Raw genomic sequence first — 57,671 nt, forward strand, 5'->3', positions numbered from 1 at the left:
TTCCGGCCATCTCGGTAAACGCCCGGGCAATGCAATTCCCGGGGCCGTGCGCAAGGAAGTACTCTCTCTGGTTCGCACACGCTACCCTGATTTCGGACCAACGCTTGCCTGTGAAAAACTCACCGCACTGCATGGATACAAGCTGTCAGCCGAGACCCTCCGACAGTGGATGATCGCTGACGGACTCTGGAAACCCGGAAAACGCAAGGCCGCCCGGATTCACCAGCGACGTCCCAGACGGCCCTGTCGCGGCGAGCTGATTCAGATTGACGGCTCACCACATGACTGGTTTGAAGGGCGCGGCCCGCGCTGCACCCTGATCGTGTTCATTGATGACGCCACCAGTGAACTGATGGCATTACGCTTCGCCCCGGCCGAGACCACCTGGGCTTACCTGCAGACACTGCAAGGCTATCTGGCCGAGCACGGCCGCCCCGCTGCTTTGTATTCCGACAAGCACAGCATCTTCCGGGTAAACCAACCCGAGCGCGAAGGTGAGCTGACCCAGTTCACCCGGGCTCTCAAAACGCTGGATATCGAGCCCATTCATGCCAATACCCCTCAGGCCAAGGGGCGTGTCGAGCGTGCCAACCAGACGCTTCAGGACCGCCTCGTCAAGGAGTTGCGTCTTGCGGGCATCTCGGACATTGAGACCGCCAATGCCTGGCTGCCGGGCTTTATGCGCGATTTCAACGCACGCTTTGCCAAACCCGCCCAGAACGCCACGGATGCTCACCGCCCCGTTCTGCACACACCAGAGGAGCTGGCGCTCATCCTGTGCCTGCACAACCACCGAAAGCTCTCAAAGAACCTGACCTTTCAGTTCAGGAACCGGGAATACCAGCTCACCGGCTATGGAAAGGGCTATCGGCTCCGGGGCGCCCGGATCACCATCTGTGAAGCACAGGATGGCCATGTGACGGTGCTCCACAAAGGGCATCAACTGGATTGGCAAATCCTGAGCGAAGGCGAGCCCCGGTCCCTTTGGATGACGAGAAAAGCCTCCACCAACGTGTCGACAAGGCGAGAGCCAGACAAAAGGCATCCTCAGGCAGAAAGCCCGCGCCGGACCATCCATGGCGACGTTCTCCGGTTGGTAAAGCGGCCTCCGGCAGGCAGTCGGTAACCTCCTGAAACAGGATACCCAAAGGGGACACTTTAGCTTTGGTAAAAAGGGGACATTTTAGAATTGGGTTGACAGACTTCAGATGCGGTGACTATTGCCGGCGAAACCGTCCAGTGTATTGAAGGGCGCCGATCCCGGGCAACATGACGTTCCTGAGCACGAGTTCGTTACCGTGGCACTCATACTCAAACTCATCCCGGTGAGGTGCCCGGGTCGGGCCTGAGTTCAGGGTTTGCCAGTCGCTGGGCCTGCCCGAACCCGGAATTTCCATTTTCAATTTCCATTCGGACATCACCTTGTCTTTCGGGGTGAGGGTAACGAATGGCCCGTCCTTGGGGTGTAGCCAGTGACCTTCACTGGTGCCTTCAAAGCGGGCCCACTTGTAGTTTTTGACCGGACCGACCGTGCTTTCTCCCAGAACCTTGTAATCTTCGTAGGTTACCTTCAGCCGCCGCTTGCTGGCGTCGTTTTCGCCTGGGGCAAAGTCCTCACCGAACTCAAGTGTCAGGCGGCCACTGATGTTCAGGGTGTCCATGTCCGAACGGGCCGTAGAGGGTTTGGCGGACTCACCGACAGCCTCCCACTTGCCTGTAAGGCAGTCATCTGCAGCGAGAGCGGTTACGGGTACGCAGAACATGAGCAGCACACCGATTTTTGTTTTCATGGCAGACATTCTCCTTGTATCTGTGATGACCGCCACGCACCCGTCTCCCATCCGGCTGACTGGCAAAGGCGGTTCATGTCTCTGGTCATCAGTACAGGTAAACCGCACCGGCACCTGAAGCGCTGTTGTCACTGGAATCACCCCCGATTTCGTTGGCTGAACTGTCTTCCCTGCTTGTGCCTATGGCCAGTACCTGACCGTCACCTGAAAGGGCGAGACCGTCGGAGCCAAACTGATCTTCAACATCCGTATTGGGTGCTTTTATGTAGGCAAGCTGTGTCCAGTCTGTATTGTTGCGGGTGAACACATAGACAGCACCGCTCTTGTCGGCACTGTTATCGTTCTGGGCTCCACCGATACCGATGGCTGAACTGTCTTCTTCCGGTGCAGAAACAGCGAGTGTGTTCCCATCGCCAGACAGGGCAACTTCTTGACCAAACCGGTCCTCTGCTTCCGTGTTGGATGCCTTGATATAGGCTTGTTGAGCCCAGGTGTCGTTGCTGCGGGTAAAGACATACACGGCACCGCTGTTTGGGGCTGAACGGTCTGTCTGGTCACCATTGATGCCGGTGGCTCCGCTGCTTTCACTATCGGCACCCACAGCCAATGTTTCGCCATCTTTGGAAAGTGCCAAGCTGGTGCCAAATTCGTTGGGGCCAAAATATGAGGCTTCCAACTGCGCTTGATGGGACCATGTACCTGCCCCGTCCCGGACGAAAATATAGGCAGCTCCGCTATCAGGTACTAAGCCTAACCCCGTGTATGTCGAGTCTCTCTTTGGGCCGCCTACAGCCAGCGTGTTTCCGTCGCCGGAAAGTGCCAGACTGAAACCGAACAAATCGTCCTGGCCGGGATCAGGGGCTTTTATGTAGGCCTGTTGGACCCATGAACCTGTTTCATCACGAATGAAGACGAAGGCAGCGCCGCTGTCGACCAGGCTGTTGTCACTGTCGTCGCCATTGATACCTGCTGCAGCGCTGTCGTCGAACAGAGCGCCCACGGCCAATGTACTGCCATTGCCGGAAAGTGCCAGGCTGAAGCCAAAAAAGTCATCTTGATCAGGATTGGAGGCCTTGATGTACGCTTGCTGGGACCAAGAACCGCCATGGCGTACAAACACGTACACTGCACCAGCATCGCGAACACTGTTATCATCCTGATCACCATTGATGCCGGTAGCACCGCTGTCTTCCAGGGGTGCCGAGACAGCAAGTGTGTTGCCATCACCTGAAAGTGCGAGCTTGGAACCAAACAGGTCTCCCGCTGCAGAATTTGAGGCCTTAATGTAGGCCTGCTGCGTCCAGTTGTCGTTGTTGCGGACAAAGACATAGACTGCACCGCTTCCGCTGGCACTGTCATCGGTTTGATCTCCATTGACGCCCGTGCTGCCGCTGTCTTCAAGTTTGGCCCCCACGGCCAGCGTATACCCGTCCTCCGAGAGGGCAATAGCGCTACCAAAGGCATCCTGAGCGGACAGATTGGACGCTTTGAAGTAGCCAATGGCTTCGGCCAGTGTGCCGCTGACACTGGCAATGCCCGAGTCACTGCATCCGGCACTATTGCAGGCCTGTAGCATATACTGGGCGTTCATCCGTGCCGGGAGGAAGACCTCGTGATCATGGCTGGTGGCATCCGCAGCAAGGGTTGCAATCTGTGAAAAACCGGAAGCCCCGTCCGGATTTTCCAGCAGACGATATTCGGTTGCTCCGCTGACATCCGACCAGTTGAAATGAAAGGTTTTGATGGCCTGTGGCGCAAGCGTGAGTACCGGTGCCTGCGGAGGGTTGGTGGTTTCGACGCTGCCCCCGTCGCCATTTGTGCCTCCGCTGTCAACTTCCCCGCTGTCACCACCGCCTCCGCTGCCGCCGCAGGCAGTCAGTGCAGAAACCAGCGTGCAGGCGAGAAGATATTTGCCCTGGTTTTTCCATGTCATGGCAGCTTACCTTTATCATTGTTGTCCTGTTCTGAACCGGCCATCGAATCCCTTTCGGTAGACCTGCAATCAGGTGGATTCGGGCGTTTTCTGAAAGAAGCAATATTTTTTCCAGTCCTGGAATTCGCAATGAATTCAGTCAGATGAAAGTAAGCTCCGGGATCGGGCGAGTGAGTTTCTGTAAATTTTCCGGACAGGTGCATGCAGGTGAGCGGCAGCGGGCCGCTCGGCATGGCGCGTGATCCTGCGGGTGGGAACAGGCGGTACGTTGCCCCACCGGCGTGTGTATGGCTACAGGCCGGTGGGCACCCGGTTCAGGCGGATACTTCCCCGCAGCGGGGCGTCAGGAAGGCATCGGCCAGGGCCTGGCCCGAGAGTCCCGTGGCACACAGATGATAGAGTTTGGTATAGGCCGCTTCCAGTGTCATGTCTCCGGCCGGGAGCAGTCCTGTCCGGGCCAGTGCGGTGCCCGTGGCGTAGCTGCCGGTGACACTCCCCTGTACACATTGGGTGACATTGACCAGTACCGTCCCGGCGGCGTGGAGGCTGCGCAGGGCGTCCATGAAATGCGTGTCGCTGGCCGGACCATTGCCCACACCATAGGTCCTCAGGATCAGTGCCCGGGCGCCCTGTCCCAGAGCCAGCAACTGCTCCCCGGTCAGCCCGGGATAGAGATGAGCGACCCGGACATCATTGTGGGTGTAGGCGGGCAGCTCAAAGGCCGTTTCTGCCGGGCAGGGCAGGAGAGCATCGGTGTTGAGGTCGATGAAGATGCCCACATCCGCCAGCCAGGGGTAGTTCGGGCTGTCGAAGGCATCAAAACCCGTGGCCTTGTACTTGGATGCCCGGTTGCCGCGCAGCAGCCGGCCGTTGAAATACAGGGCCACTTCGGGAATCGGGTAGTCCGCCGCCAGTTCGATGGCCGTCACCAGATTGTTCTGGGCATCGTTGCGCAGTTCCACGAGCGGAATCTGTGAACCGGTCACGATGACGGGCTTGGTCAGGTCCCGCAACAGGAATGACAGGGCCGAGGCCGTGTAGGCCATGGTATCCGTGCCATGCAGGATGACGAAGCCGTCAAAGTCGTCATACCGGTCGGCGATATCCCGGGCAATTGCAAACCAGTGGGCGGGGCGGATGTCGCTGCTGTCAATCAGGCGCGGATACTCGTGCATGACCAGTTCCGGCAGGGAAATGGCCAGCCGCGGGGGAATCTTTTCATTGACCAGATCGCTGAAACCGGGCACCGGAGCATAACCGCTGGGCGTGCGCTGCATGCCGATGGTGCCGCCCGTGTAGGCGATGTAGATGCGCTTTCTGCGGTTCATGCGGCCTCCTTCAGAAAGCGGCTGACAATGCGCGCGAACAGTTGGGGCTTTTCCGCGTGCAGCCAGTGGCCGGTTCCGGGGATCACCTTCAGTTGTGCGTTGGGAAACAGGCGGGCGATGGTGGTACGGTGTTCGGGGCGGATATAGTCGGAGGCTCCCCCCTTGATGAACAGCACCGGACCGGGGAAGCAGCCACCGTCCTGACCGGCCATGAGGGCGTCATAGCTTTGCCGGATGACGGGCAGGTTGATCCGCCAGCTGAACCCCTGTTCTGCCCGTACCAGATTCTTGAGCAGAAAGAGACGCACGGCATCCTCGGGAACGTACGCCTTCAGGATGGCATCCGCTTCGGCCCGCGAGGTCAGGCGCGAGGGATCGCCGATGGCTGAAAGCCCGGCCATCACGGACTGGTGGTGAGGCGGGTAGCGCACGGGGGCGATGTCGGCCACCACCAGGCGGGTGACCCGCTCCGGCGCGTTGAGGGCCAGCTGCATCACGGTCTTGCCGCCCATGGAATGACCCAGCATGGCCGCCTGATCCAGCCCGGCCCGGTTCATGTATTTGAGTATGTCCTGGCTCATGGTGGCGTAGTCCATGTGATCCGTATGGGGGGAGCGGCCATGATTGCGCATGTCCAGGGAGTGGACTTCAAACTCGCCGGCCAGCAGGCGGGCAATGGCTCCGAGGTTCTCCATGGAGCCGAACAGGCCATGTACCAGAATTACCGGGCTTCCTTGTCCCTGCACACGATGGGCTAGCTGTACCATCCCGACCTCGTTTCAGACTGTGAAGGTGCCAGTTTAGCAAAGTCTGCGGCGTGTTCGGGCAAGAAAATGACCCGTTTGGCCCTGTTCAATCCATGCCGGACGCACTAGCATGGAAGCCATAACGATAACAGGCAGAGCCAAAGGACACCCCATGACGACCCATCACCGCACCTGCAACCTGTGCGAGGCCAATTGTGGCCTGATCATCGAAACCCAGAGCGACCATGTGCTGCGCATTCAGGCCGACCCGGATGACCCGCTGAGCCGCGGTCATATCTGCCCCAAGGCCGTTGCTCTGCAGGATCTGCACACTGATCCGGATCGGCTGCGCACACCCATGCGGCGCACAGCGGACGGCTGGGAGCCCATGAGCTGGCCCGACGCGCTGGATCTGGCGGCCAGAAAACTGCTCGAAATCCGCGAAAACCACGGCGGTGGGGCGATCGGTGCCTATGTGGGCAATCCCAACGTGCACCATCACGGCAACATGCTGTTCATGGTGCCCTTCCTGAAGGCGCTGGGCACGCGCAAGCGCTTTTCCGCCACCTCGCTGGATCAGCTGCCGCACATGCTGGCCAATCTGGAAATGTTCGGCCATCAGGGCCTGTTCCCGGTACCGGATATCGAGCGTACCCGGCTGTTCATCTGCGTGGGGGGCAATCCGGTGGCCTCCAACGGGTCGCTGATGACCGCGCCCGGGATGGACAAGCGTCTCAAGGCGCTGCGCAAGTCCGGCGGCCGCGTGGTGGTCATTGATCCCCGGCGCACGGAAACGGCGGAACTGGCCGACGAGCACCTGTTCATCCGTCCCGGTACGGATGTGCTCATGCTGTTTGCCATGATGAATGTGCTGTTTGAGGAAAACCGGGTCAGCCTCGGAGCGCTGGCGGAGCATGTCAACGGGCTGGACATCCTGCGCGTGGCCTGCCAGAGCTTCACCCCCGAGCTGGTGGCACCGCAGACCGGTATCCCGGCGGATGCGCTCAGACGTCTGACGCGCGAGTTTGCCGACACGCCCGAAGCGGTCCTGTACGGGCGCATGGGCACCAGTGTGCAGGCCTTTGGCGGACTCTGTACCTGGCTGATCTACTGTCTGAACATTCTCACGGGCCATTTCGACCGCCGTGGCGGCATGATGTTCGCCCAGCCGGCCTTCGACACGGTGACGCTGGGAGCGCTGGCCGGTCAGCGTGGTCACTTCGACCGTTACCGCAGCACCGTCCGCGGCCTTCCGGAGTTCGGCGGGGAACTGCCCGCGGCCACGCTGGCCGAGGAAATCCTCGAAGCCGGCGAGTCCCGCATCCGGGCACTGGTCACCGTGGCGGGCAACCCGGTGCTGTCCGCGCCCAACGGCAACCGTCTGGATGAGGCGCTGGCCTCTCTGGACTTCATGGTCAGCATTGATCCGTATATCACCGAAACCACGCGTCACGCGCATCTGATTCTGCCGGTGACTTCCTCGCTGGAGCGCAGTTTTGTGGATGTGGTGTTCGGCATGGTGGCTGTCCGCAATACCGTCAAGTACTCGCCGCCGGTATTCCAGCCGGATCCGGATGAGCGGGCCGACTGGGAAATCATGCTGGAACTGACCCGCCGGCTGCGCAATCCCCGGACACTTCCGGAAACCCTGCAGGTGGAGGCGGAAGCGGCCATCATGAAACGTCTGGGGCCGGATGGTCTGGCCGATCTGTTGCTGCGTGCCGGGCCCTATGGTCAGCGCCTGCCGCTCAAGGCGCCCTGGGTGAAGCAGCTCAATGGCTGGATCCGGCGCCTGCCGGCGGCCCATCCGCTGCGCCAGCTCTGGCAGATGAGCGCCATGGCTCCGGCCAACCAGGGCAATGTTCAGGGACTGACGCTGAAAAAGGTGGCCCAGTCACCACTCGGCGTGGATCTCGGGCCGCTCCGGCCCTGCCTGCCGGAACGGCTCTATACCCGCGACAAGCGCATTCAGCTGGCGCCCCCGCTTTACCTGCGCGACATTCCCCGGGCCGTGGCACTGATGCGGACGCCGGTGGAGGAAAAAGGGCTGCTGCTGATCGGTCGTCGTCATGTGCGGTCCAACAATTCCTGGATGCACAACAGTCAGCGGCTGGTGAAGGGCAAGCCCCGCTGTACGCTGCTGGTTCACACGCGGGATGCCCACCGCCTTGGCCTCAAGGATGGCGAACTGGCGGAAATCCGCTCCCGGGTGGGCAAGGTTCAGGCGCCGGTGGAGATCACCGACGCCATCATGCCGGGCGTGGTCAGTCTCCCGCATGGCTGGGGTCATCATCGTCCGGGCGTGGGCTGGCAGATTGCGGCGGCCAACGCCGGCGTCAGCCTCAACGACCTCACCGATGACCAGGCCGTGGATCCACTGAGCGGCAATGCCGTGCTCAACGGCACGCCGGTGGAAGTGGTGGCGGTCAGGACGTCGCGACCCCGCAAGCGCTCAAAGCAGGACGCGGTGCACGGCTGACAGGACGACCGGCAGGCTGAGCATGGCCAGCAGGGTCTGGGCGCTGATCAGTCCGGCCATGAGGCCGGCATGCCCGCCCAGTTGCCGCGCCAGGATGTAGGAGGCGGTGGCGGTGGGCATGGCGCCGAACAGTGCCAGCACCTGAATGCTCAGGGGCGGGAGGCCGGCCAGTGCGGCAGCGCCTGCCAGCAGCCAGGGCATGGCCAGCAGTTTGAAGGCCGAGGAGACGACCAGGGCACTGCCCGCCTCGCGCAGGGCCCGCAGTTCCATGCCGGCACCGACGCAGAGCAGGCCAAGGGGTAGGGCCATGTCGCCGAGAAAGCCCAGGCTGTCCTTCAGTACCGGGTGAAACCGGATGCCGCTCAGGTTCAGCGCCAGTCCCGCCACGCAGGACAGAATCAGCGGATTGGTGATCACCGCCCTGAGCGTACCACGCAAGCCGGCGACGCTGCCGCTGCCATGGCGGGCAAACACCAGGATGCACAGGACATTGATGAGCGGAATCATCAGCGCCATGATCACGGCGGCGGTGGCAATGCCGGCATCGCCGTGGAGAGCCGCGACAGTGGCGAGCAACACGTAGGAATTGAAGCGGATGCCCCCCTGATACACGGACGTGAACACGGGCCCGCTCCAGCGGAACAGTCGTTGCAGCACGAGCAGGATGACGGACGCCAGACCGAAGCCCCCCAGCAGGACCAGGCCGATGCGCGGCAGATCCAGCCCGGCGGTGCTGGCGTAAGTCAGTTTCAGGACCAGCAGGGCGGGAAAGAGCACGTAATACATGAGCTTTTCCGCGCCGGGCCAGAAGGCTGCCGAGGGAAAGTCCAGGCGCCTGAGCGCCAGCCCTGTCAGGATCAGGGCAAAGACGGGCATCAGGCTCTGGGTGAGCATGTCAGTCGATTCCGAGCAGCTTGTGGGTCTGGAGGGAGAGGCGCCATTGAGGGTGGGCCAGGCAATAGGCGAGGGCAGCGCGGGTGTGCGCTTCCCGGATCGGGTCATCACCCTCGCGCACGGCCGGGGAGGCCAGCGGAGACAGATAGCGGACCCGGGCCTCGATGTGATCGAAGCGTTCCGGCGGGCAGTCCGGCTGGGGATAGACCAGTTTCAGCTCGTCACACCGCTCAAGCACCACCTCTGCCGTACCCTTGGGGCTCAGGCAGACCCAGTCCACCCCCGGTGGCACCGGCAGTGTACCGTTGGTTTCGATGGCGACACCGAAGCCACGCTCATGAAGGGCCGTGATCAGCGGTTCATCCAGCTGCAGCAGGGGTTCCCCGCCGGTGCAGACCACCCAGGGCGCGCCACCGCCCGGCCAGAGTCCGCGCACGGCATCGGCCAGTGTGCCGGCATCGTCAAAGACACCGCCATTCTGGCCATCCGTCCCCACAAAGTCGGTATCGCAGAAGTTGCAGGGTGACGAGGCCCGGTCCGATTCGCGTCCGTTCCACAGGTTGCACTTGCTGAAGCGCAGGAATACGGACGGTCGGCCACTGTGTGCGCCTTCACCCTGAAGGCTGTAGAAGATTTCCTTGACGCGGTAGGGCTTAGTCCGTCTCATAGGGCAGCGGATCCACCGCGTTGTTCAGGGCAAAGGCTTCGAGCCGTTCCACACAGGAGCCGCATTTGCCGCAGGCCTTCTCGCGCCCGTTGTAGCAGGTCCAGGTCAGGCTGTAGTCCAGCCCCATGGCCAGCCCTTCGGCCAGAATCTCGTCCTTGCGCTTGTAGAGATAGGGCGCCTCCACCCGGACAGGGTCATAGTTGGCGACCAGCGAGACATCATTCATGCGCGCCACGAACTCGGGCCGGCAATCCGGATAGATGGCATGGTCACCCCCGTGGGCCCCGTAGTAGACGGCCTCCGCCTTCAGCGAGACGGCATAGCCGATGGCCAGCGAGAGCATGATCATGTTGCGGTTGGGCACCACGGTGGACTTCATGGAGTCCTCTTCGTAATGTCCCTCGGGCACGTCGATGTTGTCGGTCAGCGCCGATCCGGCCAGCAGGCTGTTGATGGCAGAGATGTCCACCACCTTGTGATCCAGCCCGAGCTGCGCGCACACCTGCCGCACACAGGCCAGTTCGCGCCTGTGGCGCTGACCGTAGTCGAAGGACAGGGTATACACCGACTTGCCTTCACGGAGCAGGCGGTGCACCAGCGTAAAGGAGTCCATACCTCCGGAATAGATGGCAACAACACGTGGAGATGACATGATCGGGACAGGCCTTGTGAACAAAAGCGAAAGTGTACCGCAACGCAGCGAGCGCGATTATAGCGGATTGTCGTTAGTCTGTCCCGTTGTGGCGGGGGGCGATCAGTTCGGCCACCAGTGTCTGCAACTGGCCGTTGCTCAGCGCGCCCTTCTGCAGGAAGCCGGCCAGCGGTGGCAGGCCGGATGCGGGCAGGGGATAGCCGGAAATCACCACGACCGGTATCTGGCTGCCCCGGGCCTGAAGCCAGTGGATGAGGGACAGGCCATGGCCGTCCGGCAGGCGCTGGTCCAGCAGGATGAGATCGGCATCGTGGTCCGACAGCCAGTCCCGGGCCGCCCTGAGGCTGTGTGCCGGGTGGACATCGGCAATATCGGCAAGGATGCCGGCGACCACCGTGGTCAGGGAGGGATCATCCTCCACATAGAGGATCTGACCGTGTTGCCCGTGGCGAATGCACTGCAGGCGGGCCACGCAGCGACGCAGATCCCCCTCCCTGAACGGGCTGCGGAGCACGTCCACGGCCTGCAGGTGGGTCAGCGAGGGCTCGGGTGACTCATCGCCCTGGAGCACGATGACCGGCACGTCTTCATAGCCCGCCCGCCTGCGGATCTGTGCAATGCCGTCCAGCAGTCGCGCCGTCCCGAGCGAGGCGGGCACCAGTATCGCATCCGGAGCGGGGGTGACTGTGGTACATGACGGGGGCCACTCGGCCGTGACCGAAAGTTGCCAGGATGAATCGTCCAGATGACGGATCACCGCTTCATGAAGCGCCGGATCCGCCGCGGCCAGAAGCAGATGACGTGCGGGTGCCTCGCCGGGCAGTTGCAGCGGATTCGATTCCAGAGCCGGCAAGGTCACTTCAAAGCAGGCACCGGGGCCGTCTCCGGGTGCGGCATAGGACAGATGCCCGCCATGGCGTTCGGCAATGGCGCGGGCGATGGCCAGGCCAAGCCCCGAGCCCCCATGTGTCCGGGTATCGGGATGCTGTGCCTGAGCAAACTTGTCGAACAGGTGGGGGACGAAGCTTTCCGGTACGCCCGGGCCGTAGTCGCGAATCCGGACGTGAATCCGGCCGCCATCGAGGCGGGCGGTGACGTCAATCTGCTGTCCGTCCGGCGAGAAGGAAATGGCATTGGCAATCAGGTTCAGAAAAAGCTGGTGAAGCCGGTCCGCATCCCCGAGGAGCCGCGCGCTCAGGCCGTTACCGGACAGATTGATCCGGATGCCATGTTCCCGGCAAATGCCTTCGGACTGCTCGGCGACGCTCCTGAGCACCGTTTCCAGCATGATGGGCTGGAGATCAAACGGCATCTCGTTGGCCTCGATCTTTTCCACATCCAGGATGTCATTGACCAGCCGCACCAGCCTCTCGCAGTTGTCGTTGGCGATGTTGAGCAGTTCCCGGGCCTTGTCGGGCAAGGGGGGCATGGCCGGGCTGGTCAGCAGACCCAGTGACCCCCGGATGGCAGTCAGGGGCGTGCGCAGCTCGTGGCTGACCACGGAAATGAACTCGTGCTTCAGCCGGTCCAGGGCGTAGCGGTGGGAAACATCCTCCTTGATGGCGATGAACCGGGTGATGTTGCCCCGGGCATCCATGACCGGCGTGATGGTCTGTTCCTCATGGTAGAGCTGGCCGTTCTTGCGCCGGTTGATCAGTTCGCCTTTCCAGACCTCGCCCTTGCTGATGGTCTGCCAGAGCCTGGCGTACACTTCCGGTTTCTGGCGTCCCGAGCTCAGAATGCGCGGCGTATGCCCGCGCACTTCGTTCAGGGTGTATCCGGTCATGGCCGTGAAGGCCGGGTTGACCCATTCGATGTGGCCACCGGCATCGGTAATCATGATGGCATTGGCCACGGCATCCAGCAGGGTGCCGCGCAGGCGCAGGGTCTCATCCGCTTCCCGCACCCGTTCGGCCTGCTGGGCAAAGCGCATGTACAGGCTGATCCACTGGGCAAAGGTTTCCAGCAAGGCGAAGTCGGCTTCGCTGAAGGGAATGCGGCGTGGTGCGGCACTGGTGAAGTTCAGGGTACCCCAGGCCCGGCCGTCCGCCAGGATGGGCACGCCGATGTAGGCCTCCAGACCGAAGGTGGTGTAGCAGGGATGGCTGGCAATGGTGGACTTGCCTGCTTCCTCGAAGGCGGTGGGTGCGCCGGCCTGCAGCGTATGGACGCAGTAGGTCTGGCCCAGATCGAAGGTGGTGCCGGGCGCAGGCGAATCGCCTTCACGGGTGGCGCTGGCCACGATGGTGTAGGTGTTGCCTTCCACGTGGCTGATGAGCCCCATGTCCAGATTCAGGTAATCCAGACCGAGGTGAAGGATGGCGGCGTATTTTTCCTGCTGATCCTGGTCGCTTTCCACGATCTGGTTGAACGCCCGGAGCGCATCGGCAAAGCGTTCGAGTGTGGTGCTCATCTGTTTTCCTCCGGCTTGTCTTCCAGTGTAGCCGAAGGATCGCCAGATTTTCCACTTTTTTGATTTTTGTGGATGCCCGGCCGGAAGCCGGCCGGGCGGAGGAGGTTACTCGACTTCCAGTTCCTTGAGGATATACCAGCGTCCGTACTGGCCGTAGCGCATGGTCACCAGGACGTACTGGGTGCGGACGTTGACCGGCAGTTTCACGTTCGCCGGGGCATACTGGTCGTAGCCTGTGACATACTGCCACTGACTGCCATTCCAGGCCCAGACATCATACTGACCGGCGTAGTTGTAACCGCTCCAGTAGAAGGTCAGGTCATGTATTGTGCGGGACGTGTCCAGCTCCAGCATGACCCATTGCTGGTTGTAAGTGTTGTAGATGGTGGATGAGGCCCACGCACGGGTCGTGCCGTCATGGAGGTTCTGCGGACCCCAGCTGCTGCTGTACTGGCTGGAGGCGCGCGCACCAGTGACCTTGAGGCCGGAAGAGGGGGGTGTGCCGTTGTCTCCGCCACCATTGCCACCGCCGTTGGAACCACCACCATTGCCGCCACCTGAACAGGGTGTCCAGGAACCCGGCACGGCGACGGCATCAAAGGACTTGTGCACGGCAGTCCACTCGGCGGAACACTTGCCGAACAGGGTCTCGGCGGACTGGGCCAGGCGCATGCGCGCGCCGGAGAAGTTGGTGCTGGAGGTGAACAGGTTGACGTTGGCATGATAGTAGATCTTCAGCGCCTTGCTGATGCCGATACCGCTCACTTGTGTCTGTGTGCGGCCGCGCGGATGCTTGCCGCCCTCGGACAGCAGATAGAACGCCAGGTTCATGATGCCGCTGTTGATGTGCACGCCGCCGTTGTCCTGACTGCCGGTGTAGCGTGACGGATAGCTGTCGCGGCTTTGCCCGTCTGCAGCCGGATCGGCCATGTTGCGCATGAACTGGCCCTGACGGACACTGCCTTCGGCCAGATGCCAGACGCGCTGGGAGGTCTTGAGCGATCCGGGTGCCTGAGTCAGCGTGCCGCCGGAGAGACGGTAGGCTTCCGCGCCGGCTGCAAAGATGTCGGAAAGCGCCTCGTTGATGGCACCGGATTCATTCTGATAGATCAGGTTGCTCTCGAAGCTGGTGACACCGTGCGTCAGCTCGTGAGCCACAATGTCCAGGGCGCCGGCCGGATTGCTCAGATAGCTGCCGCCGTCACCGTAGATCATCTGGTTGCGGTCCGGCGTGAACATGGCGTTGTCCCCGGAGCAACCGCCGCCCGGCCCGGCGAAGAGGGCATGCACACTGCTGATCAGCGGCAGGCCGCGGCCATCCAGGGAGTCCCGGTCAAACAGCTTGTTGTAGAAGGCATAGGTGTAGCCGCTGTTCGTCCAGGCGTCACGGGCGTGGGTGTCGCTGTCGGGCTGGACTCTGCGGCCGGGCAGGGCGCGGTTCATGTTCCAGTCGTTCAGGCAGGTCCGGTTCAGCGTATAAGTGTCACGCTGGAGGGCGGAGAAGATCCGCGGCAGCCGCTCCACCAGCGTGCCGGAATGGGCATCCACGAAGATTTCCTCGACCCGGTAGCCTTCGGTGGAGGAGGTATATTCCACGGTGGCCTTCCAGGTGAGGTGGGCCTTGTCCTGGCCATCCACATAAACATTCAGTTCGGGGGACTGGATGATTTTGGCCTCGCCGACCCGGTTGGGCAGCGCGCCGAGCGCCTGCTCCATGGCCTGGGGGGCGTCAAGCGCAGGCGTGGTATCCACCTGCAGGGCGGGCTGGAACTCGCCGGTGACGGCGGCCACTTCGCCTGCTGCGCTGGTCTGCACCACCACTTCACGTCCGAACACGGGCACGCCCCGGAAGGTCTGAGTGAACTTGTAGAAGGTGTTGCCCTGCTCATCGAGCTTGGATGTTCTGAGGCTCAGGTCATCGCCCGGGCCGGCCTGGATCAGGGCACCGGCTGCGCCCAGTACCAGCGCTTTGGCCGCATGGGCGTCGGGAGCGACCACGGGCTCGTCATCGGCCGGTTTGAGGAAGAAGCCGCGGCTGGGTGTTGCGGTATCCGCTGTCGCCCAGCTTGCCTGGCTGAAGGAGGTGTCCGCCGGTTGGGCCGGAACCGTGTAGGTGTCATCACCGGGACGAACCGGCAGATCCGCCGCCGAGAGGATGGCTGGCGGCCTGTGCTGAGTTCCGGAAGCTGTGGCGGAAGCCGTGCCGGTCTGTTCCGGAAGGGATGGGGTGTCTGCCGTACCGGGCTGTGCGCTGGCCAGCACATCCGGCCCGAAACCGGGCCCCAGGGCCACGAAGCCGAGGGTGCCGGCAGCCATGGCCACGCCGAGTGCAATCGCTTTTCTTTTCATGGTGAATTTTCCTGTCCTGTTGTTGCCTTTCGGAAGGTTTCCGACGCGGAATGTATCGAATCGAAAAGCGGTACGCTTGTCCTGATATGAAGACAATTTGTCCCTGGATGCCCTGATTGGACGTTTTTGTGACGGAATTGGGACGGACTAAACGGAACTGATTATCAGGTTGTCGTAAATTGTCCGAACCGTATCGGCCAATCGGTGTACGGGGGATTCCCGGTACTGTTGTCCGATGTTGCCGGTGTACACTTGACTGCAATGTTATACAGGGAGCAGTGAACAATGGAGGGCGTGATCCTTTCCAACTGGGTGCGGATGTGTTTTGAAGGATTCGTTCAGGCGGGTGCGCCGGCGGATGCCTTGCTGGCGGGCATGCGCCCGACCGATTGGGTGTCGCGACCGCTCATGCCCGTATCGGTGATGCAGGTCAACCGGCTGTTCGAACAGGCGGCCCGCCTGCTGCCGGGACAGTCGCTGCCGCATTGTGCGGTGTCCCGGCTGGACCTGACCACCTACCACGCCCTCGGTTATGCACTGATGGCGGCACCGACGCTGCTGGATGCGGGCCGGATCATCTGCCGGTATGACATGGCCCTGTCCAATGTGGTCCGGTTGCGCCTGCAAGAGGTGCCCGAAGGGTACGCGCTGATCATCCGGATTCCCGATCGTCACACCCTGCACCCCCTGATCCCGGCAACCTGCCTGTCGCTGGCGATCCGGACGCTTCGGGTGCTCTCGGCGGGGCAGGCCTCGCCGCTGCGGGTAACGACCCGGGCCAGTTGTTCAGCCCCTTATCACGCCTGGGCGGATCGCCTTGAATGCCCTGTTGCCTGGGGAAGTTCCGAACACGCCGTGTATGTGGACGCGGCATCCATGCACCGCTGGCGGCCGGGCGGTGATCCGGCGCTGATGGTGGACAGCCTCAGGCTGTGTGACCGTTATTTCCGCACGCTGGGACGCCAGCGCACGGCAGACCGCCTGGCTGTCGTATTGCGTGACCGGCTGGGCAGCGACCCGGGTCTGGATCAGGCCGCGGAAGCTCTGGGCATGAGTCCGCGCACCCTGCAGCATCATCTGTCCCGGGAGGGGCTGTGTTACCGGGATGTGCTGGATGAGGTGCGCCGGGAGCAGGCGCTGCATTTGATCTGTCACACCGATGCCAGCGTGACGGACATCGCGCTCAGCCTCGGTTTTGCGGAGCCGGCGAACTTCACCCGGGCCTTCAGACGCTGGTATCAGTGTGCGCCGACGGATTACCGTCAGGCGACCCGTCATGTCCGGTCTCACCGGCAGCAAACTGTTGCAGCGACACTGCCAGCTGATCCGGATTGATGGGCTTGGCCAGAATGATGTGAATCCCTGACTCCGCTGCTTCCTGTCGGACCTCATCCGTTGTGGCGGCGGTCAGGGCAATGATGCGTGCGCCGTTGAGCAGTCCTTCTTCCTGCAGGATCCGGCTGGCTTCGAAGCCATCCATCAGGGGCATCTGAAGATCCATCAGGATCAGGTCAAAGTGCTGGTGCCGGCAGACCTCGATGGCTTCCAGGCCATTCAGCGCGGTGGTGACACGGGCACCCCAGCGCTTGAGCAGCTTGGTGCCGACCATGACATTGACGCGGTTGTCATCCACCAGCAGAACCGACTTGCCGCGCAGCAGGTCGGTACGTGTGGCCGGCGGCAGTGCGTCGGACACGGCCTCTGCGGACACGGGTTCGAGCGGCAACAGGACCCGGAACGTGGAGCCGATGCCCGGTTCGCTGTCCACTTCGATCCGGCCCCCGAAGACATCCACCAGCCCCTTGGTGATGGCCAGTCCCAGTCCGGTTCCCCCGTAGGCTCGGGTAATGCTCTCGTCTGCCTGGGTGAAGCGCTCGAAGATGTGGTCCAGTTTGTCCGCCGGGATGCCGCTGCCGGTGTCGGTCACGCTGAGGCACAGGGTGGTCAGGTTGGTGCCCGCAGCCGGCAGGGGCGGGGCCGTCTCGATGCGCAGTTCCACCCAGCCGTCATGGGTGAACTTGATGGCGTTGCTGAGCAGGTTGTTGAGGATCTGTGACAGGCGTGTGGGGTCTCCGCGAAAATGGGCGGGCAGCCGTTCGTCCAGCTTGCTTCGCAGGTGGATGCCTTTCTCCCGGGCGTGCGGGGTGTGTGCCTTCATCAGGCTGTCCACCAGCGTCTGCAGGCTGAAGAGCGTCTGCTCCAGCTCGATCTTGCCGGCCTCGATCTTGGAGTAGTCGAGAATGTCGTTGATCAGGCTGAGCAGACTCTGGGCGGAGAAGGCGAGGGTGCGCAGATTGTCCACCTGATCCTCGCGCGGGGATTCTTCCAGCAACAGGTGCGCCAGGCCGATGATGGCATTGAGTGGCGTGCGGATCTCGTGGCTCATGGTGGAAAGGAAATCGCTCTTGATGCGGCTGATGGCTTCCGCCTGGGCCTTCTTTTCCAGGAGCATTTCCCGGTAGCGCTTTTCACCGGTGATGTCCATGAGAATGCCGTGGAACACCACGCTGCTGTGGTCCCAGCGAATGGGGGTGGAGATACCCCGGATCCAGCGCTCGTCACCGGGCCCCACCCGCAGCCGGAATTCCTGGCGCCAGCCCCTGAGGCCCCGGGCCGCATCGCGCAGGGCGTTCAGAACCGGTTGCCGGTCGGGCTCCGGGATACGTTCCAGGAGCACATTCTTGTCGTCAAGAACCGCCTGGACGGAAAGCCCCAGTGAGCTTTCCAGCTGGGGCGACATGAAGGTGAACATCCAGTCGTCCAGCGAGCGGAAGGCCTGGGCTTCGAACACCACCCCCGGCGCGTGCTCGGTCATGGAGCGGAAGCGCTGCTCGGAAATGAGCAGTTGCGTGCGGGCTTCCTTCTCCTGGGAGTTGTCCCGTACGAAGAGCGAATAGCCCAGCAGGCCCTCATGTTCGTCTGTGATGGCGGAGCCGGCAATCCACGCGGAAAAGGTGCTGCCATCCGGACGGGCCTGTTCCAGCTCCCCCTCGTGGCTGCTGCGGCTGCGCAGTGCGGCCAGCAGACGCCCGGCGGCATTCTCGCCCATGCACTCGCTCAGATTCCGGCCAGTCAGGGTATCGTGCTGATTCATGTGGTAAAGCTGGTGAGCGGCATCATTGGCATAGCGGATGATGCCCTCGGGGTCCACGAAGAGCACGGCGGTCCAGCTCTTGCGGATGATCTCGTCATTGATGTGCATGCGCTGGGAGCGCTGGCGTTCCCGGGTGCGGTCGCGCAGGGCAACGGAATAGCGCAGTCCCCCGTCGGCCGAGCGCAGGGGAATGATGCTGGCTTCGTAGAAACGGCCGTTGGTGGGCGAGAGATATTCAAAGGTGACGGACCGGCCGGTTTCGCGGGCCTGGCGGGCATGGTGCTCAAACAGGGAATACAGGGCAGCCGGCAGCAGCTCCCGCGGCGGGATGCTTTCATAGAGACTGCGGGGATAGGGCAACGCACGCTCATCCGCGGTCCAGATGTTCAGGACGTTCAGCTTTTCATCCACCTCGAAGACCACGTCGTTCATGGTGGTGATGATGGCTTCGAGCTTTTCATGGCTGCGTACCAGGGCCCGCCGGGACTGTTCCACCTGTTTCATCAGGGCGTGGATCAGCAGGGCGCCGGTCAGCACTGCACCGGGCACCAGCAGCCAGCGCAGGCTGTCCGGCGGGGAGACGCCTTCCAGCCAGGTGTCCGGGAGATGCACCTCCAGGAGAATGTCGGCCGTGGCGAGAGTCAGGGCCAGGCCGACGAGCCAGTGGGAGAGGGAGCGGTGCTGTTCGTCAAAGGCCGTGTAGGCCGCGAGCATCACCACGGGGTACCAGAGCATGACGCCGGATTCCGGCCCCAGTACGGTGGACAGACCAAAGACGCAGAAGAAACTGGTGAGCAGAAACAGGCCGCGGCCGCTGCGTGTTTGCCCCGCCACGTTGAGACCAATGGCGGCGCCCATGAAGAGTGCCAGCACCACCAGCAGCCCGCGCAGCGGGTTGGGGGTTGCGGGCAGCAGGGCGAGGACAATCAGCAGGCAGAGCAGGGCCCCCGCAGCCAGATTGGTGGCGGTGACGCGCAACCCTTCTTCCGGTCCGGTCATGGCTGTCTGGGTGGTCACGTGGATGGGTTCCCTGTCATGATGCGGCACTTCCCGCAAAGATTCCGTCAGGCACAGGGTCAATTGTAATCCAAGACAGGCAAAAGTGCCGCTTCTCTGCTATACCAGAATAAAACACCCTGAACGGGGGAGGGGCTCATGTCCGGGAACGAGTTGCCACACCTGCTGCGACTGCTGACCTTCGCGCTGTCCATGACCCTGGCACTGGCCTGCCTGGTGGCCGGATTGCGCATGCTCAGGACACAGATGGTGCCCGCGCCCGCAACCACGCAGGTCCGGCGGGTGCTGGGCATGATTGCGCTGGTCACCAGCGTGGGCTGGGGCTGGCTCGCGGCAACCCAGCTCGATAAATTGCAGCGGCTGGGGATCGAGGATCTGCCGCCACCGGCGGCGGGTCTGATGGCGGGCTCAGGCTATACCCTGCCGGCACCGGCACAGGTGGCGGATGAGGTGACCGACATCGAGAGTGCCCTGCTGGATGTGCACAACCCCAGGTTTATCCGCATCCGTGACGAGCTGACCCGGGCATTGATGCAGGACCCCCGCTTTACGAATGCTGAGGCAGCCATCGGCATTGCGCTGGATCAGCATCCGGATGCCGCCTTCATCCGTTATCTGGTGGATGAAAAGCCGGGCATGCTCACGGTAATCTACTATGTGAAACAGAACGGTCATCAACGTATGCTTGTCTATTGGCCTCAGGTGGCAGGTGATACACTGATCTACACCCCGATCGGGGGACCCGGTGTGCAGGCCCTGTCCGGATGGCTGATTGAAAAGGCCGACGCACCCGTCGCACAATCGTCTGCACCCGGGGAATGACCTGCGCATTCCCGCAGTGCAGCACAGGGAGAACAGTCACGATGACGGCGCCCATTGCAAAGAAGACCCAGCCCCTGGCCAGCCCGGCGCCCGGCGTACTGCCGCCTGTGTTCCTGGACTTCGAGGCGTCCAGTCTCGACCTGATTCAGAGCTATCCCATCGAGGTGGGGATCTGTGATGCACGGGGCCATGTGGAGAGCTGGCTGATCCGCCCCGCACCGCTATGGAACGAGTGGTCGGAAGAGGCCGAGCGGGTGCATGGCATCCCGCGCCGGCAGCTGCTCGACGAGGGCGTGAACGCCTGCAAGGTTGTCGAGGCACTGAATGCGCGGCTGGAAGGCCTGACCGTGTACTGCGATGCCTGGACGTTTGACTGCTTCTGGCTTCACCGTCTGTATCGGGCCTGCCGTTCCGAACCCACCTTTGAACTGGAATCCATCTCCAGCCTGCTGACGGCCGCTCAGGTGAAGCGCTGGCCGCTGATGCGGCAGCAGGTGATCGAGACCCTGAATCTTCCCGAGCACCGGGCCGCCGGCGATGCCCGCATTCTCTACGAGGTCTGGCGACGCCTGGCGCAGCCGGCCTGAGGTTCCCCCGCCCGGGGATGCCGGTCGTCAGCCCCGTTGTCAGGCGCCGAGCAGCGCGTCCAGCCCCCGCTCACGCAGATAGGCCGGATACAGCCTGAATGCCGGCTTGAGAATGGGCAGGAGCCGGACCGCCTGAGGCACGTTGCCCCGAGAACGGACCTGGCGGCGGGTCAGGGCACGGATCAGGTTGGCCCGTCCCATCCAGAACTCGTGGGCAAAATCGGCCTTCATGTACAGGGTCACGTCCGGTTCGCGCATGTCAGCCGGTGGTGGACCAAGGACCAGGCGGGGTGGCTGTTCGTGGCCATCCAGGGTCACCACGGCATCCGGTTCCTCGTAAACGAAGCGTACGCACAGATCCGCACCGGCGAGCCTGGGGCCCAGTTCCGGGTCCGTGAGCAGGCGTTCGTAGAAGGCGCCCAGAACGTCGTAGAGGGTATCCGAGGAGTCAAAGCGTGACCGGCGCTTGCCGCCATGCGCCGGATCCGCGTCCGTGCCGTCGCGGGAGCCCCGGGCCGGTTCCAGGGGCGTGGTACGGGCCTGGTGGAGGCGCCTGAGTATGCGCCGGACAGCCTCCGCATCCACCTCGCGCGGGTTGTAGAGCATGGAGCCGTCCGCCAGGGCACTCCCGGTCAGGGTCTCGAGGACCGCGTCATCCAGTGCGGCCAGTCCGGCGTCCTTCAGGTTCAGCGGCATGCCCGTCACCGCGGCCAGTTCACGGTTGAGCTGGCGGATGCGTTCAATGGCCGCCTCGCCCAGCCGCATCTGCAGCCAGCGTTCGGCCGGCCGGAAACGTTGCAGGGGTTCCGCCAGGGCGCGCAGCGGGGTCAGGCGCAGCCAGCGTGCCGCCACCTCCGTGGGATGGGGCAGGCCGAGCCCCAGGGCCTCGGCGATGCGTGCACAGCGTTCCGGGGCGGCCGGCAGGTTCCAGGCCATGCCCTCCGGCAGTACCAGCGCATTGGCCAGCCCGTGGGGAATGTGGCTGTGACCGCCGAGGGCGTGGGCAATGCCGTGGACAATGCCGACCATGCTCTGGGTAAATGCCATGCCCGCCAGGCAGCTGCACACCAGCATGGCCCCCCGGGCCTGCAGATCGTCCGGGTTCTGGCAGGCCGGAACCAGCCATTGGTTGATCTGTTCGATTACGTACAGGGCCAGGGCGTCCGATGCGGGTTGTGATTCGCGGGACACGTAGGCTTCGATGGCGTGTGTCAGGGCGTCCATGCCGGTGATGGCGGTATGCAGCGGTGGCAGCGTGCGGGTCAGGGTCGGATCCAGAATGGCCACATCGGGGAAAAACTGGGTTTCGGCAAAAGGCAGCTTCATGCCCTGTTCCGGGTCTGCGATGATGGCCACCTTGGTCACCTCCGAGCCGGTGCCGGCGGTGGTGGGGATGGCCATGAGCGGCAGCAGGGCAGTCTGGCCGAGCATGTAGGCGCCCATGTGATCCGTGGCCTGACCGCCGCGCACCATGAGCAGGTTGGCCACCTTGGCCGTATCCAGCACACTGCCGCCCCCGAGGGCCACCAGGGCGTCCGCCTTGCATGCCCGTCCGGCCCGGGCACAGGCTTCCACCGTGTCGATGGTGGAGTCGGGCGGGACTTCCGAAAAGGTGTCCAGCACCACCATGCCGGCGGCCGTCAGACCCTGTCGCACACGCTCCGCCAGGCCCAGTTCCTCCAGTACCCGGTCGGTGATGAGCATGACCCGGCGCCCCTGCCACTCGCTGACCGCATCGCGGAGGTGGTCAATGAGATCCGGGCCGTACAGGACACGGGTGGGCATGTGAAATTCGAAAAAGTCGGCCAGCTGCATGGTGTTTTCCCCTGTTGTTCTTGTTGTGGTGTGCAATGTGCTCAACCAAGCGCTTGATTGGTTACTTTATCAGCCCCTGTCTGCGACGTCCATGCCGTCCACCGGGGTGAGAAGGGTTTTTCTTCAGTTCTGCCCGCTGGCAGCCCGGAACTGGTTGGCTGCAAAGCCTTGCCGGATGGTGCGCGCCAGGGCTTCGGCCAGGGGCGAAGCACCCGACTCCGGCAGCCTCAGGTTCACGTGGCACAGGGGCAGGGGCGGCAGTCCGGCCTCGTCGGGCACGCGTTCCAAGCCCTGGGGAATGAAGGCGTTCATGTAGGTGGCCACGGCCATGTCCGCTTCCACGGTGGCGAGGATGGATTCCAGATTTCCCACGTCACACACGGCCAGCCAGTCAAGCCGGGCACGGTTGAGGGCGGCGACGGCCTGTCCGCGGAAGGCGCAGGCACCGGAACCGAGCGAAACCGGTAGCGGTCGCTGAAAGGCGGCTTCGCCGCGCGGCGCACCGATCCACACCAGCGGGTCGGTCAGAAGCGTGTCTCCGGGGGCGGCGGCTTCAAACTCCGTGGTGAGGATCACATCCAGTTCCCGCTTGTGCAGGGCCTTGAGCAGGCAGGGGGTGCCCTCGCTCACCAGGGTGATCTGCACTTGCGGGCATTCGCGGCTGAAGCGCCTGAGGATGGCCGGCATGAGCGGGCGGATGATATCCGGCGGCACACCCAGACGGACTTCGCCGGTGAATCCCGGCTGGGTCATCTGAAGCCAGGTTTCATCGTTGAGGCTGACCAGCTTGGCGGCGCGGGCATGCAGGCGCTCTCCCTGAGGTGTCAGCACCAGATGCTTGTGGCGCCGCTCGAACAGGGCCATGCCGAACAGGTCCTCCAGGCGCCGGATCTGCTGGCTCACGGCACCCTGGGTCATGTTCAGAACCCGGGCTGCCGGTGTCATGCCGCCGGTTTCCACCACCGTCAGGAAGGTGCGCAGCAGACCGATGTCGATGTCTCTCATGGCATTAGATTCCGTGATGATTTTCATAAGTATAATTCGTTTCACTAATGGACAACAGCGGCGTATAAATGAGACAGGCGGCGCGACAGACCGCGCCGGAGGTGCCCGGACACCGGGCGGTTTTCGGGTATGGGAGACAGGCATGCTCAGCCATTCGGCGGTACTTTATCTCGCCACGGTCCTGATCTGGGGATCCACGTTCTTTGCCATCCGTTTTCAGCTGGGTTCGGTGCCGGAGACGGTGTCCATCGGCTGGCGGTTTGCGCTGGCGACCCTGATGCTCATGGGCTGGTGTCTGTGGAAGGGGGTGCCCCTGCGCTTTGACCGGCGCGCGCATGGCTGGATATTTCTTCAGGGTGTGTTCCTGTTCGGACTCAACTATGTGCTGGTGTATTTCGCCACGGAAAGACTCACCAGCGGCCTGATTGCCGTGCTGTTCTCCACCATCGTTTTCATGAATATCCTGAATGGTGCCCTGTTCCTGCGTCGCCGGACAACGGTGGCCGTGCTGGGCGGGGCCTCCATGGGGCTGCTGGGAATTGCACTGGTTTTCTGGCCGGAACTGATGCATCTGGAGGGGCGCTCGGAAGCGCTCACGGGCATGTTGCTCGGGCTCGGTGGCACCTACATTGCGTCGCTGGGCAATGTGATCTCGGCCCGCAATCAGGCGGCAGGTCTGCCCGTGGTGCAGACCAATGCCTGGGGCATGGCCTACGGTGCGCTGCTCACCCTGGGCTGGGCGCTGCTCAGTGGCCAGCCCTTGCGCTTTGAATGGACGCTGCCCTATGTCAGTTCACTGGTGTACCTGGCGCTCTTCGGTTCCGTACTGGCCTTCGGGGCCTACCTCACCCTGCTCGGCCGCATCGGTGCGGACAAGGCCGCCTATGCCATGGTGCTGTTTCCGCTGGTGGCGCTGGGGCTGTCCACCCTGTTCGAGGGCTATCAGTGGACGCCGGAAAGTCTGGCCGGCATGGTGCTGGTGGTGCTGGGCAATGTGGTCATGATGGCGCGTCCGGAAAGGCTGATGTTCTGGCGGCGGCGTGTGGCGGCCTGAGTGGGGACACAAAAAAAGCGGGATCGGATTGCGCCTTCCGGTTCCCGCATCAGGAGAGCACCTATGTGCTTGCTTCAAGGACTTGCAAGAGGGTATGGAGTGCCGACGGTTGCCCGTCTGACCACCCATCGTGCCAATGAACCCATGACTTGACACCTGTTCATTGTTGATCAGAAAACCCGGCAATGCAGTAGGGGATTTCCACGGTGTCGGGTAAGGGAATACCGAGGCGGCCGGAGGCGGTCAGAGCAACCGCCTCAGCCGTGCCACTTCACGTCGCAGGCTGTCCAGTTCGTCAAGCAGATCCAGCGTCAGGGCCGCACCGGGCACATTGACCTGAAGATCGTGCATCAGGTTCAGCGCCCGGCGGATTCGGGCCAGATCCCGCGTGCTGAACAGCCATTGTCCGGGCCGGTCTCCGGGCCGCGGCTCCGCGATGCCGTAGGACACCAGTTTCATCACCAGTTCCGCGTGCACGTGGTTGCGTTCACAGACCTCGCGCAGGGTAAAGGTGTCCTCGTCGCCTTGCGTTGTCCGGATTACGATATGTGTTGCCATCTTACACCCCCAGTTCCGCACGCGGGTCGAAATGTCGTTCTGCCTCGGCCAGCTTGCGATACAGGGCCTTGGCTTCCTCGGAGTGGGACTTGGGCACCACGATCTTCAGGTGACAGAACTGATCGCCCGCAGGTTTGCCCGGCAGCCCCTTGCCGCGCAGCCGGAGTTTCTGGCCGGCCGTGGCCCCTTCCGGAATCCTGACGCGGACCTTGCCGGACAGCGTCGGCACTTCGACGCTGGCACCCAGCGCCGCCTCCCAGGGGGCGACAGGCAGATCCAGATGGATGTCCTTGCCTTCCACCCGGTAAAGCGGATGGGGCGCCAGTTCCACTTCCAGGAACAGGTCGCCGGGCTCGCCGCCGCCAATGCCCGGTGCCCCCTGACCCTTGAGGCGGATGCGCTGGCCGTCATGCACGCCGGCCGGTATCTTCACCTTGAGGCGCCTGGGCTTGTGCACCACATAACCGTCCGCGGTGAACTCGGGCACCACGAACTCGATCTGGCGTTCGCCGCCATGATAGGCCTCTTCCAGAAACAGCGGTATGCGGTGATGGATATCCTCGCCGCGCATGCGTACGGTGCGCTGCCGGCGTCCGCCACTCCGGGCGCCGCCACTGAAGCCGCCGAAACCGCCGCCGAAGATCTCCTCGAAGAAATCCGAGAATCCGCCCTGAGCGCCTGCACCGGTGAAGCCTCCCTCGCGGAATCCGGCGTGGGACTCCCAGTTGGGCGGCGGCCGGAACTGGCCATTGGCATCAAAGGCCCCCAGCTTGCGCAGCTGGTCATACTCCGCCCGCTTTTCCGGATCCTTCAGAACTTCATACGCCTCGTTCACTTCCTTGAAGCGTTCCTCGGCATTGTCTTCCTTGCTCACATCAGGGTGATACTTGCGTGCAAGCTTGCGATAGGCTTTCTTGATCTCGTCGGCACTGGCCTGTTCGGACACTCCCAGAATCTTGTAGTAGTCCTTGAATTCCATGCAGTACCTCTTTTCAATGTCAATTCTGACCTTAAACGTGGGGGCACGGCGCGGAAGTTCAATGCCTGCCGGGCAATTCTTTTCAATGGCCGGGCCGGCTGCAGGTGCCGCTGAAGCGGGGCAGGCCGTGACCGTAGACCGGGTCGGGGCCCGGCCTGCCCAGATCCTGCACGTGGTTGATCAGCCATTGATGCGTGGCGGACGCTGTGGCGTGGGTTGCGGCCCGGTACCAGGCAATCAGTGCGGCGACGTGAGGGGCGGCCCAGGAGGTGCCGGACTGATAGGCGTGGCCATCTGTCCGCGGCAGCCAGAGGTCCACGCCCGGGGCTGCGAAGTCCACGCCATCACCCTGATTGGCGTCACGAAACACCTGCAGTGCGGCGTCCACCGCGGTGACGCCGGTCACCGCCGGGAAGCGGGCGGGATAGAGCGGGGGATGGTCCGGCCCCTGATTGCCCACCGCGGCAACAATGACGATGTCCCGGGCGATCAGTTGCTTTACGGCCACCTCCAGCAGTGCATTGGGCGGTCCGCCGAGGCTGAGGTTGATGACCTGAACCTGTTGCCCCGCCAGCCAGTCCAGACCGTCCAGGACCCAGTGAGCCAGGGTGTCGGCGGCGTCGTTCTGCCGCCTCAGCACCGGCACCCAGAACAGACGGGCAGCGGGCACCAGCCCGGTCTCCGGGGCGCTGAAAATGCTGGCCACGGCCAGGGCATGATCTTCCCCGCCCCCGGGCATGCCGGCGGGCAGCACGGGGTGCAGGGCTGTACGGGCCAGTAGCGGATGAGACTGGGGCAGGGCGCCATCCAGAACGCCGATGCGTGCGCTGTCTCCGCATCCTGTGCGGTCTGCGGGCCAGCCCATGAGTTCCGCGGCATAGATGCGGCCTTCTCCGGCACGGCCCAGCGGCAGATAGCGGTGATTGGGGGCCTGGACCGCTTCCGGCCGAATGGTGGCAACGAGGGCCCGGGCGTCCTCATCCGTTGTGCCGTCCGGCAGGCGGAAGGTGCTGACCACCATGCCCAGGTTGCGCAGAACCTGTCTGCGGTGCAGGGTCCAGCCCTGCTGGCGGAGCCGGCTTTCCAGTGTTCGCGCCGAAGGCAGATCGGCGGACGTGACCAGCCAGATGCCCGGCTCACGGTCCGGTACGTCGGCTGCCGGAGCCGGGGTGGCTGCCGGGCGCGCCGGGGTCAAAGGTGGCATGCCTGCCGGCCACAAGGATCCGGATGTATCGGGCCGGGGACGATCCGGCGGTGGCGGGGCCGGTGCCTGGGGTGCGGGTTCCATGGGCTCGGCCACCGGCGGGGGGGCGGGGGACAGCGGTATCGCCGGGGGTGCCGGACATGGGAGCAGGTTGTCCTGTCGGGGCACGTCCCGGGAGTTGCGTCGCCTGACTGTGCGTGTCCGGAAGTGCCGGGCCTGCCGGCAGAGGCCGTATCGTGGCTGTCCCGGCAGCTGTCAGCGGCGTGCTGCCCGGAGCCGGCTCCCCCGTTCCGCGAACACCAGGGGACTGACCGCAATCAGCAGCAGCGTCAGCCACTGGCGGATGGCCTCAGTCCCGTGCCACATGACGGATCACGTCCTCAGCGGCCCGGAGTTGCCGGATGGCCTGTTCCACGTCGGTACCCGGCGGCAGTGCAATGCGGTAGATGCCGAGCGCCCCGGGGCCATCTATGATCCGTCCCTGCACGGCGCGGAGGGTTGCGCTGATCTGCCGGTGGGTGGCCTCCGGGCGGAACTCCACCTGCAGTACAACCTGTGCCTGGGCCGGTGTACCGGCAGAGAGGGGTTGCAGGGTCGTGTCGGTGGCGCCGGGCCAGTACAGCGTCAGCAATGCGGCCTGAACGGCAATGACCAGGGCGGCGGCAATGGCCCAGGGGCGATACTGTTTACGCCGGGCGATGACGGGCTTGCGTACTTCCCGCAACAGGCGCTGCAGGCCCAGTTCGCCGGCATCCGGAAGCGGCCTGGCCCTGAGCTGATCCCTGACGGTCTGCAGAAAGGCCACTTCCTCCTGACAGTGACCACAGGCTGCCAGATGATCGCTGACCTGCTGGTATTGCTCTCCTGCGAGCGTGCCATTGACCCACCAGGGCAGGAGATCGGTGGGATGATCGCGGGTTTCGCTGTGCATGGCAGGGCTCCTTCTCAATGAGTCATGCGTGCCGGGAAGCGGTGTGTTTCCGGCAGCTCTGTCTGTAAGTCGCTGTGCAGGCGGGAATGGTTCATTGCATCAGCCCCAGTCGCTTCAGACAGGCTTTCAGGGCCTTGCGGGCGTGGAACATCCGTGTCTTGATGGTGCCTTCCGGTACGGTCAGGATGCGCGCGATATCCGGATAGCCATGTTCTTCCACGAAGGCCAGGTACACCACATCACGCTGGGCCGCCGGCAGGGCCTTCAGGCAGGTGTCCAGCCCTTTCCGGTACTCGTCGTCCGTGGTCTGCTGCCAGGCGGGATCCGGCCGTTCATCTGGCGGCTCCTCGTCCAGAGCCTCCCACCGCTGGCGCTTGCGTGAGCGGATCCGGTCCAGAATGCGGTGGTGGGTGATGCCCAGCAGCCAGGTCGTGACCCGGGAGCGGCCCTCGAAGCGGTCCGCCTGGTGCCAGACAGTGAGCATGACGTCATTGAGCACGTCGGCGGCATCCGCCGGTTCGCCCAGACGCTGCAGCGCGAAGGCGTAAATGCGTTGCTGGTGCCGCCGGTAGAACGCTTTCAGTGCCTTCTCGTCTCCGGCGGCCATGGCCCTGAGCAGGGCGCGATCCTGGTCGTCCGTCGTCCCGGTCATGGTGTGGATCCGTTTGCCGCCCGCCGGGCACTCCGGGCCGGGCTGCGGCCGATCAGCCGCCCGGCCTCGTCAAAGGCGAGCACGCGCCAGCGCAGGGGGCTGCCCGGATTGAGGCGCTCCAGGACCGGGCGGGACAAGGTGGTTTCAGTTCGGGTGGCGGGCAGCAGCAAACCTGCCAGGGGGGAGTGTCCGGTTCGCCTTCCGCCGTGCCGGGGAGCAGGAATTCGAGCTGGTAGGTCTGGGCGCCGGCTACCGGTTGCCAGACAAAGCGGGTGTCCCGGCTGATTTCGGCATCTGCAGGCGGTTCCTGCAGGGTGATGGGGCCGGGCTCAGCAGTGTCCGCCGGTGCCTGGGCCTGCACATAGTAGATCAACCGGACAGGGGGAAGATCTGCCTCGGGTTGCAGGATGCGAAACTGCAGGATATGCAGGCCGGGTTGCCGGGTCGGCAGTGCCGGGCTGGTGAACTGGCGCGTTGTCCGTCCCAGCCAGCTCTGGCGGTCACGGCGCAGGATGCGGTACACCGGCTGGCCAGAGGTGGACGACGGGTCCGCCACTTCCCAGACGCCTTCGAGGGTGCCGCCGCCACTGGCCGTGATTTCCACCGTGGCCATGAGGCTCTCGCCCCGGGCGATCTGGCGGACGGTGGCGCCGTCATCAAAGCGCATGTCCAGTCGGGATACGGTCAGTTCACCCGTGCCCGCGCCGGCGGGATACAGTCTGACAGTGACCTCCGGGCCCACCCGGGCGCTGCTGTCCGCGAACTGGCGGCGCAGTTCGAACCAGGGCCAGGGCTGGCCGGTGCTGTCGCGGCTATGCGTGAGCTGGCGGACCTGTCCCCGGGACAGCTGAATGACTTCGGTCAGGCGGCGGGTCTGGCCGGGATCCATGTCCACCCGGATGCTCTTGGGGATGGACAGCAGGGTCCGGGCACCGCCCGGTGTCGTGATCACCAGGCTGTCGGACCGGATCTGATCCGCACTCCCGCCGCCGGCGGTGGTCAGAACCCACATGACCTGCAGGCGCGCCGGGCCGCTGGTGGTCAGGTTGAGCGCAGTCGGCAGGGCCGTGGCGTCCTCCAGGATGGCCAGGGCCGGTCCGGCCAGAAGCAGAGCGGCGGCCAGCGCCACCCGTCGCAGTAATGTGTTCATGGCGTTCCCTCCTCACCGTAACGGAACGTGGATTGCAGGCGGATGCCGACCAGCACCTGATAGCCGTCACCCTGGCTGGCAGCGGCACTGCGGTCATCCCGGTAGCTGCCCCGCGCAAAGAGGGTGAGGGCAGGCTGGTTCGCCTGTGCGGATTGCCACGTTCTGTTGACGGAAAGTGACAGCGTGTGGATGTACTCATCCATTGAGGCGTCGCCGGTCAGCGTTCGGTTCAATTCATGGCTGAGTTCCAGATCGAGCCCCTGATCGGGAAGCCGGCCCGATATGCCCCATCCTGTGGTCAGTGCACGACTGACGGCCTCCGGTCCGAACTGGTGTGTCCGATCCCAGCTCAGTCGTGCATTGAGTGACCAGTCCTCCGGTATGGGCAGGGTCAGGCTCAGCTGCGGCTGATTGCGGCGATAGTCCGCAGCGCCGGCCGTGTCATCCTCAAACCTTTCCCAGCGGTAGCCGGCCTGCCACTGCAGCCAGTCCGGGTTGCCGTTCAGTTGCAGGGTCAGGGCCCTGAGCGTCTGGTCGACCGGGTAGCCGCCCCAGGCAGAGGGAATGTGCACATGCTGCTGGTGTGACGCTTCAAGCCCCGTATCCAGGGTGACGTTCTGCCACAGGCCACCGCCGGATGCCGCGTCCGGCAGGTTGCGGGAGGCGAGCAGGGAAACCCGGTCCTCGCGCAGTACCGGGCGCGAGTTGTCGCCCGTGACATTGTCTTCCTCCCGGCTCAGACCGATCTCAACGCCGAGCCGGGGACCCTGCCAGCGGGCCTGGCCCAGCACGCCGGTCTTGTCGGCCGGCAGGCCGGTGTTGCCCGGGCTGTAGAAATCCGGTTGCACCCGCATCCACTCCACCCCTGCGCTTTCCCAGCCACCGTCTTCTGGCGCCGAGGGTTGCCAGCGGATGCCCAGGCGGTAGGCTTCGTCCGTGAAGCGGGGCAGGGTGCTGTCCGTGGTATCGAAGTCCGTGCGGCTGATGGCTTGCCCGGCATGCACGGCCAGCGCCGTACCGGGAACCGACAGAACGAGATCCGAGGCCAGCACCCGGCTTTCCAAGGTGGGCGTGTAGGTGAAATCGCCGGATGGATTGCCCTCGCCGGCCAGCCAGGTCAGGGTCAGCAAGGGGGATCCGGGCAGGGATTGCGACGCCAGCATGACCTGCGTGCCCAGGGTGCGCTGGTCGGGGCGCGTAATGCCCAGGCCACCGTCGAAGCCGGACAATTGCGGGGTCGAAAGCACAAAGGGTTCGATCCGCAGCGCGCCGGAGAGCAAGCTGAACTGGCCGGCCAGCCCGCGGCGGTAGAGCTCCGACAAGGCCAGGCTGTTACCATTGAGACCCTGATCTCCGGCAATGAGGCGCTGTTCACCCCGACTCAGCACGAGCTGTGAGTCGGCCAGTTCGAGACGCCGGTCTTCCGGCATGATGTCCGCATTACTGTGGTGCAGCAGACCGGTGTGGCCTTCCAGCGAGACGCTGGCGCTGTTCAGGCTGCCGCTGACTTGCAGGCTGCCTTCCCGCTCCGGGTCGGGTTCGGGCATGGATGGGTCGTGGTGAGCAGCCGGCCAGGTGGCGGCCAGATCTGCGCTGCCTTCCAGTGTTGCCGTTTCGAACCAGGCGGACTGGCGGACATCGAATGTCCACACGCCGGCCTCCCGCAGCTCGCCCGATTCCGTTTCCACCACCAGCCGCAGCACATGCTGGCCGGGCGCGAGCGGGATGGCCGGGGTGTAGGTCAGTGCCTCCGGTGTCTGCCGGGTCAGTGCGCTGACATCGGTCTGATCCACCTCCAGATACCAGCTGGCGATGGATCCGGAAAAGTTTCCGGGCAGGCGGATCACCAGGGCCGTGCGGGGTGAGAAATAGCTGCTGTCCGGATCCGTGAGTTCGGGTTCGGGCGGGGGAGCGGCCAGCGCCACGCCGCAAAGAAGGCCGACGCAAAGACCGGTCATTAACCTGGAGCGGGTCATGGTTCGGGTTGTCCTGTCTTGTTCTTGTTGTCTGCCCTGCAGGCGTCGGATGCGTGCGGGGGACAGTGTGTCGGACTCATTTTCAAACATTTCTCAAAAAATTTGAACCGATTTGATCGGGCAGACGACACAGGGGATGAACAGGCAACACAAACAGGGGCCTGTAATTCAACCCGAGAGGAGATCAGAACATGAACATCGGCAAACTGTATCGTTCAGTCACCAAACCTTTCTGCAGCGTGGCGCTTGTCGCCCTGTCCATGAGCGTGCCCAGCCAGGCCCATGCCTGGGCTGCCTATCTGCTGCGGGACAACCACTGGGCCATAGAGTGCATGGACGGCACGCTCTGGAGCTACAACGGCAGCGGTAACGGCCTGTCGACAGTCGGCCCGGCGCTGTGTGCAGACCACGGCGGTTTGGCGGGCCCCGGCGGCAGTACACCACAGGTGGTGAAGGCACCCGGCGAGGTCCGTCGTGTGGTGGAAGGGGGCTGCACGGATCCGGTATTCAGCAAACTGAAGCTTCCCGGCCAGGCCAGCCAGTGCCGGGGGCCGGGCAAGGCTCATCCGAAACCCATGGGCGCCAGCCGCAACTGACCGTTGTCCGGAGAATCCCGTGCCTGAAGCCCGGCCCTGTCCGGGCTTTATGGTGTCAGCCGGTAGTGACGCCGGGCCGGCCGTGGTGCGTCCTCTCATGGCACAACAGGCCGGTTGCGGATACAATGGCGCAGCCACCGGGAGGATGTCATGCTCAGCTATCAGCACGGGTTCCATGCCGGCAATTTTGCCGATGTCCACAAGCACTGGATCTGTGCCCGGGTGCTGGATGCCCTCTGTGCCAAGCCCAAGCCCTGGATGTGGTATGAAACCCACGCTGGCCGGGCACTGTATGACCTGCACAGCGAGCAGGCCCGCAAGACGGGCGAGGCGGATGAAGGTATTGTCCGGTTGTTGGCCGCGGGTGATGCACCGGAAGTGTTCGGGAGCTATCTGTCCGTCCAGCGGTCGGTCAATGATGGCGAGACGCTGCGCTGGTATGCCGGTTCGCCACTGCTTGCGGCCAGACGCGAGCACGAGGGGCGTGCACTGACCCTGTGTGAGCTGCACCCGGGCGAATGGACGCACCTGAAACAGGCGCTGGCCGGCGTGCGCTCCTGTCACCTGCATCATCGGGACGGCTTCGAGGGCATCGCCGCACTGGTGCCGCCGGCGCAGGGCCGGGGCGCGATACTGGTGGATCCCAGCTATGAAGACAAGGCGGACTACACCCGCATCCCCCGCTGGGCAAAGGGGGTGTTGCGGCGTTGGCGGGGTGCCGTCATCGCGGTCTGGTATCCCATCCTGGCCGTGCCGCACCACCGGGATCTGCTCATGGGCCTGAAGGCCCAGGGGCTCCGCCATGTCTGGCGCAGCGAGCTGATCCGGACCCCCGGGGCGGACAGCCGTCAGCGCATGCTGGGCAGCGGCATGGTGCTGATCAATCCGCCCTGGCGGCTGGCAGACGACATCGCTTCCGGCTGGGACTGGCTGGTGGAGACACTCAAGGCAGATGCTGAAGCCAGTACCGGCAGTCAGATCTGGATTCCAGAATGAGCAACAGGCAGGAACCACGTGAAAAACATTGAAACGATGGCCCGGCACTACACCGGGATTCTCGAGGCGCTGGGTGAGGATGTTTCCCGCGAGGGACTGCGTGATACGCCCATGCGTGCAGCCAAGGCCATGGCGTTTCTGTGCCGCGGATACGAGCAGCGGCTGGAAGACATCGTCAACAACGCCATTTTCGAGTCCGATAACGACGAAATGGTGCTGGTGAAGAACATCGAACTCTATTCGCTCTGTGAGCATCACATGCTGCCCTTCATCGGGCACTGCCACATCGCCTACATGCCCAATGGCAAGGTGCTGGGACTGTCCAAATTTGCCCGCATCGTGGACATGTTCGCCCGGCGCCTGCAGATTCAGGAAAATCTGACCAAGCAGATTGCCGAAGCGGTACAGGCGGTCACGGATGCCAAGGGCGTCGCCGTCGTCATCGAGGCCCGTCACATGTGCATGATGATGCGCGGGGTGGAAAAGCAGAACTCCGCCATGACCACCTCCGTCATGCTGGGCAATTTCCGCAAGAATCCGGCCACCCGGGCCGAGTTTCTCAATCTGGTTACGAAGTGACACCGGATCGCTGAGGTGATTTCGCAGCCTGCCTGCTATGCTTTGAGAAACGTCAGTTTCCGGAGCGCAGGTATTGAGAGCGATCGGGTGGGCCCTCTGTTTCGTGTTCAGTCTCTCGGGGTGCAGTGAAACCCTGAGCGACTGGGTGCGCCTGAGCGATACCACGGCCCGTTCGGCCTCGCAGGGCAGCATCTCCCGCCAGCTTGCGCTCAATGACTGGCAGTGGCAGCTCAGTGGTACGCTCAACCTGAGCTACGATGCCGATCTCTACGACGTGGATCTGTTCGATACCCCCCAGGCCGACATTCAGGCGCTGCGTGAGCGGGGGGTGACCGTACTCTGCTACTTCTCCGCCGGCACCGTGGAAGCCTGGCGTTCGGATGCGGTACTGATTCCGGAAGAGGCTCAGGGGAACACCTTGCCGGACTGGCCCGACGAACGCTGGCTGGATACCACCCGTAGTGAAGTACGGGACGTCATGACGGCCCGCATGGATCTGGCAGTCAGCAAGGGGTGCCATGGCATCGAGCCGGACAATCTGGACGGTTACGACAATGACAACGGGCTATCGCTGACCGCCGGGGATGCCCTCGACTATGCCCGGTTTCTGGCCAGGGAGGCTCATGCCCGGGGCCTGATCGTGGCCCAGAAGAATGTCTGGGACCTTGCTGCCGATCTGGTGAGCGACTTTGATCTGGCCGTTTCCGAGTCCTGTTTTGCCCAGTCCGCCTGCGACAGCTGGGCACCCTACTTGGAGGCGGGCAAGCCCGTCCTCAACGCGGAGTATGCACAGCAGTGGGCAGAGGATGCTGAAGCCCGGGCGGATCTGTGTGCCCGTTCAGCACAGCAGGGGCTGCTGACGCTGGTACTTCCGACGGAACTGGATGACCGGTTCCGCTACAGCTGTCAGACGCCCTGAGGGCGCGCAGCATGGCATCGGACAGCACACGGCTGGCCTGTTCGATGCCGGTATTGCCGAACAGCCGGTTCATCTCGATTACATACGGGTGATTGCCCACCATGGCAATGTCGAAGCCGGCGTGATCGATTCCGAAGGTGCGCGCCAGCGTGCGGGCCAGCTCCACCCCGGCTTCCGGGATGTCGGTACGAATAATCTCGCCGCCGCGGGCGACGTTGTTGTGAAAGCCGGACTGTCCCTTGCGCCAATAGGCCGTCACGACCTCATCACCGACGATCACGACCCGCAGATCCCGGTCGATGGGCAGGTACTCCTGGACATAGAGCACGTCGGTCATTCTGACGTAGCGCTGCCAGTCGAACTCGCTCTCGATGAGAAACACGCCCTGACCTTCACTGCTGCGCGGCAGCTTGGCCACGAAGGGCAGCCACATGCAGTCCCAGGCCAGTTTCTGATTCTCCGGCGTGTTGCCGAGAATCAGGGTTTCCGGCACATGAGCCGGCAGGGCGGCCGTGAATGCCCGGGTCTGGGCAATCTTGTCGATGCCTATGTGATAGCTGGCGGGACTCGGAAAGATACGCTTGCGCAGGCCATAAATCAGGGTGTTGAGCTGCCAGTATTCCGGAAACAGGACCCAGTCCGCCTCCCGGATCAGTTCCAGAGCAGACAGATACTGTTCGGGTTTGACGTGGCGGACGCCCGGCAGGTTCAGCGTGCGATACGGATCGAAACTCACCAGCTTCATTCAGCATCACTCATGCGGAAAAGTGGCGATATTTTGTTCGCTTTCGGGGGCCTGTCAAGTGTTCCGGATGCAATAAAACAAAAATCCCGGCAGGTGCCGGGCAGTCAGCGTTCAAGCAGAGAGATGAAATGAAGGGCCTGGCGGCCCCGGCAGGCATCAGCAGTAGTAGATGCTGTTCAGATATTCTTCCAGAGCCTGAAGATTGGCCTGTTCTTCTTCAGTCGTCGGTACACAGATTTTGATGTCATCAGCCATGGTGATCCTCCCGGTGTTTCAGTGCTGTGATGTCAGGGTTTACTCTACGCATCCGGGGCGCCAGCGTCTTGACCGCCTGTTTTAACTTTTTGACATTTCGTTGCAGACCGGGCTGACTGAGCCATACGGATGACTGGCAAAACCCCCGGGGGCTTTGTAAGCTGAGACCATGACAGCCGAAGAACCTTTCATATATCAGGTAGCCGTCTCCTCGGTCCGGACCCTGCTGGACTGGCTCGGCGAGCAGGGCGTGAAAGCCGCCGAACTCGCCCGTCAGGCGGGGCTGGACGCGGAGACACTGCTCAGTCAGACGGACGCCTGGGTGCCGTTCAGCCAGTATGTCCGGCTCTGGGAACTGGCCGAGGCGGCGACCGGCGATCCGGCCATTGGTCTGCACGTGGGCGAACGGGTGGACGAACGTCGCATGGGGGTGATGGGGCACATCATCTTCAACAACCGCACCCTGCGTGATGCACTGACCCAGTATGCCCGTCTTTCGGCACTGATGAACGAGGCGGTGGTGGCCTCCTTTGCCGTGGAGAATGCCCGCGCCATCATCCGCTTCAGCGTGGCGGAGCCGGACCTGTACTGTCGCCAGAACATGGACCGCGTCCTGTCCATGGCCATCACCCGGGCGCGGCGGTTTGTCAGTCCCCGCCTGATCATGGAGCAGGTGACCTTTGCCCATCCGGCGCCGGGCTACGTGTCCGAGTACGAACGGATCTTTCAGTGCCCGGTGAGCTTTGATGCACCGGTGTGCAGCATCGTGTTCGACGCGGGCTACCTGGACTACGAGCTGCCCCAGCGCAATCCCTATCTGCACAAGGTGCTCACCAGCCAGCTCGAATCCCTGCTTGCCCGGTTGCCGTTCCGCCGGTCCCTGGCCGACAAGGTCAGAGGCCTCATCCGCAAGCATTTGCCGAGCGGGCGGGTGGATGCGGAATTCATTGCCGCAGAGCTGGCCATGTCCCGCCATACCCTGTACCGGAAGCTGAAGGCAGAAAATGTGGTGTTCCAGGAACTGGTGGACGAAGTGCGCCTGGAGCGGGCAAAAGCCTATCTGCAGCGCGACAAGTACAGCCTCTCCGAGATCGCCTTCATTCTGGGATTTTCCGAGCTCAGCGCCTTCAGCCGGGCGTTCAAGCGCTGGACCGGCCAGACTCCGGCCCAGTTCCGTCAGCATGCCCGGCGCCGGCGGTTGCGCCGCCGCTGAGCGGTCAGTTCAGTCCCTTTTCCGGGGCGAGGGTGGACGGCGAGCCCAGGGCTTCATGCACTCGTCCGGCGATCCGGATGGTGTTCAGATCCCGCCCGGCACCGGCCAGTACCTGCATGCCGGCCGGCAACCCGTCCACGAAACCGGTGGGAACCGTGGTGGCCGGCAGGCCCAGCAGGGTGGCCGGAGTGATCCACAGACAGGTGGAGAAGTAAGGGGCTGGTTTGCCGTCAATCTCCAGGGTGCGCCGGTGGAAGGGCCGGTGATCATGGGGAAAGGCCACCGTGGGCGCCACCGGCATCAGGACCGCATCGAAGTCCTGCAGGGCGGCGTGAAACTTCTCGCGCAGGCGCTCGCGGCGCTCGTGCAGATGCACCCATTGGGCATGGCTGAGATGGCTGCCGCGCGCAAAGGCCTCCATGAACGGTGCCTGAGTCCGGGCAAATGCCGGGATGTGCATCAGCCATTCCAGCAGCCGCAGGCGCAGCCGGTCCGCCCGGTCCATGGACAGGGCAATGATGCTGCCCAGCATGGCCAGATAGATGGGCAGGATGTTTTCCAGACGGAACAGGGCATGATCGGCCAGATTCACGCACTCCATCCCCTGTGCGGACAGCCTTTTCCGAACGTCTTCGAAATGCCTGGCCAGACCGCTGGCCAGGGGAGCATGAGGATCCGCCACCCAGAACCCCAGCCGCAGTGGCCGGTCGGGGAGCGTGTCCCGAAGCCGGATTTGCCAGTGGGGGGAATCAATGGGCCGGGGACGGGCCAGCACCTGCAGTGCCAGTGCCAGATCCTCGGCCGAGCGTGCCAGCGGTCCGCCTTCCGCCAGGTCCGGCTGAGACACCGTGCCGGGCGGCCCCGGCACATGGCCGCGCATGGACAGCAGATCACGCGTCGGCTTGTGGCCGAACACGCCGCAGAAGTGTGCCGGAATCCGGATGGAGCCGCCGATGTCGCTGCCGAGCTCAAGGGGCGTCAGCCCGGCGGCCAGGGCCGCTGCGGCACCGCCGGAGGAGCCGCCGGGGGTGCGGGCACCATCCCAGGGGTTGCGGCTGGTCCCGTAAACCCGGTTGAACGACTGCCAGTCCGAAGCCATGTAGGGCGCATTGGTCTTGCCGAGAATGACGGCTCCGGCATCCACCAGCGCCTGCACCGTATCCGCATGACGGCGGGCACGGTTGCCGGTCAGGGAAGGGGCTCCGGCACAGGTGACTTCACCTTCCACGTCCCAGGTTTCCTTCACCGTCATGGGCAGACCATGCAGGGGGCCCCGGATACGGCCTTCGGCCCGCTCCCGGTCACGCTCACGGGCTTCGGCCAGGGCCGCTTCCGCACGCTGGCTCACGACGGCATTGAGCCCCGGATTGAGTCTGGCGATGCGCTCCAGCAGTTGCCGGGTCAGTGTCTCGCTGGTCACGCGGCCGTCCTGCATGGCGGCCAGCAAGTTGGTTGCGGATTCAGTGCAGTGCATGGTTACCGGTTTCCGTGTATGCGGATGCGGGGCTGATCAGCAAGGCGATGAGCACCGTGATCAGTGTGCCCGACAGAAAAAGAATCAATGGCAGCCGGGACTGGCTTTCGGCGACAAATCCGGACGTGGGCCGGATGCGCATCAGCCACTCCCGCCCGGGCAGCGTGAGGACATTGGTGTACAGCCACTGCTGAGCTTCCCCGTCGGTGCCGGACAGATCGGCCTGGCCGGCTGCGACCACCGGCTCGCTGGTATGCCAGGCCAGGTCGTAGAGTTCGATACGCAGGGGATCGTGTGTAAAGCGGTGCATCTGATTGGTCAGCCAGCGCTGCAGATCCAGACTGACCGCATACAGGCCGGCCGGCCAGGAGGACTCACCGGCGGAGTCCGTGACCCGGAAGGCAGGCACCAGGATACGGACCTCGCCCCGGTAATCCGGCTCGCTGCTGTTGAGCTGTGTCACCGCAGTCACCCTGGGCATGCGGCCCGTCCAGGCCTCCGCAAGCATGGCGCTGATACCGGGCGTGCGTGAAAAGTCGGCGGTTTCGAGCCGCACCCGATAGCTGGCCGGGCTGGCATCGGCGATGCGGAACGCCGGCGGGTTGTCCGCAGGGGGGTCAGGTACCATCCACTCCAGAGTGCTGACAGCCGGCCAGGCGGCCTGCAGGGTCTTCAGCCGGTTGCTCAGCGGGCGGGACGGGGGAGAGGTCAGCAGGCTGCATGCCGCGATCAGGCTATCCAGGTCATGGCGCAGCGCCAGGTACCGTGAGGTGGCTGCTTCCACAAAATGCTCGCGGGCATGCTGCCAGTGCCGGTTGGAGACCAGCCAGGTGGCCATGGCCGACAGGCTGAATCCCACAATCAGAACAAAGGCTGCGGGCAGGCTGAGTGCAAATCCGTTTCGCTGCATCGGAGATCATTTTGTTGTTGTCTTGGTCGGTCACTATAGGTGAGCCGGCAGGACAACTCAACTGCTACGCGAGGTCCCGGACGCCACGCAGCCGGGGGATTCGGAAAGTGCGGCTGGAGGTTGCGGCGCACTGCCCATATAATGCAGGAAGCGGGCAAAATCAATAGAACAACATGTCACTTTTTGTATCGTTTTTTCACGAATCATTCATCTGACAGGGGATCCTGTGCCAATCAGAATCTGGCTATCCGCAGTGGTGCTTTGCTGGGGCGTACTGGCCCGGGCCGGCGAGCTGGGGTTCTATTACGGTCACCGCCCGGACCCTTCCGAGTGGCAGCATCTGAACATGCTGGTGCTGCAGCCGGATCAGGTGGATGACCGCGCACTGAAGGGCCTCCGCCAACGGGGTGTCCGGCCGCTTGCCTATATCAGTATCGGTGAGGTGGCGCGTGATGCGGATTACCTCGGCCGCCTGCCGAAGTCAGCGCTGCTGACCGATAACGAGGCCTGGAACTCCGTGCGCCTTGACCTGCGGCGGCCCGAAGTGCGTGACTTCATCGTCAGGGAATTGGTTCAGGCGGCGCGGGAGCGCGGATTTGATGGGGTCTTCCTGGACACGGTGGACAGCTTTCATGCTCTGCCGGGGGCGGTGCAACCGGCGTTCCGCGAGGGCGTGGTGGCACTGATCCGCTCGGTTCGCGAGGCCATCGGAGACGGGCCGCTGTGGATCAACCGGGGCTTTGACATGCTGGATGCGCTGGCACCGCTGGTCAATGGCGTCGCCTTCGAGTCTCTGTACAGCGGTTACGATGCAACCAGCGAGACCTACCTGCCTGTTCCGGAGGCGGATCGTGACTGGCTGCGTCAGCAGATCCGCAGGGTCATCCAACGGGGACTTCCGGTGGTTGCCATCGATTATCTGCCGCCGGACCGTGTCGCCGAAGCACCGGCTCTGGCGCGAAAGATTGAAGCGGACGGCGCACAACCCTGGATTACCGATGCCCACCTCACCCGGGTCGGGCACAGTCATGTGACGCCGCGGCCACGCAAGGTGCTGGGCATTTATGAATCCCCCCACGGTGATATCGACAAGTCGGGGCTGCATCTTTATACCGCCACGCCCCTGGAGTATCTGGGGTTCCATTATGATTACCTGCCCGTTACCGGGGACATGCCCACCGACGATCTGGCAGGCCGCTATGCCGGGGTGGTGGTCTGGCTGGAAGGTGAGGCGCCCACGGAGAATCTCTGCCATTTCCTCCGGCGAGCCCGGGAAGAGGGGCTGTCTGTGGTGTTCATGGCGGGTATCCCTGCAGATCCGGACTGTGAGGCAGTAGCCGGTGTCACCACAAGCCGTACCCCGGTTGGCCGCATGCGTCTCGGCGCGACACGCCACGGTGCGGGGCAGTTCGAGGGCCGGATACGTGTCCGTCAGCTGGGCATGACCCCGGTACAGCTCCAGGATCCGGCCGGGGGGATATCTGGGTGGACGTTCAGGACAGTCAGGGCACATCCTTTCCCCAGGTTGCCGTCACGGCTGCGGGGGGCTTTGCCCTGCGTCCCTATCTCTTTGAAGAGACCCCGGACGAAAACCGTTACTGGCTGTTTGATCCGGTCCCCTTTCTGCGCCAGGCCCTCAGACTGCCGATGCTGCCGGCACCGGATGTCACCACGGAAAATGGTCGCTGGGTTTTGTTGGCTCATATCGATGGGGATGGCTTTGTCTCGCGGGCCGAAATCAGAGGGACACCGCTTGCTGCCAAGGCCACCCTGGATGAAGTCCTGAAGCGTTTTCCGATTCCTCATACGGTGTCCATCATCGAGGCGGAAATTGCACCTCACGGCCTGTTTCCGCAACTGAGCCGGGAGGCCGAGGCCATCGCCCGGGAAATCTTCCGCGAGCCCTATGTGGAACTGGCCAGCCATGCATTCAGTCATCCCTTTGTCTGGCGGCATCTGGAAGGGCGAACCGACCTCAAGCAGGATGTCTACGGCTGGAACATGCCGGTACCCAATTACACCCCAACCGTTGAGCGGGAAATTGCGGGCTCGGTGGACTACATCAACACCCGGCTGGCACCGCCTGACAAGCGGGTGAAGGTCTTTCTCTGGAGCGGCGATGCCATTCCCGGAGACCGGGCGCTGGCGCTGACCGAGGCACTGGGGCTGGAGAACACCAACGGCGGCGACACCAAGGTGCTGCCGGAAACCAACAGTCTGACTCATGTGTGGCCCATCGGACGGCCACGCCCCACCGGCCTGCAGGTCTATGCGCCGGTCATGAACGAGAATGTTTACACCAATCTCTGGCAGGGGCCCTATTACGGGTACCGGGATGTGATCAAGACTTTTGAATTGCTGAATGCACCGCGCCGGCTGAAGCCCATGGATATCTACTACCATTTCTACTCGGGCTCCAAGTATGCCTCGCTGAACGCCCTGATCGAAGTCTATACCTGGGCGCTGAAGCACCCGGTCACCCCCATGTATATCAGTGAGTATGCCCGCCGTGCCCGCGGATTCTATGATGCCCGCTGGACGGAAGAGGGTCCCGGACAACTGAGGCTGCACAGTGCCTGGCCGGTACGGACGCTGAGAATGCCTGTCAGCGAGGGCTGGCTGACCGGACCGGGTGTCCTGGGCTGGCAGGACAAGGACGGTGAGCGCTATGTTCACCTGGCACCGGAGACGGGCGCCCTGACGCGACAGCGTCAGCAGCCGGCCGGCCCCTGGCTGGCATCCGCCAATGTGATCTGGGACCGGGTGGTATCCGTCCGGGACAACGGCCGCTGGCAGCTGGATTTTGATTTCCATGCAGGCCAGCCGGGAGAGCTGCAGGTGCGGGCTGCGCGGGAATGTGTCCTGAAAGGCTCAGGGGCGCCGGCAACCTACCGTGCAAAGACCGGTATGGTCACGGTACCGCTTGGGCAGCAGCAGGGAGTCGGTTACCGCCTTGAGTGTCGATGATCCGAGGGAAATACCGCGCAAGCGGGAACACCTGATCCACCCGGTCGGTCTGCTGGTCCTGGCGGGGACCATCACGCTGATTCTGTATGTCATGTTTCCGCGGGACACGGTATTTACCACCAGCGATGCCCTGGCGCGTCCGGACGCCCTGTCCATTGCCTACCTGCGTGTCCTGCTGCGTTCGGATCCGGACAACAGCGAGGTACGCCTGCATCTCATCCGCCAACTGCGCCTGACCGGCCAATACCGGGAAGCGCTCGCACTCATGGGACCGTTGCTGGACGACCCGGTGCTGGGCACATCGCCGGAAGTCTTCAGCGAATACATCAACCTGCTGGCGCAGGACATGTTCAGCCGCACCCGGCCCGACGAGAAGGTTCAGGCACAACGTCGGCTGGAACTTGCCCTGCGGCGCATGACCCGCATGCCGTGGCCGGAGGACCGGATTCGGGCCACGCTGGAACTGACCCGCAACTGGGTCCGGCCTTCCACCAGGGTTGAACTGCTGGAGTGGCTGCTGGCCAGGACACAGGATGCCGGGGAGCGCCTGGCGCTGCATCAGGAACTGGCCACCCTGTATGCGGGGCAGGGCGATATCGACAGTGCGGAGTCACATCTGAATCTGGCCTGGGAGATGGCGCCGGATGGCCGCAAGCCGGCGCTGGCACTCCGCCTGCTGGATATTCTGCTGGCCAGTGGTGATCCTTACCGGGCGCTGATCCGGGTGCCCGGATTGATTCAGCATCATCCGCTTGATCGCCGCCTGCTGGAAAAAGGCCGCTCGATTGCCCTGCAGGCCGGGCGACCCGATCTGGCGCTGCAATGGCAACGCCAGCGCTATGCCCTGACGCCGGAAGACAGTGCTCTGGCCTGGGCACTGATGGAGGCGGAACTGGGACAGGGGCATCTGGAGGCCGCCCGGGAGCTTGTCCCCATCGCCTCGAAGCAGGCCCACACCCCGGAGCGGGTCAGGCGCATTGCCCAGATACTCACGTGGAGCGGAGACCCGAATGCGGCCTTTGCCTGGTGGGAGCGCTACGCCAGCATGACCCGGCGGGAAGCAGACCGGGAATTTCTCTGGAAGCAGGCCATCGGGCTGTACCGGCTGAATGATGCCCGTCGCATTCTGGAGTCCATCGCGGCGCAGCGACCGCTGACCCGGGCCGAGCGTGAAGAGCTGTTCGGGCTTTACCTTGACGTGGGCGATACGGCGGCGGCCCGGGCCATGCTGGAACGCGAGCGTGCCCGCAACCCGGATGAAGCCAGCCTGACCCAACAGCTCTACAGCCTTTACATTGACCTGCGTGACTGGCCCGCAGCAGTCCGGCTGCTGGAAGCGGAAGAACAGGCGGGCAGGCTGACGGCGGAGCAGCGGCTGGAACTGGCGAATCTGACCTGGCTGCTGCGCCGGCCGGAACAGGCCCTGACCGTGCTGGATCGGGCTCCGCCGGATGAGCGTAATGCGGCATACTGGGACTTTCGCCTGCAATTGGCGGTATATCTGGAAGACTTTGATGATGCTGCCAGTTCACTGACACATCTGATGGCACTCCCGGATGGCATGGCAGCGCTCAGTGTGGAAGACTTTGCCAGCGTCGGCAGCGGTCTGGCCCTGACAGGACGGTATGGGGAGGCCGCCAGGCTCATGTGGGCGGCCGGTCAGCGAAACCAGCGAACCGATATCCTTCTGCGTGCGGTCCAGCTCGCCATGGAAGCCCGGCTCTGGCAAGAAGCCGGCGAGTGGCTGGCAACCATGCCGGTTCCCGGAACCGATGCGGAACGTGCGCTCTGGTGGGGATTGAAGGCCCGCCTGGCGGCGCATCAGGGGCATCAGGACCGGGCCATCGGCTACTGGGAGCAGGCGACCATCTATGCGCCCGACGACCCCAACTACCGTGATGCCTTCATGTGGGCACTGATCGGCGCTGCCCGCGGTCATGCGGATACCCTGGCGTCCTATCTCAATTATTACCGGCGTACCGGCGTCGATGACAGCCGCCTCTGGCCCCTGCTGGCCTATGGTTACATGGCCCTGGGGGATACCACGCAGGCGTTGGCCTGGTTCCGCCTCGGGCTGCTGGCGTACCAGAGAGACGTGGACTGGCTCATGGGCATGGCGGAGGCCTTTCATCTGGCCGGATACGAAGATTACGCCCAGCGACTCAAGCGTCATGTCTGGCGGACGCTGGCGCCGCGTCTGCAGGCGGGGCTGACACTGGATAACGAACGATCCGGACAGGCGCTGCGGCTGGCCCATGAATATGCCGGACCAGAAGTGGCCGACCGGGCCTTGACGCAGCCGGGGATTACGCTGACGGACGATGAGCGCCTGACGCTGTTGCTTGAGTGGGCCCTGGCCGAAGGGCACCGGATTCTGGCGGATGTGTACTCTGAGCAGGCGGCCGCCAGGGCCCTGACCCTGCCCGGGTGGCAGCAGCTCGCCATGGCACTGCAGCGGAATGATGGCAGTGCACTGGAAAAGGCCCTGGCCGATTTTGATAATCTGCCGCTCTCGGATGCCACCCTGGCCCGGTTCCGGCTCGGGCGGCGAACTCAGGCCCTCACCTATGGGCTCACGGCCCTGACCGATACGCTGGATGAAACCAACGTCTCCCAGGTGCGTGCCCTGGTGGCGACCCTGCGTACGGGGCTGGAGGACGGGGTGCGGATCCTTCACCGGCGACAGAAGCGGGACGTGCTCACGCTGGCCAGCTGGGGGTTCACCTGGGCGGAATTGCAGGATGAACAGCGCTGGCAGCTGGATCTCGACCAGCATGGGGTGACACCGGATACCAGCGTTCTGAACGCGACGGGTGACCAGCAGGACATCAGCCTGCAGTGGCAGACTTGGGGGCGTGACTGGACCCTGACCGCGACGGCGGCCTACAGGGTGCGTGACACCCGCAGTACGGCGGGGGTATCGCTGAACTGGGAGCAGGATCTGGACGAAGGGCTGCGTATCGGCGCGACGCTGAATCTCGACATGCGCCCCGACATTTCGGGTACCACTTGGGCCTGGGGACAGGAAACCGGTCTGCGCGGCCGGCTGGATTACGGCATCGACAGCCGGACGACGCTGGCCCTAGAAGCAGGCTGGCGACGTATCGACAGCGTGTATGGCCCCCGTCTCGGGCAGGGGCCGCACATGCAGGGCGGTATCACGCATACCCTGTTTGCGGAAGACCCGGCCTGGCAGGTCAGCGGCGATGTCCAGTGGTATCGCTTCAGTGGCGACCCGCTGGCGGATGCGAGACTGAACAGCCATTTTGTGGCGGCCCCCTCGGCGGACACCATTCTGCCGCGGGAGTTTGGCCGGGTGGGGGTGTCCACCCGCTGGTATCACGGTGAAGTGCACCGCATCGCCCATGAGGTCCCCTCTCCGCGCTGGCACTTCGGCGTGAATGCCGGCTATCAGTGGACGCGGGATGTGCTGGACTACGGCCTCACGGCCGGCATCGGCTGGCGTGTCACCGGGGATGATGAACTGGCCCTGAGCCTGGACTGGAGCTCCGAAACGGCGACCGGCAGCGGCCAGAGTCTGACGCTGACCTTTTCATATAACAGTTATACAGGCAGGTAAACACATGATGGCGGATCTGTTAACATGGCGGCTTTACAGGAATGGGAGGTCTCTCATGCGCTGGCCCTGGCTACTGGCAACAGTGATTGCACTGGCAGGTTGCACGACACTGCGCACCACCTCCGATACCCCGAAACTGAGCACGGCACAGCCGTGGGTGCTGTTGCCCATGGAAAATCTCGCCCAGGCACCCCAGGCCGCGGAACGGGTCGAACGCATTGCCGCCGCATTGCTGCGTGCGCGGGGTATCCGGGTGCAGGACTACCCGCGTGACACGGATACCTCCCCCTGCTGCTCACCAACGATGTGGCGCGTTACCAGAAGGCCCTCTCCTGGGCGCGACAGCAGGACGCCACCTACGGGGTAACCGGCAGCGTCAATGAATGGCGCTACAAGGCCGGGCTGGATGGCGAACCGGCCGTGGGCGTCACCCTTCGTGTGGTGGAGCTGAACACCGGCAATGTGGTCTGGACCGCCACCGGGGCACGTGCCGGGTGGGGACGCGAGGCCGTGTCCATGACCGCCCAGAAGGTGCTCGACGATCTGATCGACGACATTCCGGCAGGCCAAGACTGACTTCATGCAGGACGGCTACCGCAACCTGATCGAACGGCAGACACGCATCCCGGCCTGGGTGCGCTGGATCGAGCTGCTGGTCATCTGCGCAGTCGTACTGGGTCTGGCCTGGCTGGCCAGACCCGAGGACCCCTTCTTTCTCGGGGACCCTTTCCCTGGCCACTGCTGGCGCCGGTGCTGGTGGCGCTCCGGTATGGCTTCTTCGCCGGCTTCATTGCCGTGGCACTGGAAGCACTCATCCTGGTGGGTGTGGTGCAGCATCTTGAGCTCAATCTGGCCACCTTGCCCTACAGTTATCTGGTCGGCCTCGCCGCCACCACCATGCTGGTGGGTGAGTTCCGCGACTACTGGCAGCGCCAGATTGACGTGCTGAAACAGTCCAACGCCTACCGACAGATTCGTCTGGACGAATTCACCCGCAACTACCATCTGCTCAAGGTCTCTCATGATCGCCTGGAAATGCAGCTGGCCGGCAGTGGTCAGAGTCTGCGGGAAGCCCTGCGGCATCTCCAGCGCCAGCTCCAGAAAGCGGATACCGCCACCTTCACCCCCCAAGCGGCCAAATCCGCACTGGATATTCTGGCGGAGTACGGCAGCCTGCAGCGGGCGGCACTGCTGGTCGTGGAGGGGGGCATTCTCATGCCCGGGCCCGTGGCGGAAATCGGAGGCATGACCGAGGTGGATCTGGATGATCACCTCGTTCACCGCTGTCTCGAGATCCGCCAACTGGTCTCCATCCGCCTCGAACTGCAGGGCAAGAAACTGGATTTTGATACCCGCTATCTGGCCGTGATTCCTCTGCTGGACAGCGAAGAGACCCTGCGAGGCCTGGTGGTGGTGCAGCTGATGCCTTTCTTTGCCTTCGAGGACAAGACGCTGAGGCTGCTGGCGGTGCTGGCCGGACGCATTGCCGACTTCATGCACTTCCACGAAATGGTGCCCGGGGAAGACGATGAAGACGCCATTGTCTTCTGGGCCAACCTCAAACGGGCGCTGATTGACCGGGTGTTGTATCAGGTGCCCGGCAGCCTCATGCTCATGCGGGTCACCCCGTCCGATGAGGGCGAACGTTTCATCGAGCTGGTGGAGAGCATCCGCCGTGGGCTGGATCTGATCCTGATCCGGCAGGGCGATCCGGTTCAAGTGCTGGTGTTGCTGCCCCTCACCGACGAGCTGGGCCTGGCCGGTTATCGTCAGCGCCTCGATGACCGGGTGAGGGAAGTACTGGGACGGACCGTGCTCGATCTGCCGGTCAGCCTCCACCGCCACACCCTGTCCACGGAACAGGCACTTGCCGCCTTCCTGAAGGAGCACGGCATCCATGGTCAGTAAGTGGCTGGCACTGCAGGCAGTCATTCTCGAGAGTACCGGGCTGGTGGCCCTGTTCTCGGATGGGCCGGAGACCGATCGCCTGGCCGTGTATGTGGTCTGCCACCTGCTGGCCTCGCTGGTGCTGTCCCTGCTGATGCTGGGGCTGTTGCCGGAGCGCTACCGCCGGCCTCGGTGGCGCGTCATCGGTCTGCTGACCACCCTGCAGTTTGCCATCCCCATCATCGGTTCCGCCGGCACCGTGGCCGGAATTCTGCTGGCCCTGTACCTGCCACGCAAGGAGCGGCGCATCCCCTGGCATGAGGTGCCCATTCCCGACCTGCCCTTCAAGCCGGTACCCGTCTCGGCCCAACCACTCTACAGTCACGGCGGCCTGCAGCAGGTCTTGCGCGAGGCGGCAGATGCGGACAAGCGGGTGGGCGCCGTCATGGCCACGAAGCAGATGCACGAGCGCGACCGTATCCGTATCCTGCGTCAGGCCCTCAAGGATCCGGCGGATGATGTTCGCCTGCTCGCCTATGCCATGCTGGACGAGAAGGAAAAGGAGATCAGCGAGCGCATCATGGCGCGCCAAAAGGCCATCGAGGAAACGGAGGATGAAGAGGCCTGCCTGCCCCTGCGCCTGCAGCTGGCCCAGGACTATTGGGAAATGGCCTACCTCGGCATCGCTCAGGGGGGCGTCAAGGTGCATTTTCTCAACGAGGCGGAAAAGCAGATCAATCTCATTCTGAAGCGGGAGAGCCATCCCGCCGCCCTGCGCATGCTGGGTCGGATCAAGCTGGAACGGGGGGATTACGAGGCGGCCGAGCACCTGTTCAACGAAGCCATGCTCAATGGCATGCCCGCAGGTCAGCTGCTGCCCTATCTGGCCGAAGTGGCCTACCACCAGCGCGCCTGGGGGAAGCTGATCAGTTACCTGATGGCCGCCCGCGTGACCGGGCGCGTGCACCCGTCATTCCGTCCGATTCTTCACTACTGGCTGGGACCGGAAACCGGCAAGGAGTCCGCGCATGGCAAAAACGCCTGAACGACCCATCGCGGACATCGCATTGCTGCTGGAAGGGACCTACCCCTATATCCGGGGCGGCGTGTCCTCCTGGGTACACCAGATCATCAACGGCCTGCCGGATTACACCTTTGCCCTGATCTTTCTGGGGGGCGCACGGGAACACTACGGCAAGATGCAATATGAACTGCCGCCCAACGTGAAGCATCTGGAAGTCCATTACATGATGGAAACCTCCGTTCAGGGGCACCCCAAGCCCCGCAAGGGCAATCCGGTGGCCTTTGATGCCATGCGCCGCCTGCATGAAGAATTCAAGCGCAAGGCCCCGGTGGATCCGGACATCATGAAAAAGGTTTTCGAGGACCTGGGTCGCCCCGGCGGGATCAGCAAGGACGACTTCCTGTACAGCGAAGAAGCCTGGCATACCATCACCCATGACTACGAGCGCTACTGCACGGAACCTTCCTTCATCGACTACTTCTGGTCCGTGCGCATCATGCATGCGCCCCTCTTCCTGCTCGCCGACGTGGCCCGCAACATGCCTCCGGTACGGGCCCTGCACTCCATTTCCACCGGCTACGCAGGGCTGCTCGGGACCATGGTCAGTCGTCAGCGGGACTTGCCCTTCATCCTCTCAGAACATGGCATCTACACCAAGGAGCGCAAGATTGACCTGGCCCAGGCGCGCTGGATCCATGACCCGGAAGAGCCTCTCGGCGGTACGCTGCAGCAGGAGGTGGGCTACATCCGCAACCTCTGGATCCGCTTCTTCGAGGTGCTTGGGCGGCTGACCTACCAGCAGGCGGACCCCATCGTCTCCCTCTACGGAGGCAACCGGGAACGCCAGATTCAGGACGGTGCCCCGCCGGAGAAGTGCATCGTCATTCCCAACGGCATTTCCCCGGAACGGTTCGACCCGGTGCGGGCCGCCCGGCCCAAGGCCATACCCAAGGTGCTCGGCCTCATCGGGCGCGTGGTGCCCATCAAGGACATCAAGACCTTCATCCGTGCCATCCGGGTGGTCTGCAACGAGATTCCCGATGCGGAAGGCTGGATTGTCGGCCCGGAAGACGAAGATCCGGCCTACGTGGCCGAATGCAAGGATCTGGCACAGGGGCTGGGTCTGGGCGATCAGGTGAAATTTCTCGGCTTCCAGAATATTGCCGACATCCTGCCCAAACTGGGGCTGATGGTGCTGACCAGCATCAGTGAGGCACAGCCGCTGGTGATCCTGGAAGCCTACGCGGCCGGTCTGCCCTGTGTGGCCACGGACGTGGGATCCTGCCGGGAACTGATCGAAGGTGCGACGGAAGAAGACAAGGCGCTGGGCAGCGGTGGCGCCGTGGTGGCCATTGCCGATCCGGATGCCACCGCCCGCGAGTGCATCCGGCTGCTGACGGACGAGGAACACTGGTATGCGGCCCAGGCCGCCGGCTTCGAGCGCGTCAAGCGCTTCTACACGCTCGAACTCATGTTCAGGAACTACCACGATCTCTACGATGCGGCCATGGAGAAGAGCCCATGGCCGGCATAGGCTTCGAAATTCGCAAGATTCTGGAGAAGGACACCCTGCTGTCCATCCTCGAAGCCTATGGTTTTGCCGGGCTGATCGGATCCGGCCCCTGGGTGCTGTCGGTGCTGGGCGTCATGCTCATCGGTATCCTGAGCTTTGGCCTGGTGGTGCCCCAGACACTGATCGTCCAGTTTCTGGTCTCCGTCACCTACCTCATGGCCAGCAGCCTCATCCTGACCGGTGTCCTGCAACTGATGTTCACCCGCTTCGTGGCCGATCGCCTGTTCGAGAAAAAGCGGGGCATCATCCTGGCCAACCTGATGGGGGCCATCTGGCTGACCCTGCTGGCTGCCGGCATCATCGGCGCCTGCATCCTCTGGCTCTGGTTTGATGAACCGATCCTGTACGAACTGCTCATGCTGGCCAACTTCGTGGTACTCTGCGGACTCTGGATCGCGGTCATCTTCCTGTCCAGCATGAAGCAGTACATGCAGATCGTGGTCCTGTTTTTCGCGGGATACAGCATTGCCGTGCTGGGATCCCTGGCCATGACGCCCTTCGGACTGCCAGGGCTGCTGGGCGGCGTGTTGCTCGGGCACAGCTTCCTGTTCTTCAGCTTCCTGTATCTCATCATCCGCGAGTACCCGGGCACCCACTTTGTGGAGTTCAGTTTCCTGCGCCGGCGCCTGATTTTCATCTCGCTGATCTTCACGGGGTTGTTCTTCAATGCCGCCGTCTGGGTGGACAAGTTTATCTTCTGGTTCACCCCCGAGACCTCCCAGCCGGTCATCGGCCCCCTGCGCGCCTCCCTGATCTACGATCTGCCCATCTTTCTGGCCTACCTGTCCATCATTCCCGGCATGGCCGTGTTTCTGGTGCGCATGGAGGCGGACTTTGCCGAACACTACGACCAGTTCTACAACGCGGTCCGGGAGGGTGACACGCTCGGACACATCTACTACTTCAAGGATCAGATGGTCTACACGGCCCGGCAGGGCATCTATGAAATCTTCAAGGTGCAGGGCATGACGGTGGTGATCCTGCTCCTCTGGGGCGAGGATATCCTGCGCCTGATCGGCATTTCCCCCCTGTATCTCAGGCTATTTTACGTGGATGTGATCGGGGTCAGCATCCAGGTGCTGCTGCTGGCCATTCTCAACGTCCTGTTCTACCTCGATTACCGGCGCCTGGCGCTGGGCCTCACGGCTTTCTTTCTGGTTGCCAACGCTTTCCTCACCTGGCTCAGCATTCAGCTCGGCGCCGCATTCTTTGGCTATGGCTTTGCCGTCAGCGTGGCCCTCACGGTCATCATCGGGCTCTGGCTGCTGTCCTGGAAGATGGATCGTCTGGAGTACGAAACCTTCATGCTTCAGGGCCGCTGAGCCGGTATTCAGGGGCCGGAGCGGCGTGGCGCGCTGCGTCCGGCTGAAACCCGCGCTTGATCCGGAGCGCCGCGGTTCCCTATAATCCGGTCGTTGAACCAGCAATCACAAGGACGTCGTGATGTCTGCTCCGCAAGGATCCGCGGGGTCTTCACCCTGTTTGACATTTCGCCTGTCCGGCGTGGACGGCCTGCGCCTGCGCAGCGTGTCCATCCGGGCCGGACTGTCGCGCCTGTTTGAAGCCCGGGTGCACTGCGTCACCGACACCCCGCCGCCCCATCCGCGTGACTGGCTGCGCAAACCTGCACTCATCCGGCGCCGGACCGATGCCGGGGATCGTCTGCTGCACGGTTACGTCAGAGAGATCACCCGCCTGCCACCGGAAGGACGCTTCACCGGCCTGGCCTTCACCATCGTACCGGCGCACTGGTGGCTCACACGGCGAGTCGGCCGCTCGCAGCACCCGGACTGCACACCGGCAGAAGTCATTACCCGCCTTTGCCGGGAAGCCGGCCCGGAAACGGCCGATCTGGTCTTCAGCCTGCACCGCGCCCCCATGAAGCGGCCCGCCATCACCCGCCTCGACGAGTCCGACTGGCAGTTCATCGAGCGCCTCCTGGCCGAGGAAGGCTGGCATTACACCTTCGAGCACACGGAATCGGGCCACCGGCTGGTGATCTCCGATCACGGCAACCTTTACCGGACGGTACCGGGCCGTTATCGCCTGCTGGAAACCGAAGACCGCATCCGGCCGGACAAGCAGGTTGCCGCACGCAGCCGCCAGCGTGCCCGGGTTGTTGCCGACGCCGTGCGGCTGGACGGCTGGGATCCCGAACGCCCGGGAACCTGGATCAGTGCCCGGGCCGGTGCCGAGCAGGCGCAGACCCTGCACCAGCTCTACGACAGTCTCGCCGCCAGGCTGGATCCCGAAACCCGTGCCCGGCAGCAACTGGACCGGCGGACCCATCGGGGGATGTCACTGGAGCTCTGGAGCCCCCGTCCGGATCTGGAAGTCGGGCTGCTCATGGTGCCACCGGGGCACAAGGAGCCCTGGGTCATCACCGCCCTGGAGTACGACGGCAAGGTGGAAGGGGCTGCGGACGCCCTTGCCGGTACTCAGGGAGACCGGCACCGCAATCGCCTGATCCTGCATCCGGAAGACAGCCTGCATCCGCCCGCAGTGGCGGACCGCATCCGTACCGGTGGCCCCATGACCGGCATCGTCTGGGGCACGGAAACCGGTCGGGCTCAGACGGATGCACAGGGCAGGGTACAGGTGGCCTGGCACTGGGACCCGGATGCCAGGCCCGGTCCCCACCTGCGCGTCGATCACGGCTGGGCCGGCGACCGGCGTGGCAGTTGCGTCCTGCCCCGTGCCGGACAGGACGTGCTGGTGGACTTCGAGGACGGACACCCGGATGGTGGTGTGGTGCTGGGCAGCCTCTGGCATGGTGGCCATCGTCCGCCGGTGGCCGCCGCGGAACACGACCTCATCCGCCTGCGCACGGCGGTGGTCGGCACGCAGGACGCCCATGAACTGACCCTGGATGACCGCCAGGACCAGACCCGCCTGTCGCTGGCCAGTGCCGGCGACCTGCGCCTGCACGTCAGCGCGCACCGCACGGTGACCGTGGAAGGAGACCGTCTCCAGCATGCAGGCGGCAGCCTGATGCGTCAGGTGGACGGCGATCTGCACCTGCACAGCGGCAAGGAAAGGATCGCACAGAGCCAGGGCAACCGAACGAGCCAGACCAGTGACTGGCAGGGCCAGGCGAAAACCGCCCATCTCAACGCAGCGGGGGCACTCACCTTGCGTGCCAGCGGCCAGATCGTCATCGAGGCCGGGACCATCGGCATCAACGGCGCACTCAGTGTCAGCAGCAGCGGCATCTCCCTCGGCGCAGGCACCGCCCGGATCAACACCGGGGCCATCAGCGGACAGGGTGCCCCATCCCGCTCACCCGGTTCCGCCACCCTGAGACAGATCACCGCCCTCGGCGCCCCGCGGGCACCCAGACGTGTCCCCCGGAATCTCCCGCTGAACCTGGCCGCGCTCACCTTCAGCGCCCTGCCACCCCTGCACGAATGGATCTGGCCCGACCGCAGCCTCCCCCCAGGGCTGAGGGCCCCGCACCCGGGCGTACCCTGCACATCCGCACCCAAAGCCCGGAAGGACGGCCCGTACCGGGCGTGTCCCTCACACTCACCTTTGATGATGGCAGCCAGCACCTGGCCCGCACCGGAGCGGACGGCACCATCAAGGCAGCCGACGCGCCCCGCCAGCCCGCCGAGGCGCGTATTGCCGACCCTGACGCCGCCCGCGCTGCCGTACTCAGCACACAGTTCGACGGGGCACTGAAGGCCGCTGACCCGGAGGCCCTCATGCGGCTGCTAACCCGGGATGGTTTTCCGGCTGCAGCGGTGCGCCGCCACTGGCAGACCTGGTACAGCGACGGCAAGGACCTGGCCGAGGTGCTCCGCAACACCTTCGGCAACCAGCCCGGCTGGCCCGCCCTGCGTCTTGAACTGTGCAATCAGGGCCTGCTGCCCAGCGGCTGGATCCAATCCCGGCGCAACAGGCGTGACCGCCTGCCCCGGGCTTCCGGAACCGCCTCCCGGGAGGGCTTGCCGGAAAAATTTGCCCTGCGCGTCAACCTGCCGCCACAGATCACCCTGGGTGCCGGGCTCCGTGCCGAAGTCATCCCCATTGATGGCACGCTGACCCTGCATGCCGCCGAAGCAGCGGGTTACCGGTTCGCCTGGCATATCACCCGGCCGGATGGCCGGTCGATCCGGATCACTGAGGGCGCCTGGGATCGCACATGCGGCTGGAAACACTTCACCACACATGGTCGCTGGCGGCTGCAGTGTGACATCACCCTGCCCGATGGCCGCGTGCTGACCCTGTACGAGCAGTTCGACGTGCAGCCCTGGACGGTACGCCTACGTGATGCGCTCAGCGACCAGGCCGCCGCCAAAGAACAGGACCCGCGGGAGGTGCTCGAAGCACTCGGTGCCCGCCTCAGGATATTGGAAGAGCTGGAGAAGGCTCATCCGGCCCCTGAAGATAAAAAGAACGCCTACGAAGACCGCAAGGATGCCCTGAAGGCCCAGTTCGAATTCCTGAGATTTGCTCTCGAAGGTCAGGAGGAGGCTGACGCCATCCCCGTCAAGGCCATCTGGTATGCCAAAGCCAGCGGTCAGAGCCAGCTGCTGAATGTCACCCTGTTCCTGTCGGTACAGGGCACCCACTGGCAGGCCACGCTTGTGGACTGGACCGTCCCGGGCGACCGCCTGCGCAGCAGTGTCAGCGAAGGTACCGGCAGACATGTGGACGAAGCCATCGGCAAGGCCTTCAACGAATGGGCAGACAACGCCCGCTATGATGACGGCTACATTGCCTGGGAATTCGATGAAAAAGCCGTGGGCGCGCCTGTAGCCACCACCCGGGGCCGATTCGAAACGGACGGCGCCACCTTCGGCGACACCTTCTCATCCGTCAGCGGCTGGACCTCACTGGGGCTGGCGGTGGGCAGCTTGGCCCTGGTGGGCCTGTCCACGCTCGTCCCGGTCGCCGGCCCGATCATCACCGCCACGGTCTGGGGCAGTGTTTTCACCGGCGCCACCGCCAGCGTCGTCAACCTCGTACAGAACTACGATGAAGGCTACCGCGACTGGCGCAGCAACGGGCTGGACGTGCTCAGCCTCGTCAGCCTCGGGGCATCCGGCGTCTGGGCACGGGGAGCCAAAATGGCCTTAAGCACCGGCCGGACCGGTCTGCGCAATGCCGGCATGTTCGGCCAGCTCACCGCTGATGGCTGGCAGGGCGTCATCATGGCCGAAGACCTGCTTGACGAGTGGGAAGCCGTCAATGCCGACCCCGGCCTCAGCCCGGACGAACGGCTGGACAAGCTGGTGCAGTTGGCTCGCAACGCCGTGATGGCCGGTACCCTCACCGCCCTGAGCTTCCGGGGCACCGTCAGGGATATCCAGGCCCTCAAAAGCGGAGAATTCGACCCCGCCCGCCTCAAGCGCCTGGCTGACACGGACACCCGCCTGACCGAAGCGGACGCCCAGCCGGTTCGCAAGGTCGAAGCCGACGAAACCGAGGTGACCCTCACCCTTCAGCCCCTTCCGGAGGACACAAGTCCGGAAGGACCTGCGCTGGACTACGAGCCCCACCCGCAAGCGGCTGAAAAGGGCCCCAAAACCGGAGATCGGGTATTCAAGCGCAAACACAAGGATGGACATGTCCGGGATCCCTACACACTGAGAAAAGACGGTAAGCCCTTGGGTGCACGAATCGGGAAGGCACCGCCCGAGTTGCGTGGACTTTCAAGGCTGCCTGAGAACTACGAACAACTGCGCAAGGAAGGATATCCGGACCTGGTGCCTCTGAATCGGGATGGTGAGCCTCAACCACAATTTGAAAACTTCATGGATATCCGCCCTGTCAAGCTCAAGCCCGGGACACGCATCTACCGCATTGTGGATGAGCTCGCTTCGGACAATGGTGCTTACTGGGCCTACGAATTACCCCCCGACAAACGGGCGTGGCGTGAAGGTTTTGCCGTCAAGGACTCCTGGAATGACAACGGTTACTATGTGGAGTATGTTGTCAAGGAAACCGATGAAATCTACGCATGGGAAGGAAAGGCTTCAGCACAACAGTACAAAAAACACAATGGTAAACGGTTTTATTTACCTGGCGGTAGTGTTCAACTTTATATTCAGCCAGGCACAATTCAGACGCCTCCCCCCAAACTGACCCATTGGAGCGATGATTGATCATGTCACCGGAAATGAAAGCCACCCTGCTCAAACGGAAGTTTTCGAGCATCGAATACATGGAAGAGATGGAACGCCTGTGGAACCAGTCAGTCGCCGCGCTGGAAAAGTGCATTGACTGGTTTTATGAGCACAACAAGGATTTGGATCTGAGTAGTTGGCAATATGCGGATACGCCCATGGCCTGGGAAAATCGGGTGCTGCCCAATTTCCGGATGATCTCCGAGGGCATACGGGAGGGTATCGAAATGCATAAAAAAGGTGATTCCGATTACATTTGCGATATATCAAACAATATGATGTCGCTGTCCAAGGATATGGATGTCATGGGTGACCTGTGGTTTGACTATATCCCGAAAGATCTGGCTTATACAGTTGGCATACCAAAGAGTCAGGCCCGCCAAATGGCCAAGAATATCTATTACACCGTAGGCGAGTACTGGCGCCCGGGGGAAATCACGGATGAAGAGGTTACCGGCCCCATCGACGAACAGGACCTGCTCCGTTACCTCAGGCCCGGGGAAAGTCCGGATTGAGCGCGGCCTGGAAGCAACTCTTTTGCAAACGGCGAATCACCAGGACGTGACCATGACACTCATACTCAGCCGTAGGCCGCACCAAAGCCCGTGCTTTCACTTTGCCACTTAACAGAAGGATCTGAGCATGTCACCGGAAATGAAAGCCACCCTGCTCAAACGGAAGTTTTCGAGCATCGAATACATGGAAGAGATGGAACGCCTGTGGAACC

Annotated in this window: 42 protein-coding genes and 2 pseudogenes (2 of these 44 running past the window's edge); 22 read left to right on the plus strand and 22 right to left on the minus strand. The window is 63.5% G+C overall.

Features of this window, described 5'->3' with window-relative positions:
* Nucleotides 1–1,134 (plus strand): annotated as a pseudogene (locus AAIA72_RS12760) (ISNCY family transposase); it begins 176 nt to the left of the window's first position.
* Between the two features lie 83 nt (nucleotides 1,135–1,217).
* Here the strand turns inward: AAIA72_RS12760 and AAIA72_RS12765 are convergent.
* The 4 genes from AAIA72_RS12765 to AAIA72_RS12780 form a co-directional block, all read right to left on the minus strand.
* Complete coding sequence (locus AAIA72_RS12765) at nucleotides 1,218–1,790, minus strand: hypothetical protein (protein WP_369600691.1); 573 nt, start codon at nucleotides 1,788–1,790, stop codon at nucleotides 1,218–1,220.
* Nucleotides 1,791–1,878: 88 nt separating this feature from the next.
* Nucleotides 1,879–3,723, minus strand: a complete 1,845-nt coding sequence (locus AAIA72_RS12770) for an FG-GAP repeat protein (protein ID WP_369600692.1) — start codon at nucleotides 3,721–3,723, stop codon at nucleotides 1,879–1,881.
* Between the two features lie 314 nt (nucleotides 3,724–4,037).
* Nucleotides 4,038–5,051, minus strand: a complete 1,014-nt coding sequence (ansA, locus tag AAIA72_RS12775) for an asparaginase (RefSeq protein ID WP_369600693.1) — start codon at nucleotides 5,049–5,051, stop codon at nucleotides 4,038–4,040.
* Entirely contained in the window at nucleotides 5,048–5,818 is a 771-nt protein-coding gene (locus AAIA72_RS12780; RefSeq protein ID WP_369600694.1) for an alpha/beta fold hydrolase, read from the minus strand. The genes ansA and AAIA72_RS12780 overlap by 4 nt, the downstream gene beginning before the upstream one ends.
* 151 nt (nucleotides 5,819–5,969) lie before the next feature.
* On the opposite strand from AAIA72_RS12780, the gene AAIA72_RS12785 reads away from it, so the two are divergent.
* A complete protein-coding gene (locus AAIA72_RS12785; RefSeq protein ID WP_369600695.1) occupies nucleotides 5,970–8,276 on the plus strand; it encodes a molybdopterin oxidoreductase family protein in 2,307 nt (768 codons plus the stop codon).
* On the opposite strand, the gene AAIA72_RS12790 is transcribed toward AAIA72_RS12785, so the two are convergent.
* The 5 genes from AAIA72_RS12790 to AAIA72_RS12810 form a co-directional block, all read right to left on the minus strand.
* Entirely contained in the window at nucleotides 8,250–9,170 is a 921-nt protein-coding gene (locus tag AAIA72_RS12790) for an AEC family transporter (RefSeq protein WP_369600696.1), read from the minus strand. The two genes, AAIA72_RS12785 and AAIA72_RS12790, sit on opposite strands and share 27 nt — an antisense overlap.
* A gap of 1 nt (nucleotide 9,171) precedes the next feature.
* Nucleotides 9,172–9,837, minus strand: a complete 666-nt coding sequence (gene queE, locus AAIA72_RS12795; protein WP_369600697.1) for a 7-carboxy-7-deazaguanine synthase — start codon at nucleotides 9,835–9,837, stop codon at nucleotides 9,172–9,174.
* Nucleotides 9,824–10,489 (minus strand): 7-cyano-7-deazaguanine synthase QueC, encoded by a 666-nt coding sequence (queC, locus tag AAIA72_RS12800; RefSeq protein WP_369600698.1) that lies wholly within the window; start codon nucleotides 10,487–10,489, stop codon nucleotides 9,824–9,826. The genes queE and queC overlap by 14 nt, the downstream gene beginning before the upstream one ends.
* 73 nt (nucleotides 10,490–10,562) lie before the next feature.
* The gene (locus AAIA72_RS12805; RefSeq protein ID WP_369600699.1) at nucleotides 10,563–12,902 is read right to left on the minus strand and encodes an ATP-binding protein; all 2,340 of its coding nucleotides are present in this window, start codon (nucleotides 12,900–12,902) and stop codon (nucleotides 10,563–10,565) included.
* Nucleotides 12,903–13,007: 105 nt separating this feature from the next.
* Entirely contained in the window at nucleotides 13,008–15,251 is a 2,244-nt protein-coding gene (locus tag AAIA72_RS12810) for a M4 family metallopeptidase (protein WP_369600700.1), read from the minus strand.
* 285 nt (nucleotides 15,252–15,536) lie between these two features.
* Between AAIA72_RS12810 and AAIA72_RS12815 the strand changes: the two genes are divergently transcribed.
* The gene (locus AAIA72_RS12815) at nucleotides 15,537–16,586 is read left to right on the plus strand and encodes a helix-turn-helix domain-containing protein (RefSeq protein WP_369600701.1); all 1,050 of its coding nucleotides are present in this window, start codon (nucleotides 15,537–15,539) and stop codon (nucleotides 16,584–16,586) included.
* Here AAIA72_RS12815 and AAIA72_RS12820 read toward each other — a convergent pair.
* Nucleotides 16,477–19,362 (minus strand): ATP-binding protein, encoded by a 2,886-nt coding sequence (locus AAIA72_RS12820; protein ID WP_369600702.1) that lies wholly within the window; start codon nucleotides 19,360–19,362, stop codon nucleotides 16,477–16,479. The genes AAIA72_RS12815 and AAIA72_RS12820 overlap by 110 nt on opposite strands.
* A gap of 138 nt (nucleotides 19,363–19,500) precedes the next feature.
* Between AAIA72_RS12820 and AAIA72_RS12825 the strand changes: the two genes are divergently transcribed.
* Both AAIA72_RS12825 and AAIA72_RS12830 read left to right on the plus strand, forming a co-directional pair.
* Complete coding sequence (locus AAIA72_RS12825; RefSeq protein ID WP_369600703.1) at nucleotides 19,501–20,184, plus strand: hypothetical protein; 684 nt, start codon at nucleotides 19,501–19,503, stop codon at nucleotides 20,182–20,184.
* Nucleotides 20,185–20,225: 41 nt separating this feature from the next.
* On the plus strand, nucleotides 20,226–20,771 hold the full coding sequence (locus tag AAIA72_RS12830; RefSeq protein ID WP_369600704.1) for a hypothetical protein: 546 nt from the start codon (nucleotides 20,226–20,228) through the stop codon (nucleotides 20,769–20,771).
* A gap of 39 nt (nucleotides 20,772–20,810) precedes the next feature.
* Here the strand turns inward: AAIA72_RS12830 and AAIA72_RS12835 are convergent, their stop codons facing one another.
* Nucleotides 20,811–22,586: an iron-containing alcohol dehydrogenase gene (locus AAIA72_RS12835; RefSeq protein WP_369600705.1), complete on the minus strand. Its 1,776-nt coding sequence runs from the start codon at nucleotides 22,584–22,586 to the stop codon at nucleotides 20,811–20,813.
* A 123-nt stretch (nucleotides 22,587–22,709) separates the two neighbouring features.
* Nucleotides 22,710–23,591: a LysR family transcriptional regulator gene (locus AAIA72_RS12840; protein WP_369600706.1), complete on the minus strand. Its 882-nt coding sequence runs from the start codon at nucleotides 23,589–23,591 to the stop codon at nucleotides 22,710–22,712.
* A gap of 142 nt (nucleotides 23,592–23,733) precedes the next feature.
* On the opposite strand from AAIA72_RS12840, the gene AAIA72_RS12845 reads away from it, so the two are divergent.
* Entirely contained in the window at nucleotides 23,734–24,645 is a 912-nt protein-coding gene (locus AAIA72_RS12845) for a DMT family transporter (RefSeq protein WP_369600707.1), read from the plus strand.
* Nucleotides 24,646–24,888: 243 nt separating this feature from the next.
* On the opposite strand, the gene AAIA72_RS12850 is transcribed toward AAIA72_RS12845, so the two are convergent.
* The 7 genes from AAIA72_RS12850 to AAIA72_RS12880 form a co-directional block, all read right to left on the minus strand.
* A complete protein-coding gene (locus AAIA72_RS12850; protein ID WP_369600708.1) occupies nucleotides 24,889–25,203 on the minus strand; it encodes a chaperone modulator CbpM in 315 nt (104 codons plus the stop codon).
* Nucleotide 25,204: 1 nt separating this feature from the next.
* Nucleotides 25,205–26,182 carry a DnaJ C-terminal domain-containing protein gene (locus AAIA72_RS12855; protein ID WP_369600709.1) on the minus strand — a complete coding sequence of 326 codons (978 nt, stop codon included), beginning with the start codon at nucleotides 26,180–26,182 and terminating at the stop codon, nucleotides 25,205–25,207.
* A gap of 82 nt (nucleotides 26,183–26,264) precedes the next feature.
* Nucleotides 26,265–27,470 carry a S8 family serine peptidase gene (locus AAIA72_RS12860; protein WP_369600710.1) on the minus strand — a complete coding sequence of 402 codons (1,206 nt, stop codon included), beginning with the start codon at nucleotides 27,468–27,470 and terminating at the stop codon, nucleotides 26,265–26,267.
* A gap of 265 nt (nucleotides 27,471–27,735) precedes the next feature.
* On the minus strand, nucleotides 27,736–28,317 hold the full coding sequence (locus tag AAIA72_RS12865) for an anti-sigma factor (protein WP_369600711.1): 582 nt from the start codon (nucleotides 28,315–28,317) through the stop codon (nucleotides 27,736–27,738).
* A 91-nt stretch (nucleotides 28,318–28,408) separates the two neighbouring features.
* The gene (locus AAIA72_RS12870) at nucleotides 28,409–28,969 is read right to left on the minus strand and encodes an RNA polymerase sigma factor (protein WP_369600712.1); all 561 of its coding nucleotides are present in this window, start codon (nucleotides 28,967–28,969) and stop codon (nucleotides 28,409–28,411) included.
* A 52-nt stretch (nucleotides 28,970–29,021) separates the two neighbouring features.
* Nucleotides 29,022–30,119 carry a hypothetical protein gene (locus AAIA72_RS12875; protein WP_369600713.1) on the minus strand — a complete coding sequence of 366 codons (1,098 nt, stop codon included), beginning with the start codon at nucleotides 30,117–30,119 and terminating at the stop codon, nucleotides 29,022–29,024.
* Entirely contained in the window at nucleotides 30,116–32,095 is a 1,980-nt protein-coding gene (locus tag AAIA72_RS12880) for a hypothetical protein (RefSeq protein WP_369600714.1), read from the minus strand. Before AAIA72_RS12880 ends, AAIA72_RS12875 begins: the two co-directional genes overlap by 4 nt.
* Before the next feature lie 191 nt (nucleotides 32,096–32,286).
* Here AAIA72_RS12880 and AAIA72_RS12885 point away from each other — a divergent pair, with 191 nt between their 5' ends.
* The 4 genes and pseudogenes from AAIA72_RS12885 to AAIA72_RS12900 all read left to right on the plus strand — a co-directional run.
* Nucleotides 32,287–32,691: a hypothetical protein gene (locus AAIA72_RS12885; protein ID WP_369600715.1), complete on the plus strand. Its 405-nt coding sequence runs from the start codon at nucleotides 32,287–32,289 to the stop codon at nucleotides 32,689–32,691.
* 150 nt (nucleotides 32,692–32,841) lie between these two features.
* Nucleotides 32,842–33,687, plus strand: a complete 846-nt coding sequence (locus AAIA72_RS12890; protein WP_369600716.1) for a 23S rRNA (adenine(2030)-N(6))-methyltransferase RlmJ — start codon at nucleotides 32,842–32,844, stop codon at nucleotides 33,685–33,687.
* Between the two features lie 36 nt (nucleotides 33,688–33,723).
* Complete coding sequence (gene folE / locus AAIA72_RS12895) at nucleotides 33,724–34,266, plus strand: GTP cyclohydrolase I FolE (protein ID WP_369603005.1); 543 nt, start codon at nucleotides 33,724–33,726, stop codon at nucleotides 34,264–34,266.
* A 274-nt stretch (nucleotides 34,267–34,540) separates the two neighbouring features.
* Nucleotides 34,541–35,095 (plus strand): annotated as a pseudogene (locus AAIA72_RS12900) (endo alpha-1,4 polygalactosaminidase); the annotation flags it as partial.
* Here AAIA72_RS12900 and AAIA72_RS12905 read toward each other — a convergent pair.
* A complete protein-coding gene (locus AAIA72_RS12905; protein WP_369600717.1) occupies nucleotides 35,040–35,930 on the minus strand; it encodes a RimK family alpha-L-glutamate ligase in 891 nt (296 codons plus the stop codon). The pseudogene AAIA72_RS12900 and the gene AAIA72_RS12905 overlap by 56 nt on opposite strands.
* Nucleotides 35,931–36,354: 424 nt before the next feature.
* On the opposite strand from AAIA72_RS12905, the gene AAIA72_RS12910 reads away from it, so the two are divergent.
* Nucleotides 36,355–37,398: an AraC family transcriptional regulator gene (locus tag AAIA72_RS12910; RefSeq protein WP_369600718.1), complete on the plus strand. Its 1,044-nt coding sequence runs from the start codon at nucleotides 36,355–36,357 to the stop codon at nucleotides 37,396–37,398.
* Between the two features lie 4 nt (nucleotides 37,399–37,402).
* On the opposite strand, the gene AAIA72_RS12915 is transcribed toward AAIA72_RS12910, so the two are convergent.
* Both AAIA72_RS12915 and AAIA72_RS12920 read right to left on the minus strand, forming a co-directional pair.
* Nucleotides 37,403–38,872 (minus strand): amidase family protein, encoded by a 1,470-nt coding sequence (locus AAIA72_RS12915; protein WP_369600719.1) that lies wholly within the window; start codon nucleotides 38,870–38,872, stop codon nucleotides 37,403–37,405.
* The gene (locus AAIA72_RS12920) at nucleotides 38,859–39,782 is read right to left on the minus strand and encodes a hypothetical protein (protein ID WP_369600720.1); all 924 of its coding nucleotides are present in this window, start codon (nucleotides 39,780–39,782) and stop codon (nucleotides 38,859–38,861) included. The genes AAIA72_RS12915 and AAIA72_RS12920 overlap by 14 nt, the downstream gene beginning before the upstream one ends.
* 226 nt (nucleotides 39,783–40,008) lie before the next feature.
* Here AAIA72_RS12920 and AAIA72_RS12925 point away from each other — a divergent pair, with 226 nt between their 5' ends.
* From AAIA72_RS12925 to AAIA72_RS12975, 11 genes are all read left to right on the plus strand, one after another.
* A complete protein-coding gene (locus tag AAIA72_RS12925) occupies nucleotides 40,009–41,568 on the plus strand; it encodes an endo alpha-1,4 polygalactosaminidase (RefSeq protein WP_369600721.1) in 1,560 nt (519 codons plus the stop codon).
* Nucleotides 41,478–42,749 carry a hypothetical protein gene (locus AAIA72_RS12930; protein WP_369600722.1) on the plus strand — a complete coding sequence of 424 codons (1,272 nt, stop codon included), beginning with the start codon at nucleotides 41,478–41,480 and terminating at the stop codon, nucleotides 42,747–42,749. Before AAIA72_RS12925 ends, AAIA72_RS12930 begins: the two co-directional genes overlap by 91 nt.
* Nucleotides 42,736–46,329: a tetratricopeptide repeat protein gene (locus AAIA72_RS12935; RefSeq protein WP_369600723.1), complete on the plus strand. Its 3,594-nt coding sequence runs from the start codon at nucleotides 42,736–42,738 to the stop codon at nucleotides 46,327–46,329. Before AAIA72_RS12930 ends, AAIA72_RS12935 begins: the two co-directional genes overlap by 14 nt.
* A 306-nt stretch (nucleotides 46,330–46,635) precedes the next feature.
* Complete coding sequence (locus tag AAIA72_RS12940; protein WP_369600724.1) at nucleotides 46,636–46,905, plus strand: hypothetical protein; 270 nt, start codon at nucleotides 46,636–46,638, stop codon at nucleotides 46,903–46,905.
* 174 nt (nucleotides 46,906–47,079) lie between these two features.
* The gene (locus AAIA72_RS12945; protein WP_369600725.1) at nucleotides 47,080–48,237 is read left to right on the plus strand and encodes a PelD GGDEF domain-containing protein; all 1,158 of its coding nucleotides are present in this window, start codon (nucleotides 47,080–47,082) and stop codon (nucleotides 48,235–48,237) included.
* Nucleotides 48,227–49,261 (plus strand): tetratricopeptide repeat protein, encoded by a 1,035-nt coding sequence (locus AAIA72_RS12950; RefSeq protein WP_369600726.1) that lies wholly within the window; start codon nucleotides 48,227–48,229, stop codon nucleotides 49,259–49,261. Before AAIA72_RS12945 ends, AAIA72_RS12950 begins: the two co-directional genes overlap by 11 nt.
* Complete coding sequence (gene pelF, locus AAIA72_RS12955; RefSeq protein ID WP_369600727.1) at nucleotides 49,245–50,774, plus strand: GT4 family glycosyltransferase PelF; 1,530 nt, start codon at nucleotides 49,245–49,247, stop codon at nucleotides 50,772–50,774. Before AAIA72_RS12950 ends, pelF begins: the two co-directional genes overlap by 17 nt.
* Complete coding sequence (pelG, locus tag AAIA72_RS12960) at nucleotides 50,762–52,135, plus strand: exopolysaccharide Pel transporter PelG (RefSeq protein ID WP_369600728.1); 1,374 nt, start codon at nucleotides 50,762–50,764, stop codon at nucleotides 52,133–52,135. Before pelF ends, pelG begins: the two co-directional genes overlap by 13 nt.
* Before the next feature lie 160 nt (nucleotides 52,136–52,295).
* Nucleotides 52,296–54,494, plus strand: a complete 2,199-nt coding sequence (tssI, locus tag AAIA72_RS12965; RefSeq protein WP_369600729.1) for a type VI secretion system tip protein TssI/VgrG — start codon at nucleotides 52,296–52,298, stop codon at nucleotides 54,492–54,494.
* Nucleotides 54,495–56,925: 2,431 nt separating this feature from the next.
* Nucleotides 56,926–57,459, plus strand: a complete 534-nt coding sequence (locus tag AAIA72_RS12970) for a hypothetical protein (RefSeq protein ID WP_369600730.1) — start codon at nucleotides 56,926–56,928, stop codon at nucleotides 57,457–57,459.
* 127 nt (nucleotides 57,460–57,586) lie between these two features.
* Nucleotides 57,587–57,671 carry the beginning of a hypothetical protein gene (locus tag AAIA72_RS12975; RefSeq protein ID WP_369600731.1) on the plus strand. Its footprint extends 449 nt past the window's final position, so only the first 85 of its 534 coding nucleotides appear in the window; its start codon is at nucleotides 57,587–57,589; the stop codon falls past the right edge of the window.

This window comes from Thermohahella caldifontis (assembly GCF_041153465.1).
In the GTDB taxonomy this organism is placed as follows: Bacteria; Pseudomonadota; Gammaproteobacteria; order Pseudomonadales; family Oleiphilaceae; genus Thermohahella; species Thermohahella caldifontis.

What these genes read in the sequence shown, in the direction of transcription:
- AAIA72_RS12815 (WP_369600701.1), top strand. Translation starts at nt 15,537, where the DNA reads ATGGAGGGCGTGATCCTTTCCAACTGGGTGCGGATGTGTTTTGAAGGA.
- AAIA72_RS12845 (WP_369600707.1), top strand. Translation starts at nt 23,734, where the DNA reads ATGCTCAGCCATTCGGCGGTACTTTATCTCGCCACGGTCCTGATCTGG.
- AAIA72_RS12880 (WP_369600714.1), bottom strand. Translation starts at nt 32,095, where the DNA reads ATGACCCGCTCCAGGTTAATGACCGGTCTTTGCGTCGGCCTTCTTTGC.
- AAIA72_RS12915 (WP_369600719.1), bottom strand. Translation starts at nt 38,872, where the DNA reads ATGCACTGCACTGAATCCGCAACCAACTTGCTGGCCGCCATGCAGGAC.
- AAIA72_RS12835 (WP_369600705.1), bottom strand. Translation starts at nt 22,586, where the DNA reads ATGCAGCTGGCCGACTTTTTCGAATTTCACATGCCCACCCGTGTCCTG.
- ansA (WP_369600693.1), bottom strand. Translation starts at nt 5,051, where the DNA reads ATGAACCGCAGAAAGCGCATCTACATCGCCTACACGGGCGGCACCATC.
- AAIA72_RS12810 (WP_369600700.1), bottom strand. Translation starts at nt 15,251, where the DNA reads ATGAAAAGAAAAGCGATTGCACTCGGCGTGGCCATGGCTGCCGGCACC.
- AAIA72_RS12885 (WP_369600715.1), top strand. Translation starts at nt 32,287, where the DNA reads ATGAACATCGGCAAACTGTATCGTTCAGTCACCAAACCTTTCTGCAGC.
- AAIA72_RS12865 (WP_369600711.1), bottom strand. Translation starts at nt 28,317, where the DNA reads ATGCACAGCGAAACCCGCGATCATCCCACCGATCTCCTGCCCTGGTGG.
- AAIA72_RS12770 (WP_369600692.1), bottom strand. Translation starts at nt 3,723, where the DNA reads ATGACATGGAAAAACCAGGGCAAATATCTTCTCGCCTGCACGCTGGTT.
- AAIA72_RS12850 (WP_369600708.1), bottom strand. Translation starts at nt 25,203, where the DNA reads ATGGCAACACATATCGTAATCCGGACAACGCAAGGCGACGAGGACACC.
- AAIA72_RS12970 (WP_369600730.1), top strand. Translation starts at nt 56,926, where the DNA reads ATGTCACCGGAAATGAAAGCCACCCTGCTCAAACGGAAGTTTTCGAGC.
- pelF (WP_369600727.1), top strand. Translation starts at nt 49,245, where the DNA reads ATGGCAAAAACGCCTGAACGACCCATCGCGGACATCGCATTGCTGCTG.
- AAIA72_RS12780 (WP_369600694.1), bottom strand. Translation starts at nt 5,818, where the DNA reads ATGGTACAGCTAGCCCATCGTGTGCAGGGACAAGGAAGCCCGGTAATT.
- AAIA72_RS12825 (WP_369600703.1), top strand. Translation starts at nt 19,501, where the DNA reads ATGTCCGGGAACGAGTTGCCACACCTGCTGCGACTGCTGACCTTCGCG.
- AAIA72_RS12890 (WP_369600716.1), top strand. Translation starts at nt 32,842, where the DNA reads ATGCTCAGCTATCAGCACGGGTTCCATGCCGGCAATTTTGCCGATGTC.
- AAIA72_RS12905 (WP_369600717.1), bottom strand. Translation starts at nt 35,930, where the DNA reads ATGAAGCTGGTGAGTTTCGATCCGTATCGCACGCTGAACCTGCCGGGC.
- AAIA72_RS12910 (WP_369600718.1), top strand. Translation starts at nt 36,355, where the DNA reads ATGACAGCCGAAGAACCTTTCATATATCAGGTAGCCGTCTCCTCGGTC.
- AAIA72_RS12805 (WP_369600699.1), bottom strand. Translation starts at nt 12,902, where the DNA reads ATGAGCACCACACTCGAACGCTTTGCCGATGCGCTCCGGGCGTTCAAC.
- AAIA72_RS12855 (WP_369600709.1), bottom strand. Translation starts at nt 26,182, where the DNA reads ATGGAATTCAAGGACTACTACAAGATTCTGGGAGTGTCCGAACAGGCC.
- AAIA72_RS12765 (WP_369600691.1), bottom strand. Translation starts at nt 1,790, where the DNA reads ATGAAAACAAAAATCGGTGTGCTGCTCATGTTCTGCGTACCCGTAACC.
- queC (WP_369600698.1), bottom strand. Translation starts at nt 10,489, where the DNA reads ATGTCATCTCCACGTGTTGTTGCCATCTATTCCGGAGGTATGGACTCC.
- AAIA72_RS12830 (WP_369600704.1), top strand. Translation starts at nt 20,226, where the DNA reads ATGACGGCGCCCATTGCAAAGAAGACCCAGCCCCTGGCCAGCCCGGCG.
- pelG (WP_369600728.1), top strand. Translation starts at nt 50,762, where the DNA reads ATGGCCGGCATAGGCTTCGAAATTCGCAAGATTCTGGAGAAGGACACC.
- AAIA72_RS12785 (WP_369600695.1), top strand. Translation starts at nt 5,970, where the DNA reads ATGACGACCCATCACCGCACCTGCAACCTGTGCGAGGCCAATTGTGGC.
- AAIA72_RS12860 (WP_369600710.1), bottom strand. Translation starts at nt 27,470, where the DNA reads ATGGAACCCGCACCCCAGGCACCGGCCCCGCCACCGCCGGATCGTCCC.
- folE (WP_369603005.1), top strand. Translation starts at nt 33,724, where the DNA reads ATGGCCCGGCACTACACCGGGATTCTCGAGGCGCTGGGTGAGGATGTT.
- AAIA72_RS12790 (WP_369600696.1), bottom strand. Translation starts at nt 9,170, where the DNA reads ATGCTCACCCAGAGCCTGATGCCCGTCTTTGCCCTGATCCTGACAGGG.
- queE (WP_369600697.1), bottom strand. Translation starts at nt 9,837, where the DNA reads ATGAGACGGACTAAGCCCTACCGCGTCAAGGAAATCTTCTACAGCCTT.
- AAIA72_RS12875 (WP_369600713.1), bottom strand. Translation starts at nt 30,119, where the DNA reads ATGAACACATTACTGCGACGGGTGGCGCTGGCCGCCGCTCTGCTTCTG.
- AAIA72_RS12920 (WP_369600720.1), bottom strand. Translation starts at nt 39,782, where the DNA reads ATGCAGCGAAACGGATTTGCACTCAGCCTGCCCGCAGCCTTTGTTCTG.
- AAIA72_RS12840 (WP_369600706.1), bottom strand. Translation starts at nt 23,591, where the DNA reads ATGAGAGACATCGACATCGGTCTGCTGCGCACCTTCCTGACGGTGGTG.
- AAIA72_RS12950 (WP_369600726.1), top strand. Translation starts at nt 48,227, where the DNA reads ATGGTCAGTAAGTGGCTGGCACTGCAGGCAGTCATTCTCGAGAGTACC.
- AAIA72_RS12870 (WP_369600712.1), bottom strand. Translation starts at nt 28,969, where the DNA reads ATGACCGGGACGACGGACGACCAGGATCGCGCCCTGCTCAGGGCCATG.